Consider the following 41,761-nt stretch of genomic DNA (forward strand, 5'->3'; position numbering starts at 1 on the left):
CGAGCATCCATGAACCGGCTCCTGCCCGTCCGCTCCTGACCGGGGCGGGCGGGCAACTCGGGCTGCAATGACCCGGGCGCTCTACAAAGCGCGCTTCGCGGTGCTTGCGCACGATGACAAAGAAGATCCGGTGCGGTTCCAGGGCAAACTGACCGCCAGCGCCTGTGGCACACCGATTGGCCGACGCTGCCCTGCGTACAACCCGCTATCTGGATCACGAAGACGGACCAGCCCACGAAGATCTCCCCGGATCTGATCGCGCCGCTTGCCAGCCACGGCGAAGGGCGAGGGCCGCAGCACCACACCCGGCAGCCCGGTGCCGTCTTTCAGCGTAACCTGCTGCGGCGCAGCGCTATTCCTCGACCGTCTCGCCGCTGCCGCCGAAATCCGCCGGAAAATCTTTGAACTTGGGCAGCCCGTCCTTCATCGGCAGAACCGTCTCGGCATAGTTCACATGCACCCCCGGCTGAAACTCGACCGAGGGCACCGTCGCCGCGTAGACGTCGACCAGCCCGAGCCCCGGGTGGTCCGTCATCACGTGCCCGCCGCAGTCGGTGCAATACTGCCGCCCGCTGTTTTCGGTTTTCATGAAACGCGCCAACCTGTCTTCGCCTCGCGTCACCCGGACGTTTTCCGGCTTCCACAGGGTAAATGCATTGACCGGCCCCGCCGACCAGGCGCGGCAGGACGCACAGTGGCAGTATCCCATGCCCTCCGGCGCCCCCGTCACCTCGATCGCAACCGCGCCGCAGAAGCATTCTCCAACATGTTTTGTCATATTTAGTCCCCTTCCTATCAATGAAAACTCACTTGCTTTCAAAACTCACACAAAACGTTCCTTTAGGGCCGCCTGGCCAGGTTCCCCCGACCAAACGACCCGAAAAGGTCGCGCCCTCAACCACCAACCGGCTTGTAGGACGCACGCCCCGCCTTGGCCGCAGTCATGGCGGCCATCGCCTCCTTGCTGGTCATCAGCTTGGTGGTGGCGCCCCCGGCCATGGTGCCCGAGGCCCCGACCACCAGCGCGCAGGCCGCCATGACCTCGTCACTGGGCGCTTCGATCAGGGCAATCACATCCTCTTCCCCGAAACAGAAGAACAGGTGATGCAGCTTGGCCCCCATCGCCGACATCATCTCGCCGGCGATCTTCTCGCGGTCCTGGGGCTCGTCGACCAGGGCGCGCAGGGCATCGGTGCTGTAACGACCGTGGAACAGATAAAATGACATGTCTTGACCTCCCAAATGTGTTGGACAGGCCTTGCCTTGTGAAACCCGACAATTCTGCGATTGTGCCCCCTGATCCTATCACGAAAACCGGCTTCGGTCAGCCGCCTGCCCGCCGACCGGCGCCCCCCTGCCGAGAATGACCGCCATGCCCGCCCCCATGACCGCCGATCAGATCATCGAGAAACTGCGCCTCTCTCCCCATCCCGAAGGCGGGTACTATCGTCAGACCTGGGTGGAAGAAAACAGCGCGGGGCGCCCCAGCGGAACCTGCATCTATTTCCTGCTGAAAGCAGGCGAGACAAGCCACTGGCACCGGGTCGACGCGACCGAAATCTGGCTCTACCACGCCGGGGCGCCGCTGGTTCTCTCCCTGGCCGAAAGCGCCGAAGGTCCGAAGATCGACCAGCTGCTGACCCCGGATCTCACGAAAGGCCAGCCGCAGTTGGTCGTGCCCAAGCACCACTGGCAGGCCGCGCGCACCACAGGCGACCACACGCTGGTCAGTTGCACCGTCTCCCCGGGCTTCCAGTTCGAAGGCTTTACCCTTGCGCCCCCGGGCTTCGACATCTCCTGAAGCCGGCGCGCCCTTTATCTTGCCAAAAATATCCCGGGGGAGGCACGCAAGTGCCGGGGGCAGCGCCCCCACCCCGCCCCGGCCCCGGGGCGCAGCCGAGGCATCACGGGTGCCGGAGGCACTCCTTTTTCCAGTCCTCAGCCGTCCAGCAGAACCGCCGAGACCGGCGCCATGGCCACCGATTTCACCCGGTTGCCCAGGCTCCATTCGATCAGCGCCTTCAGCGTCTCGGGCCGTGCATGGCCGCGCAGGATCACCCCGCGTTCCTGACGTGCCTTGAAGGCGGCATTGTCCAGAAAACGGCGGATTACCGCGGCTGTCTGACCGTCATTGTCCAGTTCGCGGAACACCAGCCCGGCCGGCACGCCGGCCTTCAGCGCGCTCTTGTGCCCGGTGTTCAGTCCCTGTGGCTGCGACACCAACCCGTGGCCGCCTTCGACCAGCACCTGTGCCACCTGGGCCGCCGTCGTGCCGGAGGCCTGGAAGCTTTCGTCCACCTGCAGCCCGACCGCATCGGCCAGAAACCCCGAATAGCCCTGCAAAGTCACCTCGGCATCAACAGGTTTTGCGCCTTCCGGCAGGGTGATCGAGATCAGGACCTCCGCCCCGGCACCGCGATAGAAGGCGATTGCCTCGGCCGCGTCCGGCTGTTCCGCCGTGACAATGAAGCTGACCGGGAATGGCAGGTTAGCCAGATCGCCCAGCCCCGCGCGGGTTTCGGGATCGTCAACCAGCATCACGGCCATCATCGGCAGGCCTGCGGGTCGATCGAACGCAACCGCATTGCGTTCGATCGCCAGCGGTGAGATCGCAGCGACAGCGGGGGGCTGCCCGGCTTCTGCTTCGTCGTCTCCGATGGTCGGCAGGCGGTCGGTGGTCACGTTCGGGGCCAGATTGCCAATCGGGGCCAGCGGATCGCTTTTCACGCGCGCCGAAGCGGGCGGCTCGCTGCTTTCAGGCGCGGCAGGCGGCTGGTCCGGTTCCTCCAGCGTGGAGGGTGTCACGGCGGGAGGGCCGGCCCCCTCAGCGGCGGGCAGGCTGGCACCGGATTCGCTTTCCGGCGCCGTGCCGGCAGAGAGCGCCGGGTCCAGGGCCGCCTCGGTCTGCGGCAGTGGCGTCGGGCTGGGAGCGGCCTCTCCCGCCGCGGGCGCCGTCTGCGGAGCCCCCGTCCCCGGCGCGGCGGGAGCCTGATCCGGGCGCGACGTTTCCGATTCGCCTTCAACCCCGGTTGGCCGGCTGTCAGGTTCCGGCGCCGGGTCGATCGCCTCGCCCGCAGCCTGGTCGGCATCGGGCTGGGCATCGGACGTTTCGGGCTGTGCCGGGGCGGGTGCGGGCGCTGGTGCCGGTACGGGCGCAGGTGCAGGCGTCGGGACGCGTTCCGCATCGGCTGCCGGTTGCGGCAGCGGGTCCGGTTCGGCATCGGGGGCAGGCTCGGGCGTGGGTTCCGGCGCCGTCTCGGCGGGCGCTGCGGCGATGTCCACAGCCGCGGGTTCCCCTGCCGCCTCCCTCTCTGGCGTGGTGATCGGCGCCTCGGCGATCTCATCGCCCCCCGGCTTTGGAAGATCCACCGGCCCGTTGACTACCGACAGGGTTGCGAGCCCCAGCCCGCCGACCACAGCCCCGCTCACAATGCCTGCAAAAATGCCGCGTGCCACGCGCACCTCCATCACTTCCTGCCGCGATTCCTGTCCGCCTGCTCTTGACCCTCGGCGGCGCCTCTGAACATGTATAGCCCGACCGCCCGCAGACGTAACCCCCATTGGCGAAAGGCCGCACGTATGATCCTGCTGATCGACAACTATGACAGCTTTACCTACAATCTTGTCCATTATCTGGGCGAATTGGGGGCGGATGTTCAGGTCCATCGCAATGACGCGCTGGACGTGCAACAGGCCATAGCGCTGAACCCCGATGGCATCCTTCTGTCCCCCGGCCCCTGTGACCCGGACCAGGCGGGCATCTGCCTGGCCCTGACCGAGGCCGCGGCCGAAACCGGGACCCCGCTGATGGGAGTCTGCCTGGGGCATCAGACCATCGGCCAGGCCTTCGGCGGCAAGGTGGTGCGCGCGGGCGAGATCGTGCATGGCAAGATGGGCACGATCCACCATGAAGGCGGTGGCGTGTTCAAGGGCCTGCCGAGCCCGCTGGAAGGCACGCGTTACCATTCGCTGATCGTCGAACGCGAAAACCTGCCCGACTGCCTGGAGATCACCGCCTGGCTGGACGACGGCACGATCATGGGCCTCAGCCACAAGACGCTGCCGATACACGGCGTGCAGTTCCATCCCGAAAGCATCCGGTCCGAACACGGCCACGCGATGTTGCAGAACTTCCTGGACAGCGTGAAGGAACCGGCATGAGCGACGCGATGAAACCCCTGATCTTTGCCGCCTCCGAGGGCCCGCTTTCCCGCGCCCAGGCCGAGGCCGCCTTCGAGGAACTGTTCGAGGGACGCGCAACCCCCGCCCAGATCGCGGGGCTCCTGATGGCCATGCGCGCCCGCGGCGAGGCCGTGGCCGAATACGCTGCCGCCGCCGCCGTCATGCGCGCCAAATGCACGCCCGTGAAGGCGCCCGAAGGCGCGATGGACATCGTCGGCACCGGCGGGGACGGTATGGGCACGCTGAACATCTCGACCGCCACCGCCTTCGTGGTCGCGGGCGCGGGGGTGCCGGTGGCCAAGCACGGCAACCGCAACCTGTCGTCGAAATCCGGCGCGGCGGATGCTCTGGGCCAGATGGGTGTCGAGGTGATGGTCGGCGCCGATGTGGTCGAAAAGGCGCTGGCCGAGGCGGGGATCGGCTTCATGATGGCGCCGATGCACCACCCAGCAATGAAACATGTCATGCCGGTGCGCCAAGAGCTGGGCTGCAAGACCATCTTCAACATCCTGGGTCCCCTGACGAACCCGGCAGGCGCGAAACGCCAGCTGACCGGCACCTTCGCCCCCGACCTGATCTTCCCGATGGCGGAAACCCTGCAGACCCTGGGCTCGGAAAAAGCCTGGCTGGTGCATGGTTCCGACGGCACCGATGAAGTCGCGATTACCGGCCCCACCGCCGTCGCTGCGCTGGAGGGTGACAGGATTGAAGCCCGCGAAATCCACCCCGAGGACGCGGGCCTGCCGGTGCATCCGCTTGCCGCGATAATGGGCGGTACGCCCGAAGAAAACGGCGTCGCTTTCCGCGCGCTTCTGAACGGTGAAAAGGGGGCCTATCGCGATGCGGTCCTGCTGAACGCCGCCTGTGCGCTGGTGGTGGCCGACAAGGCCGACAGCCTGACGCAAGGGGTCGAAATGGCCGCCGAAAGCATCGACAGCAGCGAAGCGTTGAAACGCATCCAGATTCTCGCCAAGGTGACGTCGGGCGCATGACACCACAGGGGATCGGCGCCTGGGGTGAGCTGCCCTTCTTCACCGACCACTGGCCGGGCATCGCCCGCGCCCTGGGCGGCGAAACCCGCCAGATCCTGCCGCCGGACGCGGACCGCTTTCGCGCGTTGGAACTGACCCGGCCCGAGGACACCCGCGTGGTGATCCTGGGCCAGGACCCCTACCCCACGCCGGGTGACGCCAACGGGCTGGCCTTTTCGGTCTCGCCCGGCACCCCCCTGCCCCGATCGCTCAGGAACATCTTTGCCGAGCTGGAAACCGACCTGGGCCAGTTGCGCCTGGACGGAGACCTGTCCGATTGGGCGTGCCAGGGGGTGCTGCTTCTGAATACCTCGCTCTCCGTGCCCGCGGGCGAAGCCAACGCGCACAAAAAACTGGGCTGGGACCATCTGGTGCGCCAGGTGCTGGACCATGTGTCAAAACGCCCCACCGCCTTCGTGCTCTGGGGCAACAACGCACAGAAGCTCGGCAAGTTCATCCAACCCGGGGGCCACCTTATGGTGGAAACCGCCCATCCCTCGCCCCTATCGGCGCGGCGCGGCTTTTTCGGCTCGCGCCCGTTTTCAAGGGTGAACGAATGGCTTACAGACAGGGGCGACAGCCCGATTGACTGGTGACAACATGACCCAAACCGTTCTGGACAAGATCAAGGCCTACAAGCTCGAAGACGTGGCCGCTCGCAAGGCTTCCCGCCCGCTTTCCGAGGTTGAGGCCGCCGCCCGTGACGCCTCCGCGACCCGGGGCTTTGCCAAGGCCCTGCAGGAGGCCGCCAGGACCGGGTACGGCCTGATTGCCGAGGTCAAGAAGGCGAGTCCGTCCAAGGGGCTCATCCGCCCCGATTTCGATCCGCCCGCGATTGCCAGGGCTTACGAGGCCGGCGGGGCCACCTGCCTGTCTGTCCTGACCGATACGCCCAGTTTCCAGGGGGCTGACGAATTCCTTGTCGCCGCCCGCGAGGCGACCGGGCTGCCCGCCCTGCGCAAAGATTTCATGTATGATACCTACCAGGTCGCCGAGGCGCGTGCCCTGGGCGCGGACTGCATCCTGATCATCATGGCGTCCGTTGAGGACGCTCAGGCGCAAGAGCTTGAGGATGCAGCGTTTTCCTGGGGCATGGATGTGCTGGTTGAGGTCCATGACGAAGAGGAACTGGACCGCGCCCGCGCCCTGAAATCTCCGCTTCTGGGTGTGAACAACCGAAACCTCAAGACCTTTGAGACCACGCTCGACACCACCCGCCGCCTGTCGAAACTGGCCGATCCGGGGCGCACGCTGGTCTGTGAAAGCGGGCTTTTCACACCCGAGGATCTGTCCGACATGGCCGCATATAACGCCCGCGTCTTCCTGATCGGCGAAAGCCTGATGCGCCAGGACGATGTCGAGGCCGCCACCCGCAACCTTCTTGCCAATCCGGTACCCGCATGACCAACTCGCCGCTCACCCATTTCGACGACCAGGGCCAGGCCCATATGGTCGATGTCTCCGACAAACCCCTGACCTCCCGCGTCGCAGTGGCCGAGGGATTCGTGAAAATGACGCCGGAAACCCTCGCTCTGGTCACGTCCGGCTCCGCCAGGAAGGGCGACGTGCTGGGCATCGCGCGTATCGCAGGTATCATGGGATGCAAAAAGACCGCCGAGCTGATCCCGCTCTGCCATCCCCTGCCGATCACCAAGGTCGCGCTGGAGCTGGAACCGGTCGATACCTTGCCCGGTGTACGCATCGTCGCCACGGTCAAGACCGGCGGGCAGACCGGCGTCGAGATGGAGGCGCTGACCGCTGTTTCCACCGCCGCGCTGACCGTCTATGACATGCTGAAAGCCGCCGAAAAAGGCATGGAGATCAAGGATATCCGCCTTCTGCACAAGGAAGGTGGCAAATCTGGCACCTGGAAGGCCGACACATGATCCCCGTCTCGCAAGCGCTGGAAAATGTCCTGTCTCTGGTCGCCCCGCTGGGCACCGAGACGATCCCGCTGGCCCGGGCCGCGGGCCGCACTCTGGCCCGACCTGTTACCGCCACGCGGATGCAACCACCCTTTGCCGCCTCCGCCATGGATGGCTACGCGCTGAACGGGGTCGAGGCCGACCCGGAAGCGCAGTTCATGGTGATCGGCGAAAGTGCCGCTGGTGACGGGTTCGGCGGCCGCGTCGGCCCGGGCCAATGCGTGCGCATCTTTACCGGCGCGCCCCTGCCTGAGGGCACTGATCGCGTGATCATCCAGGAGGATGTGGAACGTCAGGGCAACCTGATCACGCTTGGTCGCAAGCTTGACAAGGGACCGCATGTGCGCCCGGCGGGCGACGACTTCGCCCCCGGCGATACGCTGGACGCGCCGCGCGTGCTGACCCCCACCGACCTGGCCCTGATCGCCTCGATGAACGTGCCCGAGGTCGACGTCACGCGCAAGCCTTCGGTCGCGCTGCTGGCCACCGGCGACGAGCTGGTCATGCCCGGCGAAGAGCCCGGCCCGGACCAGATCATCGCTTCCAATTCCTTCGGGTTGAAAGCCATGGTCGAAGCCGTGGGCGCCGAAGGCCGCATGTTGCCCATCGCCCGCGACAATGCCGACAGCCTGCGCGCGGCGTTCGAACTGGCGCAGGACGCGGACCTGATTGTCACCATCGGCGGCGCTTCGGTGGGCGACCGCGACCTGGTCGGCCCAGTGGCCGCCGAAATGGGCATGGAGCAGAGTTTCTACAAGGTGCGCATGCGCCCGGGCAAGCCTTTGATGGCAGGCACCTTGGCCCGGACACCGATGCTGGGCCTGCCGGGAAACCCGGTATCTTCAATGGTTTGCGCCCATGTCTTCCTGCAACCGATGATCCGCGCCATGCTGGGCCAGGGCAAGGCACCTGCCCCGCGTCGCGTAGCCCGGCTGACCGCCCCCATCACCCCGAACGGCCCTCGCGAACACTACATGCGCGCGGTGGTGGACGGGTCCGGCATTCGCGCACTGGACCGCCAGGATTCGGCGCTTCTGACCGTGCTTTCCCAGGCCAACGCGCTGATGATCCGCCCGGTCGAGGATCCGGCCCGCGACGTCGGCGACGAGGTGGAATACCTCACCTTCTGATTGAGTCCCGCGCGGAACCCGGCACCAAGCCCGTTGACACAAAACGAGAACGCGCGTAGAACAAGCCTTGAACACCCTCATCAGACGGGGGACCAGCAGGCGACACACCGGGCCATGTGATCCGGCGGCGTTTGAGGGTACGAAACGCGACAGGGTTTGGAGGATCGAGCATGCTGACCCGCAAGCAACTGGATTTGCTGGAATTCATCCACAAACGCATCCAGCGCGACGGGGTGCCCCCCTCGTTCGACGAGATGAAGGACGCGCTGGACCTGCGCTCCAAGTCGGGCATTCACCGGCTGATCACGGCGCTGGAGGAACGCGGCTTCATCCGCCGCCTCGCGCACCGCGCCCGCGCGATCGAAATCGTGAAACTGCCTGAAACGATCGAGGCGACCGGACGTGCCGGGTTCGCACCGCTGGTCATCAAGGGCGACCGCCCGGACGTGCCCCCCCCGGCCGGGGCCATGGCGCTGGAGGCCGCTGGTCTGAACGACCTGCCGCTGCTGGGCCGCATTGCCGCAGGGTCTCCGATCGAGGCGATCACCGACGGGGCCAGCCACGTGGCCGTGCCCGGCAGTATGCTGGGCGGCGCCGGAAAGCACTATGCGCTTGAAGTCAAAGGCGATTCAATGATCGACGCCGGGATCAACAATGGCGACGTGGTGGTCATACGCGAGACGAATTCGGCCGAAAATGGCGATATCGTCGTGGCCCAGGTCGATGGGTATGAAGCAACGCTGAAGCGCTTCCGCAAACAGGGCGACATGATCGCGCTGGAGGCGGCCAACCCGGCCTATGAGACCCGTCTGCTGCGCGAGGGCCAGGTCAAGGTGCAGGGCAAGCTGGTCGGGTTGATCCGCACCTACTGAGCTCCTCCGACATCATGAATCAGGGAATGCGGGGCGTTTGGCGCCCCGTTTTCATTGCACGACCCGTCCTCAGCGGGTCCAGATCCGGTCGCCGGAAACCTCCCGCGTGGCAACCACCCGCCACCCCGCCTCGGTGGCGTAAATGGCAAGTGGTCCCGTGACCGCCAGCGCCTTGCGATCCCAGACAGTGCACCCCGCAGGTGCTTCGGCCTCGCCGGCCAGGATCACCACCGCCCCTTCGGCACAGGCCTGACCGACCCGGCCCGCTGCACCGCGTCCGCTCAGATGGGCAACCAGTTGACCGTTCAGAACGATGCGCAGGTCGCCCTTTTCCCCATCGAACCCGGCGCGGGCGAAGGCTTCGGCCTGCTCGACAGGAGCACCGTCATTCTCCAACCAGCTGCGCGCGGCAAACCCTTCGCCACGGGGCTTGTTCAGAACCCGCCCCTCTGCGGTCATCACGCCAATCAGCCCGCCGCTGTTCGAAACCAACAGGTCGGGCCGTTCGGACAGGTTCCACAGCACGAAGCCAAGGGCCAACGGGCCGAATCCGATCACCCGCCCGCGCCCCTGCCAGAGGATCAGAATCAGCCCCCCGAGCGCGATCGCAGGGACCACGCCGGCCATCGGCGTGATCACATGTCCGATGGCGCCCTCCATGGATGAGACCTGCGCGGCGACGCCGAGGATCCAGCGAATTGCAGGCTCCATCCCGGCGAGCGGCAGCCAGGCAAGGCCGAACGGGGCCAGCAGCGCGGTGATCACCGCAAGCGGCATGACGAAGGCCCCCATCAACGGCACGGACAGCAGGTTGGCAATCAGGCCGAAATGGCTGACCTGGTTGAATTGCGCTGCCGCAAAGGGCGCGGTGGCCGCCCCTGCCACGACAGAGGAAATCACCACCGCCAGCACCGGTCGTGCCCAGCGGGGAGCCTGCCAGCCCTCCCAGTCGCGCAGCAGGCCAAATACGGCGACAAGGGCCGTGGTGGCCGAGAAAGACATCTGAAAACCCGGCTCGACCAAAGCCTGCGGGTGCAGGACCAGCACGATCAGCGCGGCCAGTGCCACGGAACGGATCGACAGGGCGCGCCGGTCGAAGAGCACAGCCGTGAACATGGCGGCCACCATGATGAAAGCGCGTTCGGTCGCGACATTTCCCCCCGACAGCGCAAGGTAGAAAGCCCCCGCCCCCATCGCCACCAGGGCGGCGATCTTCTTGGTTGGCCAGCGCAGGGCGGCATGGGGCACCGCGGCCAACAGCAGGCGCAGGGCGGCAAAGACAAACCCGGTCAGAAGACCCATATGCAGCCCGGAAATCGCCAGGAGATGCGCAAGGTTCGACCCGCGAAGGGCTGCGAGTGTCTCCTGCCCCATGCGCGAACGGTCGCCGGTCATGATCGCGGCGGCGAAGGCTCCGGGCTCTCCGGGCATGGTGGCACGTACCCATGCGGCAATTGACATGCGCAGCCGGTGGATGGCCAGCCCCGCGCGCCCCTCGGCGGCGGGCGCTAGCGCCAGCACCGGAACCCGGGTATATCCGACCGCTCCGATCTGGCGAAACCAGGCCATGCGCTGGAAATCAAACCCGCCCGGCTCCACCGGGCCTTGCGGGGCGGAAAGATGCGCGGTCATGGCCACCCGCAACCCGGGTTCGGGGGCGATCCAGCCCTGTTGACCATGCAGCGAGACCCGCACCCGCCTGGGCGTTTCGGACGGGGGCAGACCATCCAGGCGCACCTGGTCCAGCGTCAGGCGCACAGCGTCCGATTGCGAGCGGTCGATGATCACCACCCGCCCCTCGACCGCGCCGTAGTACCGAAAGCCCAGCTTGGGCGCGGCAAGGCTTCCCGCCTTTGCCCCGGCCAGCACCATCCCGCCCGAAATCAGCGCCAACCCCAGGAACACAGGCCCGAGCCCGTGCCAGAAGCGCCAGGCAAGCGCGGCTCCAAGCAACGTGAGCAACCCGAGCAGGATCCAGCCGCCAAAGGAGGGTTCACTGCGCAGAAGGAAATACCAGCCCACCCCGGTGCCCAGACAGACCGGTGCCCAGGGCAGCAGCCGTCCGCGGGCCCTGTCGACCCGCGCCTCGAGCCAAGTTCGGGGCGTCACTCTTGTCCTCTCCTCCGTCACGTTCTAGACCACTCCCAACGCTACGCGCAGCATGGTTTCCAAAAGGTTAACGCACATGAGCCAGACCCCAAGCCCCCCCCCGGTTGTCACCCGTTTCGCCCCCTCCCCGACGGGCTATCTGCACATTGGCGGCGCGCGGACCGCGCTGTTCAACTGGCTCTATGCCCGCGGGCGGGGCGGCAAGTTCCTCTTGCGCATCGAAGACACCGACCGCGCGCGCTCGACCCCGCAGGCCACGGCGGCGATCCTGAAGGGCATGGACTGGCTCGGGCTCGATCATGACGGTGAGGTGGTGAGCCAGTTCGAACGCGCCGACCGCCACGCCGAAGTGGCCCATGACATGCTGGCCAATGGCCATGCTTACAAGTGTTTCGCCACGCAGGAGGAAATCCAGGCCTTCCGCGAGGCGGCCCGGGCCGAGGGGAAATCGACCCTCTACCGCAGCCCCTGGCGCGATGCCGATCCCGCCAGCCACCCGGACGCCCCCTATGTGATCCGCCTGAAGGCGCCGCGCGACGGCGTGACCGAGATCCATGACGAGGTGCAGGGCAAAGTCACCATCCGCAACGATCAACTGGATGACATGATCTGCCTGCGCTCGGACGGAACCCCCACCTATATGCTGGCCGTTGTCGTCGATGACCATGACATGGGCGTGACCCATGTGATCCGGGGCGATGACCACCTGAACAATGCCGCGCGACAGACGCTGGTCTATCAGGCGATGGGCTGGGCCCTGCCGGTCTGGGCGCATATCCCCCTGATCCATGGCCCAGACGGCAAGAAATTGTCGAAACGCCATGGCGCGTTGGGGGTCGAGGAATACCAGGCGATGGGCTATCCAGCGCAGGCAATGCGCAATTACCTGGCGCGTCTGGGTTGGTCGCATGGCGATGACGAGGTCTTTACGGACGCCCAGGCGCTGGAGTGGTTCGACCTGTCGGGAATCGGCAAATCCCCGGCCCGGTTCGACTTCAAGAAGCTCGACAATATATCGGGTCAGCACCTGGCCATGATGGAAGACGCAGCCGTTCTGGCCGCGATCGAGGGGTTCCTGGCTGCGACCGATCAGCCCGCTTTGCAGTCGCAGCAAAAAGAAACGCTGACTGCAGCAATGTATTGCCTGAAAACCGCGGCAAAAACCCTTCCGCAACTCATTGAAAAAGCGCGATTTGCTCTGGTTTCACGCCCGCTTGACCGGGACGAGAAGGCCGACAGGGCCCTGGATGATGTATCCCGTAGTATACTGAAAGAATTGACGCCGCAGCTGCAAAATGGTAGCTGGGATCGCGACACGCTGGAGGGGTGCTGAACGGGCTCGCAGAGGCCCACGGAACCAAGTTCGGCAAGCTGGCTGCACCGCTGCGTGCCGCGCTTGCAGGACGGGCCGTGACCCCCAGCGTATTCGACATGATGCTGGTCCTCGGGCGCGAGGAAACGATCGCCCGACTGGAAGACGCATCGAACTGAGACACGACCCAGCCCAGCCGGGCCAGGAACAAGGACGAGAAGGGACAAGACATGGCAGAACAGACAGGAACCGCGAAACTCACTATTGGTGACAAGGAGCTCGATCTGCCGATGTATTCCCCAACGCTGGGGCCGGACGTGATCGATATTACCAAGCTCTATGCCCAGGGCGGCGTCTTTACCTACGACCCCGGCTACACCTCGACCGCGTCCTGCGATTCGACCATCACCTTCATCGATGGCAACAAGGGTGAACTGCTGCACCGCGGCTACCCGATCGACCAGCTGGCCATGAAATCGCACTACCTCGAAGTGTGCTACCTGCTGCTTTATGGAAACCTGCCGCTGGCCGCCGAACTGGAAGAATTCGAGCGCACCATCACGCGCCACACGATGATCCACGAACAGATGCACATGTTCTTCCGTGGTTTCCGTCGCGACGCGCACCCGATGGCCACCATGGTGGGCGTGGTCGGCGCGATGTCGGCCTTCTATCACGACTCGACCGACATTTCGGACCCGCGTCAGCGCGAGGTCGCCTCGCATCGCCTGATCGCCAAGATGCCGACCATCGCCGCGATGGCCTACAAGTATTCGATCGGCCAGCCGTTCATCTATCCAAAGAACTCCCTGGATTATGCCTCCAACTTCCTGCACATGTGCTTCTCGGTTCCGGCCGAGGATTACGAGGTGAACCCGATCCTGGCCCGCGCCATGGACCGCATCTTTACCCTGCACGCCGACCACGAGCAGAACGCCTCGACCTCGACCGTGCGCCTGGCCTCGTCCTCGGGTGCCAACCCGTTTGCCTGTATCGCCGCCGGCATCGCCTGCCTCTGGGGTCCGGCCCACGGTGGCGCCAACCAGGCCTGTCTGGAGATGCTGAAGGAGATCGGCTCGGTCGATCGCATCCCGGAATTCCTGGCCCGCGCCAAGGACAAGAACGACCCGTTCCGCCTGATGGGCTTCGGCCACCGCGTCTACAAGAACACCGACCCGCGCGCGACCGTGCTGAAACAGTCGGCCGACGAGGTTCTGGAACTGCTGGGCGTCGAGGACAACCCGCTTCTGCAGGTCGCCAAGGAGCTGGAACAGACCGCCCTGAACGACCCCTATTTCATCGACAAGAAACTGTTCCCGAACGTCGATTTCTACTCGGGCATCATCCTGGAGGCGATGGGCTTCCCGACCTCGATGTTCACTCCGATCTTCGCGCTGTCGCGCACCGTGGGCTGGATCTCGCAGTGGAAGGAACAGCTGTCGGATCCGGCGCACAAGATCGGCCGCCCGCGCCAGCTCTACATGGGCGAGGCACAGCGCGACTACACGGATGTGGAAGAGCGCTGAGGCGCCCGACAACCGGACCGGAAAGCCGCCCCACGGGGCGGCTTTTCTTTTTCGGACAGGGGCATGTCCTGCGCTCTGACACCTGTACTCAAATGAAAAGGCCCCACCTAAGCGGGGCCCTATACATGTCTGCCTGCGAAGTCAGCGCCCTTCGAAACTCGGGCTCCGCTTTTCCAGAAACGCCATGACCCCTTCCGAGAAATCGTGAGATTTTCCGCATTCGCCCTGGGAATGCGCCTCCAGCGCCAGTTGGTCCTCGAGCGTATTGTCCAGCGAGGCACGGATCGCCTCGCGGATGCGGCGGAAGGCAAGCGTCGGGCCCTTGGCAAGGTAGTCGGCCCGGGCGTGCCAGTTGGCCTCAAAATCCTCGTCCGCCACGGCCTCCCAGATCAGCCCCCAGTCGGCGGCCTGCCGCGCTGTGATCTTTTCGGCAAACAGCGCCGCCCCCATGGCCTTGGCGAAGCCCATGGTGCGCGGCATCCAATAGGTGCCGCCGGCGTCGGGAATCAGGCCGATCTTGGCAAAGGCCTGCATGAAATAGGCGCTCTCCTTCGCGATCACCACATCTGCGGCCAGCGCGATGTTCGCCCCGGCGCCCGCGGTCGGGCCATTTACCGCGGCAATGATCGGGATCGGGCTTTGATAGATCGCGTCCAGGATCGGCTGGTATTCATCGCGCAGGGTGCGTTCCAGGTCAACATCGGCGGCATTGGCGCGGTCGCCAAGGTCCTGCCCGGAACAGAAGGCTTTCCCTTCGCCGGTCATGACCAGGGCACGGGCCTCTTCGCCCGCCGCCTTGACCGCATGGGCGATTTCGGCGCACATCTGTGTGTTCAGCGCATTGTACTTGTCGGGGCGGTTGAAAGTCAGTACCGCCAGCCCCTCGGTGATTTCGAGGCGAATCGTTTCGTAGTCCATCGGGTCCTCCCAAATTCCGCACCAGTATAACCGACCGTACGGACGGTTAAACCGGAACGCAGCGTTCTTTTGCGGTCTATTGGGTGCAGATGGGGGCGAAGGCGGAGGTGGACGGCGGTTCCAGCCCCTAGCCGCCCCAAAGGTTGAGCCGCGCCGGTCCCAAGGCCCGCGTCAGTCCTTCATCAATTCGTCCAGCCGGGCCTGTTCGCCCGCCGACAGGGCCCGGGCGGGTTCGGCCGCATTCGAGCGCCGACGAAGATAGGCGAGACCCGTCAGGGCGGCCAGAATGAACAGCACCGGCCCGGTGGCCCAGAGCAGCTTGTTCGCCCCTTCGGTCGTTGGCTTCATCAGCACGTATTCGCCGTAGCGCTCGACCACGAAATCCAGCACTTCCTGGTTGGTGTCCCCCTTGACCAGACGTTCACGCACCAGCAGGCGCAGGTCGCGGGCAATGGCGGCGTTGCTCTCGTCAATGTTTTCACCACGGCAGACCACGCAACGCAGCCCCTGCCCAAGCTCGCGGGCGCGCTGTTCCAGCACAGGGTCGTCCAGAACCTCGTCCGGATTTACCGCCAACGCCGGGCTGGCCAGCAGGACCAGGATCAGGCCCAGGGATGTCAAAACGCGTTTCATTCGGCGGGCACTCCCTGCATCGGGGCCTTGGCGCCGCCGACGGCGACACGGTAGCGGCGGTCGGACAGGCTGAAAAGCCCACCCAGCGCCATGAGGATGCAGCCAGCCCAGATCCAGCCTGTCAGAGGCTTGATGAAGGTGCGCACGGCAAAGCCGCCACCTTCCTGCGGATCACCGATCACCAGGTAGATGTCACGCCAGATCCCGTTCGAGATTGCGGCTTCCGTGGTCGGCATAGCCTGCACCGGGTAGAAACGCTTTTCCGGCGACAGACGGGTCACATGAACCCCGGTGCGCGTCACCAGTATGTCGGCCTTGGTCGAGATGTAGTTTGGCCCCTGTTCCTCGTAGACACGTTCCAGCGTGACGTCGTAGCCGGCCACCTGGTAGGTCTGGCCGACATTGGCCACGCGGATGTCCTCGACCTGCCAGGCCATCAACCCCGACACTCCGATGAAGGTTATACCCACGCCTACGTGGGCAATGGTCTTGCCCCAGTCGGCCCGTGGCAGGCGGCTCAGGCGCGAGAGACGGCTGGCGAGATTGCCGCGCCCGGTGCGGCTCATCTGGTCGATCATGGCGCCGATCACCAGCCAGGTGCCAAGCGCCAGGCCAATCGGCGCAAGGGCGGACTTCTGGCTCTGAATGGCCCAGACCAGCGCGCCCACGGCCACGGCCAGGGTCATCGCCGGAACAAGCGATTTGACCACCCGCTTCAGCCTGGCGCGTTTCCAGGGCAGCATGGCCCCGATCGGGAGGATCAGCGCCAGCACCACCATGAATGGGGTAAAGGCGGCCTCGAAGAAAGGTGCGCCGACGGACAGTTTGCGGCCCCAGAAGGCCTCGGCCACCAGTGGCCAGATCGTGCCAACAAAAACCACGATCGACGACACAGCCAGCAGGATGTTGTTGAACACCAGCGCGCTTTCCCGGCTGATCATGCCAAAGACCCCCTTTGCCTCCATCGTGTTGGCGCGGGCGGCAAACAGGGTCAGAGCACCGCCGATAAAGACCGCGAGGATGGCCAGGATGAACACGCCGCGTTCGGGGTCGGAGGCGAAGGCATGGACCGAGGTGATCACGCCCGATCGCACCAGGAAGGCGCCGATCAGCGAGAAACCGAAGGCGAGGATCGCCAGCAGGATGGTCCAGCTCTTCAGGCTCTCGCGCTTCTCGACCACGATGGCGGAATGCAGCAGCGCGGCGGCAAAGAGCCAGGGCATGAAAGAGGAGTTTTCTACCGGGTCCCAGAACCAGAACCCACCCCAGCCAAGCTCGTAATAGGCCCACCACGATCCCACGCCGATGCCGATGGTCAGGTTGATCCAGGCCGCCAGGGTCCAGGGGCGCACCCAGCGCCCCCAAGCGGCGTCGATGCGACCTTCGATCAGCGCAGCCACGGCGAAGGAGAAGGTCATCGAAAGCCCGACATAGCCCACGTAGAGGAATGGCGGGTGGAAGGCGAGGCCCGGATCCTGCAGCAGCGGGTTCAGGTCCTGCCCGTCAAACGGCGGCGTGGTCAGGCGAATGAACGGGTTCGAGGTGAACAGGATGAAACCCAGGAAAGCGACGCCAATCGCGCTCTGCACCGCCAGCACGCGGGCCTTCAGCCGCGGCGGAAGCCCGCCTCCGAACCAGGCGGCCATGGCGCCGAACAGCGCCACGATCAGCACCCACAGAAGCATCGAACCCTCGTGGTTGCCCCAGACGCCCGTCACCTTGTAGAGCATCGGCTTGGCGCTGTGGGAGTTCAGCGTGACGACCTGAAGCGAGAAGTCGGAGGTCACAAAAGCATAGGTCAGCGCCCCGAAGGAAAAGGTGATCAGCAGGAATTGCACTGTCGCGGCGGGCACCGCCACCGCCATCCAGTTGGTCCATCCCTTATGTGCCCCTACCAGGGGGACGATGGTCTGGACGATAGCCACGCCCAAAGCCAGAATCAGTGCAAAGTGGCCAAGTTCGGCAATCATGTTCGCGCTCACGTTCCGTGTTTCTGGCGCAACCATACGACAAGCGCGCCCCAAGGCCAATGGGGCGCGCTCTAATGTCACGGGATATTCAGAGCACGAAATAGATCGCGGCGGACAGGGTCACGGCACCCAGGATCGGCAGCAGAAACGCGGCGCCGTGCCAGCCGAAGGAGCGGTGAATCACGCTGAAATGCAGAACCGCGCCAACAAAGTAGAAACTGAGGAAATTGAACAGGATCGGACTGTCCACGGCCCAGAGCGGGTGATCCAGAACCGCGTAGAGCCACCACCAGCCCATCACCAGACCGGCACCCGACCAGCTGTAGGCCATGCCCAGAGCCAGGGGTGTCGCACGCTGCACATAAAGCCACAGGAAGGTGGCGGAAATCATCATGCACATCATTGTGATCGCGCCATATCCGATCTGGTAAACCACCTGGTAGCCGGCGACCTTGTAGCCGGCCTGAAGCACCAGGATCAGGATCACGGCGAGTGCGAATGCCTGTTTCATCTCTGCAAGACCTCCTTGACGGCGGCGTCCAATGCGGCGGCCGCTTCTTTGTTGCGGTCCAGCGCAGATTGCAGCCTGGCCCCACGGGCCATGCGCCGAAACCATTTGAAAAGCTTTGTAAAAACACCCATCTCAGCCTCCCTTTCCAGGCAGGCGTTCGCGGATGATCGTGGTGATCTCGATCAGGATGGAACTGTTCTTGTCCAGCACCGCGCGGGTCGCCTGATCCTTCTGCAGGTCGCGATAGAGAAGATAGAAGACCAGCGTGACCCAGGGGCCGTACTCGGCCACCAGCTTGAGGATGACGTCACTTCCCATCGCGCGCACTCCAGTCGTCCAGAGCAGGGTTCTCCTCGCGCCCTGCCCCGGTCTCCAGCGCCGCGAGGACCCGCAGGTTCTGCGTCACTTGTCCCGCGCGGGCCATGGTCTCGGTCAGCGAGCGCTGGAATGCCTGCCCCTTGGCCTGATGACGGGCGCCGAAATAGAAGCTGACGATCGCGCCCATCAGCCACCACAGCGGCTCCGGCACGAGGGCGATGCCCTGCATGCGGGCGGCAAACCATATCGGGTCGGCCATGGCCGCGATGAAAAGCCCCAGTGTGCCAAGGGCCAAGGCCGGGCGCGGCACGCGATTCAGCGCATCCATGAACCGGTCAAAGAGCCCCTGGCGCGGCAGCACGAATTCCTGCGTGAACTGTTCCAAGGCGGCAGCGCGAAAAGCTGCGTCCCGTGCGCCTGCGGCCTCGCGGTTCTCCAGAAAGACCTCGGCGGTCTCGCGCACCACGTTGCGGCCGCTGCCGAAGAGCAGGGCCAGAATCCCCTCGATCAACCCCATGCCGCGACCCGGGCGCGATGCTCGGCCTCCGTCAGGTGGTACCTGGGCGAAATGAACTCTTCCGCCCGTTTGATCCAGCCACCCTTGCCACCATCGCGGCGACGGGCGTATTTGCGGCTGGAGGGGCGGTTGTCGGCCAGGCGGTAGTAGAAGTTGCGCCGCTCGATCCCATAGGCATCGGCGATGTGATCGGGGGCCTCGTCATGGGCGATGCGGCTGGCGGTCAGGGTCTGGGGTCCTATCACCCCATCAACGGCCACTGGTTGCCCCATTTTGCGAAGCAGCTTTTGAAGAACGCGAACAGCCCCGGCTCCCGCATTCACATACATGTCGAAGACGGAGGGTTGCAGCGCCTCGGGCAATTCGCCAATGCGCGGGCGCTCGAAATAATACGTGATGATGATGTCACGCGCCTGATCCCGGGTCAGGCGTTTCACGTCGGCCGGCGTGACCCTGCCGTCACCGGTCAGGTCCAGGCCGAGCCTGCGCATGGTGCGGATGGTGACGCCGAAATTGGTGGCGCCGCCCGGGTCATCCGGGTCGTTTACATAACCGCCTTCGCGGTCGATGATCTCGTCTGCAATGTCGGAAACGGATTTCATCAGGGCCTTCCCCCGTGTGGAAATTCACGGGGAAAGACTGATTAAAATCCGTTAAGAAAGCCGAAATCAGCCGTTCGGATCCTCGTAGACGCCGGTTTCCTTCAGCGTGTCGATGACCTCTCTCGGCATGTATTCTTCGTCATGTTTGGCAAGAATTTCAGAGGCTTCGAACACGCCGTTCACGTATTTGCCGGTGCCGATCATGCCCTGGTTCTCTTCGAACAGGTCCGGCAGAATGCCGGAGTAAGAGACGGGCACCGAGGACACGCCATCGGTCACTGCGAAAGTCACGATCTTGCCCTGGCCGCGCATCAATGTGCCGTCCTCGACCAGGCCGCCAAGGCGGAAGGTCTCGCGCGCTTCCGGCGGTTCCTCCAATACCTGGCTCGGAGAGCGGTAATAATTGATCCCGTCCCGAAAAGCGAAGCCGATCAGCCCCGCCGATAATGCCAAGGCCACAAAGGCAAGCACGATCACCTGGACGCGCCGCTTCTTCTTCAGACCCTTCATACCCGCCATGGTTCTCTCCTTGGGTGGCTGTTACGGAAAGACTGGTGCAAGCATCAGTCCCGTGGTTTCATCTTCGCCCAGCATCAGGTTCGCATTCTGCATCGCCTGACCGCTGGAGCCTTTGCAGAGATTGTCCAGCGTCGACACGACCAGAGCGCGCCCCGGCACCCGGTCGCCGACAACGCCAAGCTGGCAGATGTTCGACCCGGTGACATGACCCATGCCCGGCAATTGGCCGAGGGGTAGCACGGTGACGAAGGGCTCTCCTTGATATCGCTCAACCAGCGCCGCGTGGATCGCCTGCGGATCGCCCTGCACGTAGCAGTCGGCCAGAATACCCCTGTTCACCGGCACAAGATGCGGGGTGAACATGATGCGCACGTCGCGACCGGCCAGCAAGCTGAATTCCTGGTCGAACTCGCCCAGGTGCCGGTGCTTGCCACCCTGGGCATAGCCCAGCACGTCGGTCGAGCGTTCGGCGAACAGCATGTTTTCCTTCAGCGACCGCCCGGCCCCGGAAATTCCGTTCTTGAGGTCGCAGATGATCGTATCCAGATCAATCAGCCCCCCGGAGATCAGCGGGCGCAGCGCAAACTGCACCGTGGCCGCGTTGCAGCCAGTGCCAGCCACCAACCGCGCGTTGCGGATGTCGTCCCGGTAGAACTCTGTCAGGCCATAGACGGCCTCTTTCTGCAGCTCGGTCGCCACATGGGCCGCGCCGTACCATTTTTCGTATTCGGCCGGATCGCGCAGCCGGAAGTCAGCCCCCAGGTCGACGACCTTCACATGGGGCGGCAGGTCGCGCACCAAAGCTTGACTAAGGCCGTGGGGAAGTGCGGCAAAGCACAGGTCCACGGCGTCAAAGTCGATCTGATCCATCTTGACCAGCGTCGGCAGATCCAGGTGACGCAGCTGCGGATAAACGTCGCCCATCTCCTTCCCTGCCTTGCGGTCGGCAGAAAGCGCGACGATTTCCATCGTCGGGTGGGTGGCGATGAGCCGGACGAGCTCGGCACCGGTGTAGCCGGAAGCGCCCAGGATGGCGATCTTGTGGGTCATGACAGACCTCTTTCGTAGAATTTCACGTGATGTAAGGGTTCTTTGCAGAAACCGCAATCAAGCGGCGTCGAAAGTGATCTTTCGTCGCAGGAATTGCGTGGCCCGGTCGGACACGCGGGCCGGGTCGCCGGTGGTCAGAAACCTGGAGACCGCCCCTTCACCTTTCATGTTCGGGTGACGCTCCAGGTAATCGGCAAGGCTTGATGCCACCAGCTTGGCCTGGCTGAACACCTTGACCCCCTGCCCCAGCGCGTCCTGGAAGGTCTCTTCCATCAGCGGATAATGCGTGCAGCCCAGGATCGCGGCCTCCGGGTCCGGCATCTTGCGCTTCAACGCTTCGACATGGCTACGGACCAGCGCTTCGGCCAGGATCATGTCCCCGTCTTCGATCGCGTCCACCACGCCGCCACAGGCCTGTGCCTCGACATCCACCCCGATGGCACGGAAGGCAAGTTCCCGCTGGAAAGCGCGGCTGGAAACGGTCGCCGGCGTGGCAAACAGCGCCACATGTTTCACTTCGACCTCACGCGGCGGGGAGTTGTCGCCCCATTGCCGTTCGGTCAATGCTTCGATCAAAGGCACAAATACCCCCAGAACCCGCTTGTCCGAAGGGATCCAGCTTTCCTGCATCCGGCGCAGCGCGGCGGCCGAAGCGGTGTTGCAGGCAAGGATCACCAGGTCGCAGCCCTCCTCCCACAGCCGTTCGACCGCGCGGGTGGTCAGCTTGTAGACATCATCGGCGTCACGCACCCCGTAGGGCGCGTGTTCATTGTCCCCGTAATAGACGAAATCGACGTCCGGCAGGCGCTTGGCCACGGCATCCAGCACGGTCAGACCACCCAGCCCCGAGTCGAAAATCCCTACTGCCATTGCCCTGCCCGCCTTACGCCCTGTGTTTTTCCTCGAATTCATAGCCGTAATCGACAGTGTCGAGCGGCCTTGGAGACAAGGCATAGGTCCGTTCGCGCAGGAAATCCATCATGGATTTGGGATCGGCGGCATATTGGCTCAGCTCCGCCCGCGGGATCGGCTTACCGATCGCCACGCGCACCGGTTCATCGACCCGGCTTTTGAATTCCTTGATCAAAAGCGCCATGCGCAGGGTGGTGTGCAGATGGCTTGCGACCTGGAAAAGACGCGAATTGTGCCCGTCGAAGAAGATCGGGACCACTGCCGCCTCGGATTTCGCAACCATCCTTGCTGTGAACCGGCGCCATCCCGGGTCCATCGGCCGGGCAAACGGCCTGGCCGAGGTCGACACGGTGCCGCCCGGAAACACCCCTATGGCCCCGCCCTGCGCAAGGTGGTCCAGGGCTGTTTTTCGGGTCGCCAAGTTCTCCCGCATCGCCTCTTTCGTCTCATCGAAACTGATCGGCAGGATGACCCTGTTCAGGTCGGGCGCCTTGCGGAACACTTGGTTGGCAAGGATGCGGAAATCACCCCGGGTCCGGGCGAGGATATGGCCCATCATCAGCCCGTCCAGAATGCCGTAGGGGTGGTTGGCCACCGTGATCAGCGGCCCTGAACGCGGAATATTGTCGAGGCTCCCGCCGATCACGTCCAGCCTCAACCCATAGCGCTCCACCATGACCTGCCAGAAATCCCGCCCCTGCGCGACCTCGTCGTCATAGCCTTCGACCCGTTTGATCAGCCTGAGCCGCCCGGTGGAGTTCTCCACCGCCCGGATCAGCGCCCGGCCCGGACGGGTCTGCGCGGAATGGGCGTAGGAGATGTCGCGGGCGATGTGTTTGGTCATGTCTCTATCCTGTGCGATAGCAGTGCCCTAAAGCCGGGACAGAAACATGACAACCGGTTACTCCGCCGCCTCGATCACATTGTGACCCGCGCGATACGCCGCCAGCAGCGCCTCCCGCTGCTTCTCGGCCTTGGAGACATTTTCGACCTTGACCGGACCAAACCCCCTGATCGAACGCGGCAGTTCGGCCAATTGAATGGCCACGTCCAGCGGACCATCCCCTTTCAGCAGCTCACTCATGTCACTTTCATACTGGGCGATCAGGACGCGTTCGGTCTTGCGTTCCGCGCTGTAGCGGAACGGGTCAAACACGGTTCCACGCAGGCGTTTCATCCGGGCAAGCAGCGGCATGGCGCGGCGGATGAACCCTTCGGAAAAGGCGCGTTTCACTGGGCGACCATTGGCGCCGACCTTTTCAAGGATCGGCGGGGCCATGTGGTAGGTCAACTTCAGATCCCCGTCGAACGTCGCCTCGGCCTTGGCGCGCGTATCCATCAGCATGCGCGCGACCTCGTATTCGTCCTTGTAGGCCAGAAGCTTGTGATAGCCGACCGCAATGGCCTCGCGCAGCTGCGGATCCCCGGCCCGCTCGACCAGTTTGCGATAGCGTTTGGCGAGCCGTCTGGACTGGTAGGTAACAAGGTGCTCGGCGCGGAAGTCGATCTTTTCGTCGAGCGACCTGGGCTTCTCGACCACCGCCCCCTCGGTCAGGCGCGCGACCTCATCGGGATGCAGCACCGCCCAGCGGCCCAGCTCGAACGCACGCTTGTTGCGGTCGGGGGCCTGGCCGTTCAGGTCAATGGCCTGCATCAACGCCGCATGCGACAGCGGAACCAGCCCGTTCTGCCAGGAAGCACCCAGCACCATCATGTTGGAAAAGATGCTGTTGCCCAGCAGCACCCGCGCCAGTTCCGTGGCGTCGAACATGGCAAGCCCGTCGCGGATTCGCGCTTGAAGAGCGAGCTGCAACCTGTCGCCTGGTATGCGGAATTCCGTATCGCGGGTGAAATCTCCCGTAACCGTTTCATGGCTGTCAACCACGGCCTTGGTGCGCCCTGTTGCAGTCAGGCCCAGGGTCTTGGCCCCCGCCGAGACGACCAGTTCGCCACCGATCAGCGCATCAAGCTCGCCGGTCGCAACGCGAATGGCGCTGATATCCTCAGGCCTCTCGGCCAGGCGCAAGTGCACCGTCACGGCCCCGCCCTTCTGGGCCAGCCCTGCCATCTCCATCATGCCCGCGCCCTTGCCGTCGATATGCGCCGCCTGGGCCATGATCGCCCCTATGGTGACAACGCCGGTGCCACCGACGCCTGTCACCACGACATTGTGGGTTCTGTCGATCACCGGCAGGCTCGGGTCCGGCAGGTCCGGCAGGTCGATCTCGGTCGTCACGGATTTCTTCAGCCGGGCACCTTCGATGGTCACGAAGCTCGGGCAGAAGCCCTGCACACAGCTGAAATCCTTGTTGCAGGAGCTCTGATCGATCGCCCGTTTGCGGCCCAGTTCGGTCTCCACCGGCACGATCGACACGCAGTTCGACTGCACCCCGCAATCGCCGCAGCCCTCGCAGATATCGGTGTTGATGAAGACCCGCTTGTCCGGGTCCGGGAACGTGCCGCGTTTGCGGCGGCGGCGTTTCTCGGCGGCACAGGTCTGAACGTAAAGAATGACCGATACACCGCTGATCTCCCGATATTTTCTCTCGACATCCGGCAATTCCTCGCGCGGGAAACTCTCGATGCCTGGCGGGAAGGGTTTGACGTCGATATCCTCCTTGTCGTCATAGACCAGCGCCAGGTGCTCGACCCCCATGGCCTTGACTTCACGGGCAATACGCAAGGCGGTCAGCCCGCCCTCGTTGGTCTGCCCACCGGTCATGGCGACCGCGTCGTTGAACAGGATCTTGTAGGTGATCGTCGTCCCCGCCGCGAGCGCGGCCCGAATGGCCTGCGCGCCCGAATGGTTGTAGGTGCCATCGCCAAGGTTCTGGAACACGTGTTTGGTGTTGGAAAAGGGCGCTTCACCGATCCAGTTCGCGCCCTCGCCGCCCATCTGGGTAAAGCCGACCGTGTCGCGGTCCATCCACTGCACCATATAGTGGCAGCCGATCCCCGCATAGGCGCGGCTGCCTTCGGGCAGGCGGGTGGAGCTGTTGTGCGGGCAGCCCGAACAGAAATAGGGCAGACGCGCCGCGATTTCCTCGGCGTTGTCGGCCTTGCGCGCATGGACCAGCTTCTCCAGCCCCGCCTTGACCGCCTCGGTGCCGCGCCCCTCCTCAATCAGGATGCCGCCGATTTTCTCGGCAATCATGATCGGGTCCAATGCGAAGCGGGTGGGAAACAGCTCCGTTCGGCGGCCATTTTCCGACTGGTTGCCCTTGTGCCAGCCATAGACGCGGCGCCCGCGCCGGTCGTCGAAAATGGCCTCCTTGATCTGCACTTCGATCAGCTTGCGCTTTTCCTCCACGACCACGATCAGATCGAGCCCTTCGGCCCATTCGTGGAAGCTGAGCATATCCAGGGGCCAGGTCTGCGCCACCTTGTAGGTGGTCACGCCCAGACGGTCGGCTTCCTCGGCATCAATGCCCAGAAGAGTCAGGGCGTGCTCCAGATCCAGCCAGTTCTTGCCGGCAGCGACAAAGCCGATCTTTGCGCCCGGCGCGCCCCACATGCGGCGATCAATTTTGTTTGCTCTTGCAAAGGCTTCCGCGGCGAACCTCTTGTAGTCGATCATGCGCGCTTCCTGCGCGACAGGGCTGTCGCCCAAGCGGATGTTCAGCCCGCCGTCGGGCATGTCGAAATCGGGCAGAACCAGCTGCATCCGGTCCACCCGGCCATCGACCACCGCCGTGGCCTCGACCGTGTCCTTCATCAGCTTCAGCCCGGCCCAGACTCCCGCAAAACGGCTGAGCGCAAATCCGTAGATGCCCAGATCGAGGATCTCCTGCACCCCCGCGGGGCTGAGAACCGGCATATAGGCATCGACCATGGCCCAATCGCTTTGGTGCAACGTGGTGGAGCTTTCGCCCGTATGGTCATCGCCCATCGCCATCAGCACACCGCCGTGACGCGACGAGCCCGCCATGTTCGCATGGCGCATCACGTCACCGGTGCGATCAATGCCCGGCCCCTTGCCATACCACAGGCCGAAAACCCCATCGAACTTGCCCTCGCCACGCAGCTCCGCCTGTTGGCTGCCCCAGAGCGCGGTCGCCGCGAGATCCTCGTTCAGCCCGGGTTCAAACGTCACATCCGCAGCGTTCAGGATCTTCTGCGAGCGCCCCATCCACAGGTCAACGCCGCCAAGCGGCGAACCGCGATAGCCCGTCACATAGCCGGCCGTGTTCAGCCCCGCCGCCGTGTCGCGGGCCTTCTGCATCAACATCAGGCGCACAAGTGCCTGCGTGCCGTTCATCAGAACCGGACTTTTATCCAGGTCGAACCGGTCATTCAGGCTGATCTTCTGATCGCTCATCTTGCTCCTCCCGTGGCTGGATGGCTGGCCTCACATTAGGTCAAAGTTTCTGACCTATCAACAGATTTCTTCGCATCCCTCCCGTGAATGATCTGTTGGCATTTCAAGGAAAATTTCCCATAAACGAATGAACAAAAAATACGCCAACAGGGTAATGGTTTTATCGAAATGGACTGGGACAAGCTCAGAATCTTTCACGCGGTGGCCGATGCGGGGTCTCTGACCCATGCGGGCGATGCGCTGCATCTGTCGCAATCGGCGGTGTCACGCCAGATCCGGGCGCTTGAGGAAAGCCTGAACGCAACCCTGTTTCACCGCCACGCGCGGGGGTTGATTCTCACCGAACAGGGGGAGCTGCTGTTCGACGCCACACGCGCGATGAGCCAGCGCCTGGAGGCCGCCGTCGCGCGCATTCGCGACAGCAAGGAAGAGGTCTTCGGCGAGCTGCGCGTGACCACCACCACCGGCTTCGGTTCGCTCTGGCTCGCCCCGCGCCTGCCCAAGCTTTACGAAAAATACCCGGAATTGAAGATCGACCTGATGCTGGAAGAGCGCGTGCTGGACCTGCCCATGCGCGAGGCCGACGTGGCGATCCGCATGAAGGAACCCAGCCAGGCAGACCTGATCCGCAAGCGGCTGATGGATGTGCACATGCGCCTCTACGCCCTGCCCGCCTATCTCGAAGAACACGGCCGCCCGGAAACCATGGCCGATATGCACAACCATCGCCTGATCTGCCAGAACACCACTTCGGCCCAGGTCAGCGCCGGGGCGTCGATGGTGGCCGAGATCCTGACCCACGATGTGCAGTCCATGCTGACGGTGAACAACTACTTCGGTGTGTTGCAGGCGGTGCTGAACGGGCTGGGGATCGGCGTTCTGCCGGACTATGTCACCCTGGACTTCCCCGAGCTTGAGCGGGTGCTGCCGGAGTTCGAAAGCCGTGACATCCCGGTCTTCCTGGCCTATCCGGAAGAACTGCGCAGCTCGCAGCGGATCGCGGCGTTCCGCGACTTCGTGACCGAAGAAATCTTCGCCCACCGCAAACGCGAGCGCAGCGAGACCTGACGCGCATCCGCGTCACTTTTGCCAATTTCACGCGCAGAATTGATCATATCTGCCCAATCTGTTGCCCCATTGCCGCTATGCGCAACGCGCATAGCCGCATTGCAGCATTTAGACTTGATCCAAATGCACCCTGCCCATATTTCAGGCTCAAAGCGAACGATTGACTAACATCTCTTTCGCTTTTACCTCCCTGTTGGACTTGGCCGGGCTTTGCCCGGCCTTTTTTTTGGCCAAACGCTAAATTTTTCCGCACTGCCTCCCGCTGGAATCTTCACAAACCGATCAGGAATTGCGCAGGGCAGCCAACGCCTTCCCCGGTAAATAGCGCGCACGGAAAGCCCGCGCCGCAATCACCGCCCCGGTCCTGCCGCCCCGCCCCACTCGACCAACCCGATCGCCCGGCGCTCCCGCACGATCCGCCATTGCACCCAAACGGCAGTCCCCGTGCCATTTCGCCTCTTCCCCCGGCGCGCCCCTTGGCCTAAAAGGCCCGCAATTGCAGTCTTAGGGGGACACGGGCATGGACGATCCGAAGATCAATGACGAGCTGATTGCGGCGCATGGGCTCAAGCCCGAGGAATACGCGATGATCCTGGAGATCATCGGCCGCGACCCTACCTTTACCGAGCTCGGAATCTTCTCGGCCATGTGGAACGAACACTGTTCCTACAAGTCCTCCAAGAAATGGCTGCGCACCCTGCCCACCGAAGGCCCGCAGGTGATCTGCGGCCCCGGCGAAAACGCGGGCGTGATCGACATCGGCGATGGCCAGGCGGTCATCTTCAAGATGGAAAGCCACAACCATCCCTCCTACATCGAACCCTACCAGGGCGCGGCCACCGGCGTGGGCGGCATTCTGCGCGATGTTTTCACCATGGGCGCACGCCCGATCGCCGCGATGAACTCGCTGTCCTTCGGTGAAACCTCCCACCCCAAGACCCGTCAGCTGGTCAATGGTGTGGTCGAGGGCATCGGCGGCTACGGCAACTGCTTCGGCGTGCCGAACGTGGGCGGCGAAGTGCGCTTCCACCCCGCCTATAACGGCAACTGCCTTGTGAATGCCTTTGCCGCCGGCCTGGCGGACGCGGACAAGATCTTCTACTCGGCCGCCAGCGGTGTCGGCATGCCCGTCGTCTACCTGGGTGCCAAGACCGGCCGCGACGGTGTCGGCGGCGCGACCATGGCCTCGGCCGAGTTCGACGACACGATCGAAGAAAAGCGCCCAACGGTACAGGTCGGTGATCCCTTTACCGAAAAGCGCCTGATGGAAGCCACGCTGGAGCTGATGGCCACCGGCGCCGTGATCTCGATCCAGGACATGGGCGCGGCGGGCCTGACCTGTTCGGCCGTGGAAATGGGCGACAAGGGTGGCCTGGGCGTCAAGCTGCAGCTCGACGACGTTCCCCAACGCGAAGAGAACATGACCGCCTACGAGATGATGCTGTCCGAAAGCCAGGAACGCATGCTCATGGTGCTGAACCCGGATCTGGAGGACGCCGCCCGCGCTGTGTTCGAGAAATGGGACCTGGATTTCGCCATCGTCGGCGAAACGATCGAGGAAGACCGCTTCCTGATCATGCATGGCAACGAGATCAAGGCCGACCTGCCGCTGTCGAAACTGAGCTCCACCGCGCCGGAATACGACCGCCCCTGGGTCGAGACCCCCGCCGCCGAAGAGCTGGCCGAAGTCCCCGCCGTGGATGCCATCGACGCCCTGCGCGCGCTGCTTTCCTCGCCGAACTACGCATCGAAGCACTGGGTCTATGAACAATACGACCACATGGTCATGGCCGACACCGTGCGTGCCCCGGGCCTTGGCGCCGGTATCGTACGTGTGCATGGCACCGACAAGGCAGTGGCCTTTACCTCGGACGTGACCCCGCGCTACGTCAAGGCAAACCCGGTCGAGGGCGGCAAACAGGCGGTGGCCGAGGCCTATCGCAACCTGACCGCCGTGGGCGCCAAGCCGCTGGCCACCACCGACAACCTGAACTTCGGCAATCCCGAAAAGCCCGAGATCATGGGCCAGTTCGTCGGCGCCATCAAGGGCATCGGCGCGGCGGTTGCCGCGCTGGACATGCCGATCGTGTCGGGCAACGTGTCTCTCTATAACGAGACCGACGGACAGGGCATTCTGCCCACCCCGACCATTGGCGCCGTGGGCCTGCTGGACAGCCTTGACGACATGATCGCTGGCACCGCGCGCGACGGCCATGTGGCCATGGTGGTGGGTGAAACCGCCGGACATCTGGGCCAGTCAGCCCTGCTGGCCGAAGTGTTCAACCGTGAAGACGGCGACGCGCCGCATGTGGATCTGGACGCCGAAGCCAGGAACGGTGAATTCATCCGTGCCAACCGCGCCCTGATCAAGGCCTGCTCGGACCTGTCCGATGGCGGCCTGGCCGTGGCGGCCTTCGAGATGGCCCAGGCGGGCGGCGTTGGCGTCACCCTGGATGCGACCGAGACCGCGACCATCTTCGGCGAGGATCAGGCGCGCTACCTGGTGGCCTGCAACTTCGACGAGGCCGAGGCGCTGATGGTCGAAGCCGGCCGTGCGGGCGTACACATCGAAACCGTTGGCCGTTTCACCGGTGACACTGTGCGCATTGGCGGCTCCGAAGCGCCGCTCTCCGAGTTGGAAGAGGCCTGGCGCACCGGGTTCGACAGCGCACATCGGTAACGGGCGTTGATGGACTACGCCCCCCCGCGCAACCTGGCCGAACTGTCGGCCGACTGTGCCGCCTGCGCGGCGCTGTGCTGCGTGGCACCCGCGTTTGACAAGGGAGAGGACTTCGCCATCGCGAAGCTCCCGCTGACCCCGTGCATGCACCTGCAGGACAACAACCTGTGCAGGCTGCACGCGGATCTCGAGGACCACGGTTATCCCGGTTGCGCGCGGTTTGATTGCCTCGGCACCGGTCAGCATGTGGTGCAGGGGCTCTATGGTGGGGCAGATTGGCGCGGCAACCCGGCGCTTCTGGCGGACATGGCCGAAAGCTACCGCCGCATGCAGCGTATACACGAGGCGCTGCAGATGTTGTTCCTGGCCGAACGCCTGCCCCTGGATGAAGAACAGGAGATCGCCCGCCTGACCCTCCTGCGCAAACTCAGACCCGTGGACGGCTGGACCCCCGACAGCCTGGCCGAAGCCGAGGCCTCCGGGCTGTTCACGCGTGTGCGTGAGACCCTTGCGACATTCCGAAGCGCCCTCGGCGGCTGAGGCCTGCAACGCTGTTCTCCTCTTGCGACCCCCGTCCCTGCCCCCTAGATTGATACGGCAACAAAACAAGGATCACCTGCGCATGGCCATGCAAGCCCAGCAAATCGAATCCCTGATCCGCGCCGGTTTCCCCGACGCACAGATCACCATCACGGACCTCGCCGGTGACGGCAACCACTGGGCCGCCGAGGTGGTCGACGAGAGCTTCCGCGGCATGAACCGCGTGCAGCAGCAACGCGCCGTGAACGCCACCGTGAAGCCGCAGATCGACTCGGGCGAACTGCACGCGCTGGCCCTGACCACCAAGGCTCCGGACTGAGCCCCGCCCGGTGGAACTGCGCTGGATCATCCTCGGGGTCGTGCTCTTGGTCTGCGGCGCCATCGCCGTGGAGGCCTGGGTGAGACGCGGCAGGCGCCGCCGCAGGTTTGCCGAGATGCGCCCCGGCACCGCGCAAACCCGCCCCGACGGGGAGGCTGAACTGGGCATGGAAGCCACCGATACCAGGCTTGTGGACGAGGCCCACAAGCGAAACCAGATCATCGAAGGTCGCAACGACACGATCATCAGACGCTGAAACCAGGCCCGCCCCTCACCCGCTGGGCCGCACAGGAGACAAGACATGAGCGACGCAAAAACCCGCATCGACGAAACCGTGAAATCCACCGACGTGGTGCTCTACATGAAGGGCACCAAGGAAATGCCGCAATGCGGCTTTTCTTCGCGCGTGGCCGGTGTGCTGAACTTCATGGGCGTGGACTACGCCGACGTGAACGTGCTGGCCGATGAAGAAATCCGCCAGGGCATCAAGGATTACTCCGACTGGCCGACCATCCCGCAGCTCTACGTCAAGGGCGAGTTCGTCGGCGGCTGCGACATCATCACCGAGATGACCCTGTCCGGCGAACTGGACACGCTGTTCGACGACAATGGTGTGGCCTACAACAAGGACGCCGCCGATCAGATTCGTGCCGCGAACGCCTGATCCGGACAGACCCCCACCAGACCCCCACCAGAGCCCCGCCGCGCGCCGCGCCCGGCGGGGCTTTCTCTGACCCTGGGGCCTCGTGCAACACGGGACCGAACCGTTGTGCAACAACAGGTTTCAACACGTCACGCACCAGAAGGAAGGTCTTGGAGCGGGTAGCGGGAATCGAACCCGCACCTTAAGCTTGGAAGGCTCTTATGATACCATTTCACCATACCCGCTCAGAGTTTTGATTACCTAGAACAGCCTGAAATTGAGGTCAATAGGGCCATTTCTTCAAAGGCAAAATCTTTATTCTAGCGCCTCTCTGATCGCACCTTTCAGAAGTGTTAAATGAAGGTTCATGTCTCCGCTTCCTGCGCGAAGCCGCCGTTCATAGACCCAGCAGCGGATGGCAGCTTCGCGCTAAAGCTATCGATACTCAAATCAGAAGTCCCAGATCTCAGATACCTCTCAACAACCCAACAAAATCGGGGCCCGAAATAGCGACTTCTCAGAAAACGCTTAGAGCCACATTCCCCCCGACTCCGCGGGAGTAAGGGGAGCCTGTGGCAGGCTCATTGAACTGCCCGGCATCTCTTGCTTTTGGTCGTCTCTCGTGTGTTGCCCGGCGCCGTGATGTCCCCCTCTACGCGCACTTAGGTGCGGGCGGCCTCAAAGGCAGCCCAGGCGGCTTCGAATGCCTCGAAATCGAACCCCTCTTCGCGGGCGGGATCCAGCACCAAGCGTTCGGTGTCCAGCAGTTTGCGAATGGCGCCTTCCAGCAGGGGAATGACCTCGGGCGGGATCACCAAGGCGCCGTGGCGGTCGGCGTGAACAAGATCCCCGTCCGAGATTACGAGCCCGAAGATCGTGACCTGTGTGCCGACCTCGCGCACATGCACGAACCCGTGGCTGGGTCCGATGGACCCCGCGACGACCGGAAAGCCCTCCGGCAGATCGCCCAGGTCGCGCATCACGCCATTGGTCAGCGCGCCGGACAGGCCAAAGCCCTTGTGCACGGTGGTGTTGATCTCACCCCAATAGGCACCGATGGCATGGGGGAAATCCAGATCCTCGACCACGGCAATTCCCGGGCGCGATCCCTCGGCCATGTGGCGGTAATAGCACATGCGCCGGGCCTTGATCACCTCGGGCGGCTCGGAAGGCGGCGCAACCGCGGCGATCCTGGCGGTGCGAGCATAGCCCACCATCGCCGGTTCATCGGGCGCGGAACACAGCATGGTGCCCCTGGTGAACGCGTCGAAGCCGCGCTTGCCCTGGGCCACTTCGATGGCGTTGCAGACGGTGGGGGTATCGACCTGTTTCAGAAGGTCCAGCAGGCTTTGGTCCATCATGCCTCCAACCAGCGCGCCAGCGCTGCATTCGTTGCTTCGGGTTGCTCCAGCGTGGTCAAATGACCCGCCTTTTCAATGACTTCTATGGTGGAGCTCACAAGAAGTCCGTGCATCTGTTCGTGCCGATCCAGCGGGCAAAGCCTGTCGCTTTCCCCGACCAGCACCAGCGATGGCCCCGCATAGCCCGCCAGGGTCTCGATCTGCGCCGGGCGGTCGCGCAGGGCCAGCGACTGGCGCAGGAAGACCTGCGGCCCCAGCTCCAAAGCCATCTGGAGCGCCAGCGCGTCCATTTCGGGCGTCTCGCTACCCTCATGGGCGTAGTTGGGGATCATCTGTTCGGTCATCACCTGCGCAAGCCCTCCTGCCCGCACGGCCTCCATCTGTGGCCCGCGCTTTTCCTTGACCTCGTCCAGCTCGGCGCGCGGGTTGGTGTCCAGCAGGGCCAGACGATCGACCCGGTCCGGGGCCTGGCGCAGCACTTCCATGGCGACGATGCCACCCATGGACAGACCTGCCAGCGCGAAACGTTCGGGCGCGCCCGCCAGAATGTCGGCAGCCAGCGCCTGCACCGTGTCATGGGCATCCAGCGGCGCGACCTGCACGGCCCGCGTACCGGAAAAGGCGGCGATCTGCGGGCCGAAAAGCCGCCCGTCGCACATCATGCCGGGGATCAGAAGTAGGGGCGTTCGGGTCATCGGGGCCTCCTTGGCCTGATGGCCGGGCGCGAAAACGCCCGGCCTGTGCGCTCAGTTGCCGGTCCAGGTTGCCCCGGCTGGATCGTCGGTGGCAGCGATGCGGTAGAGCCCCGCCTCGCCGGTCATGGACGGCTCGATTGCATAGGATTCCCCCGGCAGGACCAGCACAGTGTCGCCGGTCGAAATCGTCGTGGAATAGACATCCACCGCAATGCGCCAATGGCCGCGCGCGGGCATCAGCACCACAGGTTTCGCGGCCGTCACGGATTCCGCCTGGGCCGAGCCACGGGCCAGGAAGTCGACCTCGAACCCCGGTTTGTCCTTGATGATGCCACTCTCGCCGATCACCACGGCGGGTTTCTTCGCCGCCAGCGCCGCAAGGTCCCAGTAGCGGGCGACATAGGCGCCGATCACATCCTCGACGGGAACTTCCGGGTAGGCTTTCAGCTCGTCTTCGGTCAACAGCGGCATGGGGCGTACGTTGTGGGGCAGGCTTTCGCCCTTTTTGGTATCGTAAAGCACACCATTGTCACCCAGCATCAGCCCGTGGTCCTGCGCGTCCTCGATCACCTGCGGGGCCCATGTCACCCCGCCGCCCGCGTCGTCGCCGCCCAGCATCGACATTATCATTCCGTAGTCGTCGCCAACGTTCTCGAATCCACGAAAGATGCCGGTTGGAATGTTGAAGATATCGCCTTCCTCGGCGATGAACTCACCCGCCGTGCCATAACGCCCCCAGAAGAAGCGCCAGCGGCCCTTGGCGACAAAGAAGACCTCGGCAGTGGTATGGCTGTGCAGCGAGTTGCGGCATTTCGGCGGCTGCCCCGCCGCACCGATGTTGAAGCCGATCTTGTCGGTGATATGCACGTGCTGATCGGGGCTTTCGGAAACGCCACCGCCGATGATGGTAAAGTTCTCCTTCTGGTCCGATCCCGGCGTATGGGCGTCGATGAAGGCAGTCTTGCAGGGCTGCAATTCGCCATAGCGCACGATGCGGCTTTCGATCGGGTGAGTCATATCGGTCTTTCCGTTTTCTGCCGGCCATGGGCCGTTGGGTGATCCGGCTGACTTGTGTTCGCGCGCCGGGGAAGGGGTTGGTGCCTGGTCGGTCGGGGCCTAGCCCGCCCCGGCCCAGCCACGTTGATAGGCATGCGGGGTAATGCCGTATTTCGCCTTGAATTTCTTGGCCAGCTGGGCCGTGCCGCTGAAGCCGGTCGCGGCGGCGATCTCCGGAATGACCAGATCGGTTTCATTCAGCAGCGCATGGGCTCGCGACAACCTGAGGTCGGTCAGGTACTGCATCGGCGACTGTCCCAGGTAGCGTTTGAACAGACGCTCCAACTGGCGATGCGAGATGCGGGCGGCCCGTGCCAATGCGCCCAGATCGAGGTCGCCTTCGAGGTTCTGCTGCATATGCGTCAGCGCGCTGATCAGCGCGGGATTCCGCGACCCCAAAGCGGCCGAAACGGCGGTTTTCTGCGGCGCGTCCCGGTGCGGCGTGCGGGCATAGATACACATGTCGGAAACGTAAAGCGCCAGTTCCTTGCCGTGGTCACGCTCGACCACGTCCAGCATCATGTCCATCGCCGCATTGCCACCGCCGCAGCTCAACAGCCCGCCATCGGCCTCATAGCGGCGCTGGCTGGGGCTGAGAAACGGGAAACGTTCCAGGAATCCGGGCTGGTTTTCCCAATGCAGAGTAAAGGCCCGGTCGCGGATCAGCCCGGCTTCGGCCAGGGCGAATACACCGGCACACAGGCTGCCCACGCCGCCACCGTGGGCCGCGTGGCGGCGCAGCCAGTTCACCAGCTCGGGCCCGTAGGCATCCTGCACCCGCACGCCGGAACAGATGAACAGGAACGCCGAGCCCGGCACATCCTGCAGGGCAACATCCGGCCGGATCTCGATCCGGTTCGAACAGCGCACCGGCGCGCCGTCCGTCGTAACCATGAACCAGCGGTACAGCTCCTGCGCCGCCACCTGATTGGCCACGCGCAGCGTTTCCGCCGCGGCTGAAAAGGCAAGCATGGTCGTGTTGGGCAGGAGCAGGAAGTAATAATCCTGCGGCGCGCCCCGATAGGCCACGTCCAGGGTATAGGATGCCGGCGGCACGAATTCCGATCGCCCCGGCTGGCCGGGATCGTCGGGGCGTTGCGAGTTGCGATCCGTGGGCGACATCCTGTCTCCTGTCAGGTGAGCAGCCGGCGTTCAGCCAGTCTGCATCAAGATCTGTTTCCAGACCGAAGTTTCATCGAACAGGGTGAATTCGCGGCGCAGCTTGACATCACCGGGGACCACCTCACCGAACTCGGCATGGCTGGCGCCCATCACGTGAACCTTGGCGCCGGTCGGCTTGCCAAAGGCACCCCAGCCATCATGGGTCCCCGTCAGGCTCCACCGGATGGCAGAGCGCGGCGGCATATGCGCATCCTCGCGCCCGATCCGGTGGTGAATCTCGAATTTCGCCGAGGGGAGCGCGGCCCGCAGCCCCATCCAGAACCGTTCCACCGGGTCCCAGCCATGGCCGGTCATCCCGCCCGCATATTCCGACTGCACGGCGCGGTCGTATTCCGCTTTTATCACCGTGATATCGGCAGACATGATCCGGGTCAGGATATCGGAATGCCGCTGGCCCCATTCATTGTCATTTCCGCGCCCCTTGTAGGGGCCAGGCTGATCAATCTCGGGGGTAAAGGGTTTCACGCAGGCCTCTGGTCCGCCTTCACGCGCAATCAGGTCGCGGGCATAGTCGACTACATCCCAGCCCATCTGCCGCACGATCGCGCCCTGGTCGCGAATGAGCCATTCATCGTCAATCGCGTTGTTCTTTGCATGGCAGTCGGCGATCACGCGGTAGACCAGCCGTTTGCCGGTCGCCTTGCCATAGACCCCATCGCCCAGGTGGGTCGCGGTGGTCAGGATGCGGTGGGAGGACAGCATGCCCTCCTCCGGTGTGCCGGACCAGATGACATCCTCGCCCAGAAGCTCCCGATCCGGGAACTCGGCCAGCGTCGCCATGGTGGCCCCGATGACATTCTGGTTGCCGATCACCACGGACCCGGGGCTTCGCACAACGATCTCGGGTGCATAATACTCATGCAGGGTCGCCAGGCCGCGATCCTCCCAGATCTCCTTGGTGATCCCGATGATATAGTCCGGGAAATCCTTGAATTTCGGGTCAAATCCCTTCATTCGCTCCATCCTTCCGGTACGCGGGCCGAGCCGCGGATAATCAGGGGGCCGTCTATCTCGACCTTGCGGGGGCCGCGCCCCTCGCCGTCGATCTCGGCGATCAAGAGGTCGACGGTTTCCGCCACCATCTGGTTTGCCGGCTGGCGCACGGTGGTCAGGTCGTAGGCAGGCCATCCGGCAATCGGCACGTCGTCGTAGCCGACGATCGAGACATCGCCGGGCACCGCCAGGCCGAACTCGCTGCGGGCCACATCCATCACCGCGAAAGCCATGTGATCATTGGCGACGAAGACCGCGTCGGGCGGGCCGCCTGCGCGATCCCGGGCAAACACCCGCCGCGCGGCATCGCGCGCTTTCTCGATGTGGAAATCCCCCACCTCGCGCGCATGCAGCTCTACCCCGGCCTCGCTCAGACGCGCGACAAAACCGGCTTCGCGGTCCCGCTGGGTCGAGGCCCCTTCCCAGCCGGCCACATAGGCGATCTTCTTGTGCCCACCAGCCAGCAGGAAATCCGCCACCTTGCGCCCGCCCGCCACGTTGGCCGAGGCGACCGAGGACAGGCCCGGCCCGTCCTGCGAGCGATTGAACAGCACCATCGGCACCCCGGCCTTGCGGCAGCGCGCCGTCAGCTCGGACGACATGGCAACCGAGGCGGTGATGATCCCATCCACCTGATAATCCAGGATTTCCTCGACCACGTCGTCCACGTCCTCGGCGGTGCGTGAGGCCATGAAGATCAGAACATGATAGCCGCGTTCCTGAAGCGCGTTGGACAGTTTTTCCAAGGCTTCCGGGTAGAAGTGGTTCTCCAGGTAAGCCACGACCAGCCCGATGATACGGCTCTTTCCCGACACCATGGCACGGGCCAGCGAGTTCGGGCGATAGCCCAGCTCCTCGGCCGCCTTGCGCACCTTTTCGATGGTCTTCTTCGACGCCGAGGCGCCGGGGGTAAAGACCCGGCTGACCGCCGACTGGCTGACGCCCGCACGGGCCGCAACTTCTGCCGAGGTGATCTTGCTCATTCCGCCGTCCAGCCCCCGTCGATCATCAGGGCCGAGCCTGTCACCAGAGCCGAGGCGTCGGAGGCCAGGTATTGCACCGCGCCCATGATATCCTCGACCTCGCCCACACGGCCCAGCTTGATCTTATCCTCGATCCAGGCACGTTTGTCGGGCTGAACGAACGTGCTGCGCGTCAGGTCGGTCAGGACGAAAGTCGGGCAGATCGAGTTGATGCGGATCCCGGCCTTGCCCCATTCGATTGCCATCGACTTGGTAAAGCCTTCGACCGCGTGTTTGGTGGCGGCATAGACCGCCCGGTCCAGCCCGCCGACCTTCGACATCTGGCTGGAAATATTGATCAGCGATCCGGGCTTGCCTGCCACCATCAATCCCCTGGCCACCGCCTGGGTCAGGAAATAGGCGCCCTTGATGTTCAGGTCTGCGACCGCGTCGAAATCCTCGGGGCTCGTGTCCGTGGCCGGGGAATGGCGCGCCAGGCCGGCCGAGTTCACCAGCACATCAAACGGCCCGTTCTCGGCCACCGCCGCGCGGGTTGCGTCCACATTCGCGACATCCAGCGCCAAGGCGCGGGCCTTCATCCCCGCCGCCGTCATCTGTTCCACCAGCGCCTCCAGCGCATCAATGCGCCGCGCGGCCACTGTTACCTCGGCCCCTGCCTCCCCCAGGGCGGCAGCACAGGCCAGGCCGATACCTGAGGAAGCGCCCGCTACCAGCGCGCGTTTGCCGTCCAGGCGGAAAGAAGGTGTCTTGGGCAGGGTCATGTCAGGGCTCTCCGATCGGATAGGGCACGGCGCCGGGGACGCGGGCCTTGTTCATCTCGCGCATACGCGCCAGCACATCCAACCCGAGTTGCGCATGGACGTCCAGCAGGTCGACCAGAACCCAGTTCTCGGCGATCTTGCCATCTTCCACGCGCCAGTAGTCCAGACTGCGCAGGGTAATTATCTGCCCGGTCGCGGGCAGGCCCAGCCAGCCGCCGCCGGTCAGCGCCTGTTTCATGTTGGGCCAGCCGGTCACGGCGGCATAGTCGCCATCGCCGAAGAAATGGTGCGTGACATCCGCCTCGTGTTGCCCTCGATCCGGCATGGCTCGCAGAAACGGGATCTGGTGCCAGTTGCGAAAGCCGCGAATGCCGCGACAGGTTCCGATCCCGGCAGGGCCGTACCAGGTCATACTTTCGTGCCAGAAGCGTGCCATTTCCATGACCTCGGGCCCGCCTTGTGACGGATGGCGTGTCATGTGGGACAGCATGTCGACGATCAGGTCGCAGGAGGCCTGGGCGCGCGCTGCATCACGCGGCCCGGTCACGAGTCCATCGAGCGTCGCGGGCCCGGGCACCAACCCTTCGCGCCCCAGCGAGGGGGCCAGCGGCCAGGCGCCGGCCTGCATCATCAGCTCTGGAATGTCCCAGATCGCCTGCACCTCGACCACGCGGCCTGCTTCGAACCGATAGAACTCGTGGAACCGCATATGCGCGAACTGGCCGGTTGGGGGAATGTCCAGGAAGGGCGCGGAGAATGTGCCAACATAGTGTCCACCACAACCAACCCAGTCGGCCCCTGCCCCGTCCGGCCCGGCCATCACGATCCAGTCACGCCGTTCGAGGTCCGGCAACGCGGCAGAGAGTGGGTCAAAACAGGCGTCAAACCAGTCCGCGGCGGCCAGATCGCCGAACGGGTGACACATGTGCACCACGGCCTCCGGCGCCAGAACCTCCGCCAGCACCGCGCGCAGCGTACCCGACGCAAAAGCCCCCCTCAGCCGCGCCACCACCGCCTTGTTTTCAGCCTGGCTCCCCATGTCTTTCATCTTTCCCAAAATATCCCGGGGGCCTGGGGGCAGCGCCCCCAGCCGTCACTCATTTCACTCGGCGGCTTCGCCATACGGCACGTTCTGCCCGCCATAGCGACGGACGCGCAGGTTGCACTGCTCGGCATGGCCAACGAAGCCCTCCAGCAGGCACAGGCGCGAGCCATAGGCGCCGATCCTGGCGGCGGCCTCATCCGTCGTGACCTTCTGATAGCTGTGCGTTTTCAGATATTTGCCAACCCAGAGCCCACCGGTATAGCGCCCGGCCTTCTTGGTGGGCAGCGTGTGGTTTGTGCCGATCACCTTGTCCCCATTGGCCACATTGGTACGCGGCCCCAGGAACAGCGCGCCGTATGAGGTCATGTTCTCCAGGAACCAGTCGTCGCGGTCGGTCATGACCTGAACGTGCTCGGAGGCGATGTCGTCAGCGACTTCCAGCATCTCGTCATAGGTGTCGCACAGGATCACCTCGCCATAATCCTCCCAGCTGACCCTGGCGGTGCCGGAGGTCGGCAGAATCTCCAGGATTCGGTCGATCTCCGACAGGGTCTCCTCGGCCAGTTTGCGCGAGGTGGAGACCAGAACGGCGGGCGAATTGTAGCCGTGTTCGGCCTGCCCCAGAAGGTCGGTCGCGCACATCTCGGCATCGACGGTTTCATCGGCGATCACCATGGTCTCGGTCGGACCGGCGAAGAGGTCGATGCCCACCCGGCCAAAGAGCTGCCGCTTGGCTTCTGCCACGAAGGCGTTGCCCGGGCCGACCAGCAGGTGCACCGGCGCAATCGACTCGGTGCCGATGGCCATGGCGCCCACGGCCTGGATGCCGCCCAGCACATAAATCTCATCCGCCCCACCCAGGTGCATGGCGGCGATTACCGCCGGGTTCGGTTCGCCGTTGAAGGGCGGCGTGCAGGCGATAATGCGCGGCACGCCGGCAACCTTGGCGGTGGCGACCGACATATGGGCCGAGGCCACCATGGGGAACTTTCCGCCGGGCACATAACAGCCCACGGACTGCACCGGGATGTTCTTGTGCCCGAGGATCACGCCCGGCATGGTCTCGACCTCGATATCGAGCATGCTGTCGCGCTGCGCCTTGGCGAAATTCACAACCTGCTTCTGCGCGAACTTGATGTCCTCCAGATCGCGAGGGGAAACCTTGGCGATCAGCGCGTCGATCTCGTCTGGCGAAAGGCGATAGCTGTCGCGGTCGTAGCCGTCGAACTTCACCGCCAGCTCACGTACGGCCTCATCCCCCCGCGCTTCGATATCCTTCAGCGTTGCCGCCACCACGGCAGCGGTCTTGGCGTCATCCTCGGCGCGAGCAGCCTCGGGTTTGCCTTTCTTGAGATATTCGATTGCCATTGCCTTATCCTTGCGTTGCGGGTCGTGGCGCCTCGCGCTCTCCCCGATCGAAGGCTTCCCAGCCCTCGCCGTTGAAAATGTCCACGCCCAGTTGCGCGGCCACATGGGCGAAATCCACGTTCACCCAGTTGTCGACGATCTTGCCGTCGACGACTTTCCAGAAGTCCATGTAGCGGATCTCGACTCGCTTGCCGGTGGGTTCGATGCCTAGGAACGTGCCGGAGTGAGTGGCCTCCTGGCGGCCGAAGGCGGCGGCCCATTCGCCCATATAGAGGCGGGCTTCGTCGATGCAGACCTTGTCAGAGAAGGCAGCCTGGAACGGGCGCTGCCAGTTGTCCTGGAATTCCTTCAACCCGGCCTTGGTGCCGCAACCCTGGTTGCCCATCCAACGAAACCCCTCGGCGAAAAACTCGCCGATGTCGTTGATGCGGTGGTCGTTCAGACCGTCCACCATGCCTTCGATGACGGCACGGGTCGTTTCGGTTTTGCTCATGTCCGTGTCTCGGCTGAGAACGGCCTGTTCGGGGCGGGAACCTTTCATGTGTCTGGTCCTTTCAGTTTGCCAAGGGTCTATCTGCGAAGGGGAGAGGACGCCCCGTGCAGCAGATAGTCCCGTGGCATTCTGTTGAGCGCCGGATGTCGGGACATGGCGCCGGATCTGAAATTCGCGCTCATCCCTTTACCGCGCCTGCGGTCAGGCCGCTTACAATCT

General features: G+C 64.1%; 41 protein-coding genes, 1 tRNA gene and 1 pseudogene. 16 read left to right on the plus strand and 27 right to left on the minus strand.

The features are described from left to right. Positions 1 to 352: 352 nt before the first annotated feature. The gene (locus tag Q1V43_RS12160) at positions 353 to 778 is read right to left on the minus strand and encodes a GFA family protein (RefSeq protein WP_300518278.1); all 426 of its coding nucleotides are present in this window, start codon (positions 776 to 778) and stop codon (positions 353 to 355) included. Positions 779 to 894: 116 nt separating this feature from the next. After that, positions 895 to 1,227, minus strand: a complete 333-nt coding sequence (locus tag Q1V43_RS12165) for a GYD domain-containing protein (protein ID WP_300518281.1) — start codon at positions 1,225 to 1,227, stop codon at positions 895 to 897. A gap of 145 nt (positions 1,228 to 1,372) precedes the next feature. Here Q1V43_RS12165 and Q1V43_RS12170 point away from each other — a divergent pair, with 145 nt between their 5' ends. Then, positions 1,373 to 1,801, plus strand: coding sequence for a cupin domain-containing protein (locus tag Q1V43_RS12170; RefSeq protein ID WP_300518283.1), 429 nt, complete (start codon positions 1,373 to 1,375; stop codon positions 1,799 to 1,801). A 137-nt stretch (positions 1,802 to 1,938) separates the two neighbouring features. Here Q1V43_RS12170 and Q1V43_RS12175 read toward each other — a convergent pair whose 3' ends face one another. Further along, positions 1,939 to 3,456 carry a divergent polysaccharide deacteylase family protein gene (locus tag Q1V43_RS12175; RefSeq protein ID WP_300518285.1) on the minus strand — a complete coding sequence of 506 codons (1,518 nt, stop codon included), beginning with the start codon at positions 3,454 to 3,456 and terminating at the stop codon, positions 1,939 to 1,941. A 123-nt stretch (positions 3,457 to 3,579) separates the two neighbouring features. Here Q1V43_RS12175 and Q1V43_RS12180 point away from each other — a divergent pair, with 123 nt between their 5' ends. The 7 genes from Q1V43_RS12180 (at position 3,580) to lexA (ending at position 9,140) form a co-directional block, all read left to right on the plus strand. Next, positions 3,580 to 4,161 carry an aminodeoxychorismate/anthranilate synthase component II gene (locus Q1V43_RS12180; protein WP_300518287.1) on the plus strand — a complete coding sequence of 194 codons (582 nt, stop codon included), beginning with the start codon at positions 3,580 to 3,582 and terminating at the stop codon, positions 4,159 to 4,161. Beyond that, positions 4,158 to 5,174 (plus strand): anthranilate phosphoribosyltransferase, encoded by a 1,017-nt coding sequence (gene trpD, locus Q1V43_RS12185; protein ID WP_300518289.1) that lies wholly within the window; start codon positions 4,158 to 4,160, stop codon positions 5,172 to 5,174. Before Q1V43_RS12180 ends, trpD begins: the two co-directional genes overlap by 4 nt. Next, positions 5,171 to 5,809, plus strand: a complete 639-nt coding sequence (locus Q1V43_RS12190) for a uracil-DNA glycosylase (protein WP_300518291.1) — start codon at positions 5,171 to 5,173, stop codon at positions 5,807 to 5,809. The genes trpD and Q1V43_RS12190 overlap by 4 nt, the downstream gene beginning before the upstream one ends. 4 nt (positions 5,810 to 5,813) lie before the next feature. Beyond that, entirely contained in the window at positions 5,814 to 6,617 is an 804-nt protein-coding gene (gene trpC / locus Q1V43_RS12195; protein ID WP_300518292.1) for an indole-3-glycerol phosphate synthase TrpC, read from the plus strand. Then, the gene (moaC, locus tag Q1V43_RS12200; RefSeq protein WP_300518293.1) at positions 6,614 to 7,099 is read left to right on the plus strand and encodes a cyclic pyranopterin monophosphate synthase MoaC; all 486 of its coding nucleotides are present in this window, start codon (positions 6,614 to 6,616) and stop codon (positions 7,097 to 7,099) included. Before trpC ends, moaC begins: the two co-directional genes overlap by 4 nt. Next, positions 7,096 to 8,268 (plus strand): gephyrin-like molybdotransferase Glp, encoded by a 1,173-nt coding sequence (glp, locus tag Q1V43_RS12205; protein WP_300518295.1) that lies wholly within the window; start codon positions 7,096 to 7,098, stop codon positions 8,266 to 8,268. The genes moaC and glp overlap by 4 nt, the downstream gene beginning before the upstream one ends. 170 nt (positions 8,269 to 8,438) lie before the next feature. After that, on the plus strand, positions 8,439 to 9,140 hold the full coding sequence (gene lexA, locus Q1V43_RS12210) for a transcriptional repressor LexA (protein ID WP_300518298.1): 702 nt from the start codon (positions 8,439 to 8,441) through the stop codon (positions 9,138 to 9,140). Positions 9,141 to 9,209: 69 nt separating this feature from the next. Here the strand turns inward: lexA and Q1V43_RS12215 are convergent, their stop codons facing one another. Next, positions 9,210 to 11,249 (minus strand): ComEC/Rec2 family competence protein, encoded by a 2,040-nt coding sequence (locus tag Q1V43_RS12215; RefSeq protein WP_300518300.1) that lies wholly within the window; start codon positions 11,247 to 11,249, stop codon positions 9,210 to 9,212. Between the two features lie 76 nt (positions 11,250 to 11,325). On the opposite strand from Q1V43_RS12215, the pseudogene gltX reads away from it, so the two are divergent. Further along, positions 11,326 to 12,740, plus strand: a pseudogene (gltX, locus tag Q1V43_RS12220) (glutamate--tRNA ligase). A 51-nt stretch (positions 12,741 to 12,791) separates the two neighbouring features. After that, positions 12,792 to 14,087 carry a citrate synthase gene (gene gltA, locus Q1V43_RS12225; RefSeq protein WP_300518302.1) on the plus strand — a complete coding sequence of 432 codons (1,296 nt, stop codon included), beginning with the start codon at positions 12,792 to 12,794 and terminating at the stop codon, positions 14,085 to 14,087. A gap of 141 nt (positions 14,088 to 14,228) precedes the next feature. On the opposite strand, the gene Q1V43_RS12230 is transcribed toward gltA, so the two are convergent. The 12 genes from Q1V43_RS12230 to Q1V43_RS12285 all read right to left on the minus strand — a co-directional run bounded on the left by Q1V43_RS12230 (position 14,229) and on the right by Q1V43_RS12285 (position 26,355). Beyond that, on the minus strand, positions 14,229 to 15,005 hold the full coding sequence (locus tag Q1V43_RS12230; protein WP_300518305.1) for an enoyl-CoA hydratase-related protein: 777 nt from the start codon (positions 15,003 to 15,005) through the stop codon (positions 14,229 to 14,231). Positions 15,006 to 15,176: 171 nt separating this feature from the next. Further along, positions 15,177 to 15,638 (minus strand): cytochrome c-type biogenesis protein, encoded by a 462-nt coding sequence (locus Q1V43_RS12235; protein WP_300518307.1) that lies wholly within the window; start codon positions 15,636 to 15,638, stop codon positions 15,177 to 15,179. Further along, positions 15,635 to 17,608, minus strand: a complete 1,974-nt coding sequence (locus Q1V43_RS12240; protein WP_300518358.1) for a heme lyase CcmF/NrfE family subunit — start codon at positions 17,606 to 17,608, stop codon at positions 15,635 to 15,637. The genes Q1V43_RS12235 and Q1V43_RS12240 overlap by 4 nt, the downstream gene beginning before the upstream one ends. Positions 17,609 to 17,696: 88 nt before the next feature. Next, on the minus strand, positions 17,697 to 18,119 hold the full coding sequence (locus Q1V43_RS12245) for a hypothetical protein (protein ID WP_300518309.1): 423 nt from the start codon (positions 18,117 to 18,119) through the stop codon (positions 17,697 to 17,699). Positions 18,120 to 18,251: 132 nt separating this feature from the next. Continuing rightward, positions 18,252 to 18,437: a hypothetical protein gene (locus Q1V43_RS12250; protein WP_300518311.1), complete on the minus strand. Its 186-nt coding sequence runs from the start codon at positions 18,435 to 18,437 to the stop codon at positions 18,252 to 18,254. Further along, complete coding sequence (locus Q1V43_RS12255; RefSeq protein WP_300518314.1) at positions 18,427 to 18,954, minus strand: holin family protein; 528 nt, start codon at positions 18,952 to 18,954, stop codon at positions 18,427 to 18,429. The genes Q1V43_RS12250 and Q1V43_RS12255 overlap by 11 nt, the downstream gene beginning before the upstream one ends. After that, on the minus strand, positions 18,945 to 19,556 hold the full coding sequence (locus Q1V43_RS12260; RefSeq protein ID WP_300518315.1) for a holin-associated N-acetylmuramidase: 612 nt from the start codon (positions 19,554 to 19,556) through the stop codon (positions 18,945 to 18,947). Before Q1V43_RS12260 ends, Q1V43_RS12255 begins: the two co-directional genes overlap by 10 nt. Before the next feature lie 66 nt (positions 19,557 to 19,622). Beyond that, complete coding sequence (ccmE, locus tag Q1V43_RS12265) at positions 19,623 to 20,066, minus strand: cytochrome c maturation protein CcmE (protein ID WP_300518361.1); 444 nt, start codon at positions 20,064 to 20,066, stop codon at positions 19,623 to 19,625. Between the two features lie 30 nt (positions 20,067 to 20,096). Further along, on the minus strand, positions 20,097 to 21,125 hold the full coding sequence (gene argC / locus Q1V43_RS12270) for an N-acetyl-gamma-glutamyl-phosphate reductase (protein WP_300518318.1): 1,029 nt from the start codon (positions 21,123 to 21,125) through the stop codon (positions 20,097 to 20,099). A 57-nt stretch (positions 21,126 to 21,182) separates the two neighbouring features. Then, positions 21,183 to 21,995, minus strand: coding sequence for a glutamate racemase (murI, locus tag Q1V43_RS12275; RefSeq protein WP_300518320.1), 813 nt, complete (start codon positions 21,993 to 21,995; stop codon positions 21,183 to 21,185). Between the two features lie 13 nt (positions 21,996 to 22,008). Then, positions 22,009 to 22,881: a lysophospholipid acyltransferase family protein gene (locus Q1V43_RS12280; protein WP_300518322.1), complete on the minus strand. Its 873-nt coding sequence runs from the start codon at positions 22,879 to 22,881 to the stop codon at positions 22,009 to 22,011. A 57-nt stretch (positions 22,882 to 22,938) separates the two neighbouring features. Then, the gene (locus Q1V43_RS12285) at positions 22,939 to 26,355 is read right to left on the minus strand and encodes an indolepyruvate ferredoxin oxidoreductase family protein (protein ID WP_300518325.1); all 3,417 of its coding nucleotides are present in this window, start codon (positions 26,353 to 26,355) and stop codon (positions 22,939 to 22,941) included. A 168-nt stretch (positions 26,356 to 26,523) separates the two neighbouring features. On the opposite strand from Q1V43_RS12285, the gene Q1V43_RS12290 reads away from it, so the two are divergent. The 6 genes from Q1V43_RS12290 to grxD all read left to right on the plus strand — a co-directional run bounded on the left by Q1V43_RS12290 (position 26,524) and on the right by grxD (position 31,626). Next, the gene (locus Q1V43_RS12290; RefSeq protein WP_300518328.1) at positions 26,524 to 27,423 is read left to right on the plus strand and encodes a LysR family transcriptional regulator; all 900 of its coding nucleotides are present in this window, start codon (positions 26,524 to 26,526) and stop codon (positions 27,421 to 27,423) included. A 520-nt stretch (positions 27,424 to 27,943) separates the two neighbouring features. Further along, on the plus strand, positions 27,944 to 30,103 hold the full coding sequence (gene purL / locus Q1V43_RS12295; protein ID WP_300518330.1) for a phosphoribosylformylglycinamidine synthase subunit PurL: 2,160 nt from the start codon (positions 27,944 to 27,946) through the stop codon (positions 30,101 to 30,103). A 9-nt stretch (positions 30,104 to 30,112) separates the two neighbouring features. Continuing rightward, positions 30,113 to 30,643, plus strand: coding sequence for a hypothetical protein (locus Q1V43_RS12300; RefSeq protein ID WP_300518333.1), 531 nt, complete (start codon positions 30,113 to 30,115; stop codon positions 30,641 to 30,643). A gap of 82 nt (positions 30,644 to 30,725) precedes the next feature. After that, entirely contained in the window at positions 30,726 to 30,962 is a 237-nt protein-coding gene (locus tag Q1V43_RS12305; protein ID WP_300518336.1) for a BolA family protein, read from the plus strand. A 10-nt stretch (positions 30,963 to 30,972) separates the two neighbouring features. Next, positions 30,973 to 31,218 carry a hypothetical protein gene (locus tag Q1V43_RS12310; protein WP_300518339.1) on the plus strand — a complete coding sequence of 82 codons (246 nt, stop codon included), beginning with the start codon at positions 30,973 to 30,975 and terminating at the stop codon, positions 31,216 to 31,218. A 45-nt stretch (positions 31,219 to 31,263) separates the two neighbouring features. Beyond that, positions 31,264 to 31,626: a Grx4 family monothiol glutaredoxin gene (grxD, locus tag Q1V43_RS12315; protein WP_300518341.1), complete on the plus strand. Its 363-nt coding sequence runs from the start codon at positions 31,264 to 31,266 to the stop codon at positions 31,624 to 31,626. A gap of 150 nt (positions 31,627 to 31,776) precedes the next feature. On the opposite strand, the gene Q1V43_RS12320 is transcribed toward grxD, so the two are convergent. From Q1V43_RS12320 to Q1V43_RS12370, 11 genes are all read right to left on the minus strand, one after another. Next, positions 31,777 to 31,850 (minus strand) — tRNA-Gly (locus tag Q1V43_RS12320). A gap of 417 nt (positions 31,851 to 32,267) precedes the next feature. Then, positions 32,268 to 32,963, minus strand: coding sequence for an RraA family protein (locus Q1V43_RS12325; RefSeq protein WP_300518363.1), 696 nt, complete (start codon positions 32,961 to 32,963; stop codon positions 32,268 to 32,270). After that, positions 32,963 to 33,661, minus strand: a complete 699-nt coding sequence (locus Q1V43_RS12330; RefSeq protein ID WP_300518344.1) for an alpha/beta fold hydrolase — start codon at positions 33,659 to 33,661, stop codon at positions 32,963 to 32,965. Before Q1V43_RS12330 ends, Q1V43_RS12325 begins: the two co-directional genes overlap by 1 nt. Before the next feature lie 51 nt (positions 33,662 to 33,712). After that, the gene (locus Q1V43_RS12335; protein WP_300518345.1) at positions 33,713 to 34,678 is read right to left on the minus strand and encodes a cupin; all 966 of its coding nucleotides are present in this window, start codon (positions 34,676 to 34,678) and stop codon (positions 33,713 to 33,715) included. A gap of 99 nt (positions 34,679 to 34,777) precedes the next feature. After that, a complete protein-coding gene (locus Q1V43_RS12340; RefSeq protein ID WP_300518347.1) occupies positions 34,778 to 35,839 on the minus strand; it encodes a GlxA family transcriptional regulator in 1,062 nt (353 codons plus the stop codon). 30 nt (positions 35,840 to 35,869) lie between these two features. Beyond that, entirely contained in the window at positions 35,870 to 36,853 is a 984-nt protein-coding gene (locus Q1V43_RS12345) for a nuclear transport factor 2 family protein (protein WP_300518348.1), read from the minus strand. Further along, positions 36,850 to 37,875 (minus strand): LacI family DNA-binding transcriptional regulator, encoded by a 1,026-nt coding sequence (locus tag Q1V43_RS12350; protein ID WP_300518349.1) that lies wholly within the window; start codon positions 37,873 to 37,875, stop codon positions 36,850 to 36,852. The genes Q1V43_RS12345 and Q1V43_RS12350 overlap by 4 nt, the downstream gene beginning before the upstream one ends. After that, entirely contained in the window at positions 37,872 to 38,636 is a 765-nt protein-coding gene (locus Q1V43_RS12355; protein WP_300518350.1) for an SDR family oxidoreductase, read from the minus strand. The genes Q1V43_RS12350 and Q1V43_RS12355 overlap by 4 nt, the downstream gene beginning before the upstream one ends. A 1-nt stretch (position 38,637) precedes the next feature. Next, positions 38,638 to 39,684 (minus strand): ester cyclase, encoded by a 1,047-nt coding sequence (locus tag Q1V43_RS12360; protein WP_300518352.1) that lies wholly within the window; start codon positions 39,682 to 39,684, stop codon positions 38,638 to 38,640. Positions 39,685 to 39,738: 54 nt separating this feature from the next. Beyond that, positions 39,739 to 41,049 carry a histidinol dehydrogenase gene (gene hisD, locus Q1V43_RS12365; protein ID WP_300518354.1) on the minus strand — a complete coding sequence of 437 codons (1,311 nt, stop codon included), beginning with the start codon at positions 41,047 to 41,049 and terminating at the stop codon, positions 39,739 to 39,741. A 4-nt stretch (positions 41,050 to 41,053) separates the two neighbouring features. After that, positions 41,054 to 41,590 carry an ester cyclase gene (locus tag Q1V43_RS12370; RefSeq protein WP_300518356.1) on the minus strand — a complete coding sequence of 179 codons (537 nt, stop codon included), beginning with the start codon at positions 41,588 to 41,590 and terminating at the stop codon, positions 41,054 to 41,056. Positions 41,591 to 41,761 lie beyond the last annotated feature (171 nt).

Source organism: Aliiroseovarius sp. (assembly GCF_030148435.1).
Taxonomy (GTDB): Bacteria; Pseudomonadota; Alphaproteobacteria; order Rhodobacterales; family Rhodobacteraceae; genus JASBTN01.

Bases quoted from the DNA above. Each gene is read 5' to 3' on its own strand.
- Q1V43_RS12160 (WP_300518278.1), bottom strand. From the start codon at position 778: ATGACAAAACATGTTGGAGAATGCTTCTGCGGCGCGGTTGCGATCGAG.
- Q1V43_RS12165 (WP_300518281.1), bottom strand. From the start codon at position 1,227: ATGTCATTTTATCTGTTCCACGGTCGTTACAGCACCGATGCCCTGCGC.
- Q1V43_RS12170 (WP_300518283.1), top strand. From the start codon at position 1,373: ATGCCCGCCCCCATGACCGCCGATCAGATCATCGAGAAACTGCGCCTC.
- Q1V43_RS12180 (WP_300518287.1), top strand. From the start codon at position 3,580: ATGATCCTGCTGATCGACAACTATGACAGCTTTACCTACAATCTTGTC.
- trpD (WP_300518289.1), top strand. From the start codon at position 4,158: ATGAGCGACGCGATGAAACCCCTGATCTTTGCCGCCTCCGAGGGCCCG.
- Q1V43_RS12190 (WP_300518291.1), top strand. From the start codon at position 5,171: ATGACACCACAGGGGATCGGCGCCTGGGGTGAGCTGCCCTTCTTCACC.
- trpC (WP_300518292.1), top strand. From the start codon at position 5,814: ATGACCCAAACCGTTCTGGACAAGATCAAGGCCTACAAGCTCGAAGAC.
- moaC (WP_300518293.1), top strand. From the start codon at position 6,614: ATGACCAACTCGCCGCTCACCCATTTCGACGACCAGGGCCAGGCCCAT.
- glp (WP_300518295.1), top strand. From the start codon at position 7,096: ATGATCCCCGTCTCGCAAGCGCTGGAAAATGTCCTGTCTCTGGTCGCC.
- lexA (WP_300518298.1), top strand. From the start codon at position 8,439: ATGCTGACCCGCAAGCAACTGGATTTGCTGGAATTCATCCACAAACGC.
- gltA (WP_300518302.1), top strand. From the start codon at position 12,792: ATGGCAGAACAGACAGGAACCGCGAAACTCACTATTGGTGACAAGGAG.
- Q1V43_RS12230 (WP_300518305.1), bottom strand. From the start codon at position 15,005: ATGGACTACGAAACGATTCGCCTCGAAATCACCGAGGGGCTGGCGGTA.
- Q1V43_RS12235 (WP_300518307.1), bottom strand. From the start codon at position 15,638: ATGAAACGCGTTTTGACATCCCTGGGCCTGATCCTGGTCCTGCTGGCC.
- Q1V43_RS12240 (WP_300518358.1), bottom strand. From the start codon at position 17,608: ATGATTGCCGAACTTGGCCACTTTGCACTGATTCTGGCTTTGGGCGTG.
- Q1V43_RS12245 (WP_300518309.1), bottom strand. From the start codon at position 18,119: ATGAAACAGGCATTCGCACTCGCCGTGATCCTGATCCTGGTGCTTCAG.
- Q1V43_RS12250 (WP_300518311.1), bottom strand. From the start codon at position 18,437: ATGGGAAGTGACGTCATCCTCAAGCTGGTGGCCGAGTACGGCCCCTGG.
- Q1V43_RS12255 (WP_300518314.1), bottom strand. From the start codon at position 18,954: ATGGGGTTGATCGAGGGGATTCTGGCCCTGCTCTTCGGCAGCGGCCGC.
- Q1V43_RS12260 (WP_300518315.1), bottom strand. From the start codon at position 19,556: ATGAAATCCGTTTCCGACATTGCAGACGAGATCATCGACCGCGAAGGC.
- ccmE (WP_300518361.1), bottom strand. From the start codon at position 20,066: ATGAAGGGTCTGAAGAAGAAGCGGCGCGTCCAGGTGATCGTGCTTGCC.
- argC (WP_300518318.1), bottom strand. From the start codon at position 21,125: ATGACCCACAAGATCGCCATCCTGGGCGCTTCCGGCTACACCGGTGCC.
- murI (WP_300518320.1), bottom strand. From the start codon at position 21,995: ATGGCAGTAGGGATTTTCGACTCGGGGCTGGGTGGTCTGACCGTGCTG.
- Q1V43_RS12280 (WP_300518322.1), bottom strand. From the start codon at position 22,881: ATGACCAAACACATCGCCCGCGACATCTCCTACGCCCATTCCGCGCAG.
- Q1V43_RS12285 (WP_300518325.1), bottom strand. From the start codon at position 26,355: ATGAGCGATCAGAAGATCAGCCTGAATGACCGGTTCGACCTGGATAAA.
- Q1V43_RS12290 (WP_300518328.1), top strand. From the start codon at position 26,524: ATGGACTGGGACAAGCTCAGAATCTTTCACGCGGTGGCCGATGCGGGG.
- purL (WP_300518330.1), top strand. From the start codon at position 27,944: ATGGACGATCCGAAGATCAATGACGAGCTGATTGCGGCGCATGGGCTC.
- Q1V43_RS12300 (WP_300518333.1), top strand. From the start codon at position 30,113: ATGGACTACGCCCCCCCGCGCAACCTGGCCGAACTGTCGGCCGACTGT.
- Q1V43_RS12305 (WP_300518336.1), top strand. From the start codon at position 30,726: ATGGCCATGCAAGCCCAGCAAATCGAATCCCTGATCCGCGCCGGTTTC.
- grxD (WP_300518341.1), top strand. From the start codon at position 31,264: ATGAGCGACGCAAAAACCCGCATCGACGAAACCGTGAAATCCACCGAC.
- Q1V43_RS12325 (WP_300518363.1), bottom strand. From the start codon at position 32,963: ATGGACCAAAGCCTGCTGGACCTTCTGAAACAGGTCGATACCCCCACC.
- Q1V43_RS12330 (WP_300518344.1), bottom strand. From the start codon at position 33,661: ATGACCCGAACGCCCCTACTTCTGATCCCCGGCATGATGTGCGACGGG.
- Q1V43_RS12335 (WP_300518345.1), bottom strand. From the start codon at position 34,678: ATGACTCACCCGATCGAAAGCCGCATCGTGCGCTATGGCGAATTGCAG.
- Q1V43_RS12340 (WP_300518347.1), bottom strand. From the start codon at position 35,839: ATGTCGCCCACGGATCGCAACTCGCAACGCCCCGACGATCCCGGCCAG.
- Q1V43_RS12345 (WP_300518348.1), bottom strand. From the start codon at position 36,853: ATGAAGGGATTTGACCCGAAATTCAAGGATTTCCCGGACTATATCATC.
- Q1V43_RS12350 (WP_300518349.1), bottom strand. From the start codon at position 37,875: ATGAGCAAGATCACCTCGGCAGAAGTTGCGGCCCGTGCGGGCGTCAGC.
- Q1V43_RS12355 (WP_300518350.1), bottom strand. From the start codon at position 38,636: ATGACCCTGCCCAAGACACCTTCTTTCCGCCTGGACGGCAAACGCGCG.
- Q1V43_RS12360 (WP_300518352.1), bottom strand. From the start codon at position 39,684: ATGAAAGACATGGGGAGCCAGGCTGAAAACAAGGCGGTGGTGGCGCGG.
- hisD (WP_300518354.1), bottom strand. From the start codon at position 41,049: ATGGCAATCGAATATCTCAAGAAAGGCAAACCCGAGGCTGCTCGCGCC.
- Q1V43_RS12370 (WP_300518356.1), bottom strand. From the start codon at position 41,590: ATGAAAGGTTCCCGCCCCGAACAGGCCGTTCTCAGCCGAGACACGGAC.